We start from the raw sequence: 55,469 nt of genomic DNA, 5'->3' as shown, positions 1-55,469 counted from the left end.
CAAGAAGATCGAGGAAGCCGTCAACGCGGTGGCCGGCATCAGCGCCCTCACCTCGCGCAGCTACGAGGGCACGGCCGTCATCATCATGGAGTTCCAGATCTATGTCGATGGGCGCCGCGCGGCCGAGGATGTGCGCGAGAAGATTGCCGCCGTGCGCCCCTTGCTGCGCGACGAGGTCAAAGACCCGCGCGTGATTCGCTTTGACCCGGCCGATGCCGCGGTCTGGTCCTTGGCCCTGCTGCCCGACCCCAGCCGGGGCACGCCGCCCAGCGCGATTGCGATGACCTCCTGGGCCGACCAGGTGCTCAAGAAGCGGCTGGAGAATGTGCGCGGCGTGGGTGCCGTGAGCCTGGTGGGCGGCACGCCGCGCGAGATCAATGTCTACCTGAATCCGCAGCAAATGGAGGCGCTGTCCATCTCGGCCAGCGAAGTGGCCGACGCGGTGCGCCGCGAGAACCAGGATCTACCGTTAGGCTCGGTGCGCTCGCGCGAGCAGGACCGGCTGGTGCAGATCGATTCGCGCATGAAAAGGCCCGAGGACTTCAACCAGATCATCGTGGCCCGCCGCAATGGCGCACCCATCTACCTGCACCAGGTCGCCCGGGTGCAGGATGGCGCGCAGGAGCTGAAAAACCTGGCCTTGTACAACGGCACACGCACCTTGCTGCTGTCGATCCAGAAATCGCAGGAGGAAAACACCATCGAGGTGGTGGACGGCCTGCGCCGCGCCGTGGCCGAGATCACGCCCGAGCTGCCACCGGGCCTGCGGCTGGAGCCGATCGCCGATGCATCGCGCCCGATTCGGGTGGCCGTCGACAACGTGCGCGAGACCCTGGTCGAAGGCGCCGTGCTCACCGTGCTGATCGTGTTTCTGTTCCTGCACTCCTGGCGCTCGACGGTCATCACCGGCCTGACCTTGCCGATCTCGATCATTGGCACCTTCTTCTTCATGTATGCCTTTGGCTTCACCATCAATATGGTGACCCTGATGGCCTTGTCGCTGTGCGTGGGCCTACTGATCGATGACGCCATCGTCGTGCGGGAAAACATCGTGCGCCACCTGCAGATGGGCAAATCCGCCTACCGCGCCGCGCTGGAAGGCACTCAGGAAATTGGCCTGGCCGTTCTGGCCACCACCTTGTCGATCGTCGCCGTGTTCCTGCCTATCGGCTTCATGGGTGGCATCATCGGCAAGTTCTTCCATGAGTTCGGCCTGACCATCGTGGTGGCCGTGCTGCTGTCGATGTTTGTCAGCTTCACCCTGGACCCGATGCTCTCCAGTGTCTGGCATGACCCCAGCGTGCATAAAGACGGCAAGCCCGCGCGCAACCGATTCGCACGCGCACTGGGCCGGGCACTGGCCGGCTTTGAGGCCACCACCGAGCAGCTGAGCACTGGCTACCAGCGCCTGCTGGCCTGGGCGCTGCGCCACCGCTTGACCAGCCTCTTGGTCGCGCTGGCCATCTTTATCCTCAGCCTGCTGCTGCTGCCGCTGCTGGGCACCGAGTTTGTGCCGCGCGCCGATTTCTCCGAAACCCAGATCCGCTTCAATGTGCCAGTGGGCGCCTCGGTAGAAGCGACCGAGGCCCGCGCCCGCCAGGTCGAGGACGTGGTGCGCCGCAACCCGGCAGTGCGCTACACCCTGACGACGATCAACACCGGCAATGCCAACGGCAAGAATTACGCCAGCATGTATGTGCGCCTGGTGGACCGCAGCCAGCGCAGCCAGGATGTGCAGCAGATATCGGCCAGCCTGCGTGCCGAGTTGAACCAGATTGCCGGCATCCAGGTCACGCATGTGGGCCTGCTGGAGGCCGTGGGCGGCCAAAAGCAGGTGGAGTTCTCGCTGCAAGGCCCGGATCTGCAGGAGCTGGAGCGCCTGGCCCGCCAGGTGAGCGAGCGCCTGCAGCACATCCCCGGCCTGGTGGACCTGGACAGCAGCGTGCTGGAGCGCGAGCCCATTGTGCAGCTGCAGTTCAACCGCGATGCTGCATCCGACCTGGGCCTGCCGATGGGCCAGGTGGCCACGGCGCTGCGCACCCTGGTGGAAGGCGACACCGTGGGCAACTGGCGCGCCGGCGACAACCAGACCTATGACGTGCGGGTGCGCCTGGCGCCCGAGGCGCGCGAGAACCCGCAGATGCTGGCCCAGCTGCCGCTGACGGCCATGGGCGCCAATGGCCAGCCGCATACCGTGCGCCTGAGCCAGCTGGCTACCTTGACCGAAACCACCGGCCCCAACCGCATCAACCGCCGGGCGATGAACCGCGAGGTCGCCTTCAATGCCAACGCCAACCAGCGCAGCGCTGGCGAGGTGGCGGCCGATATCCGCGCGGTGCTGGAGCAGACCACTTTCCCGCCCGGCTACCGCTACGAGTTTGCCGGCAGCACCAAGAACATGCAGGAGTCCTTTGGCTATGCGCTGTCGGCGTTGGCCCTGGCGGTGATCTTTATTTACATGATCCTGGCCAGCCAGTTCCGCAGCTTCCTGCAGCCCCTGGCGCTGATGACCTCGCTGCCACTGACCTTGATTGGCGTCGTGCTCACCTTGATGATGTTTGGCACCACCTTGTCGATGTTCTCCATCATCGGCGTCATCTTGCTGATGGGCCTGGTGACCAAGAATGCGATCTTGCTGGTGGACTTTGCGATACGCGCCCGCCAGCCCCAAGCCAGCGAAGACGGCCAGATGGTGCCAGGCCTGCCGCGTGAGCAAGCCCTGCTGCTGGCCGCCCAGGTACGGCTGCGCCCCATCTTGATGACCACCCTGGCCATGGTGTTTGGCATGGTGCCGCTGGCTTTTGCGATGAGCGAAGGTGCCGAGCAGCGCGCGCCGCTGGGCCAGGCGGTGATTGGCGGGGTGGTCACCTCGTCGCTGTTGACCCTGGTGGTGGTGCCCGTGGTGTACTGCTACCTCGATGATTTTGCGAAATGGGCCGCCCAAAAGTGGCGGCGCCCCGCTATGGAACCCTAAGCGGCCTAAAATAGGGGGTTTTTTCTTGCCCCACCCCAACAAGCCAACCGGAGTCTGCAATGAGTTTGCCACTGAACATGTCCCCCAGCACGGATGATAAATACCGCGCAGCACGCTACAACATGGTGGAGCAGCAGGTGCGCCCCTGGAGCTTGGGCGACCAACAGGTGCTGGAACTGATCGGCACCCTGCGCCGCGAAGAATTTGTGCCCGATGGCCTGCAGGACATGGCGTTCATGGACATCCAGCTGCCTTTGCTGGGCGATGACGGCGAAGTCGCCATCGCCAACGGCCACTGCATGCTGCCTCCGCGCGTCGAAGCACGCGTGCTGCAGGATCTGAAGCTGCAAGCCCATGAAAACGTGCTGGAAATCGGCACCGGCTCGGGCTACATGGCCGCGCTGATGTCGCGCCTGGCCAAGCAGGTCACCTCGCTGGAGATTGAGCCTGCCTTGGTCGAGCTGGCCCGCGCCAACCTGCACCGCGCCCAGATCAAGAACGTCGATGTGGTGCTGGAAGACGGCTCCAACGCCCAGGCCATCGGCGGCAGCTATGACGTGATCGTGCTGAGTGGCTCGGTCTACGAAGTGCCAGCCGCACTGCTCGACAAGCTCAAGGAAGGCGGCCGCCTGATCGCTTTTGTGGGCACCGAGCCCATGATGCGCACCACCGTTTACACCCGCACGCAAGGCAAGCTGAGCATCAGCCAGCCTTGGGACACCGTGGTGGCCCGCCTCAAGGGCTTTGCCGAGGCACCCCGCTTCAAGTTCTAATGACCCCCGCAGCGCGGCGGCCTGGGGGCCGGCTGCGCTGCAGAAAGTGATGTATGGAGCAAATCCGTCCCGCGCAACTCAATGAATGGCTGGCCCAGCATGCAGACCAAAACCCCCTGGTGCTGGATGTGCGCGAGCCCTGGGAGCTGCAGACTGCTTCGGTCAAGCCCGAAGGTTTTGAGCTGCTGAATATCCCGATGCAGCAGATTCCCGCGTCGCTGAACCTGCTCGATGAAGACCGCCCCATCGCCTGCCTCTGCCACCACGGCATGCGCAGCATGCAGGTTGCCGTGTTCCTGGAGCGCCAGGGCTACAGCCAGGTCAGCAACCTGACCGGCGGCATCGACCTCTGGACGGCTGAGCGCGACCCCTCGGTACCACGCTACTGAGCACCGGCCAGCGCCGTTTGCGGCACGGCACAGGCACCTGCCTTTTCCGTGCCAACCCTCTTACCACCACCTTCTGCACCATGCGCCAAGCCCCTGCCCTGCCTCGTCTGAGAACAACCTGCGCCGCAGCTGCTGCGCTGCTGCTGGGCCTGGCCCAGTTGCCGGCCCAGGCCCAGAGCCTGATGCAGATGGTGGAACAGGCCAGTGGCTATGACGCGCAGTGGCAATCGGCCCGAGCCAACCTGGATGCGGCCATTTCCCGGGGCGAGCAGGCACGCGCCGGTTTGCTGCCCCAAGTGGGGTTGCAGGCCCAGTCGCAGTACAGCCACACCGCCATCAACAACCCCGAGCTGCGCCTAAACGGCCCCGACCACCAGATCGGCATCACCGCCAGCCAGCCGCTCTACCGCCCGGCCAACCGCATTGCGCTGGAGCAAGGCCGTTTGGGCGGCAATATCGCCCGGCTGCAGCTGGATGCCGCGAGCCAGGACTTGCTGGTGCGGGTGGCCCAGGCCTATTTTGATGTGCTGGCCGCGCAGGACAGCATGGTGTTTGTGCAGGCCCAAAAGGCCGCCGTCAAGGAGCAGCTGGCGGCCGCCAAGCGCAACTTTGATGTGGGCACGGCCACCATCACCGATTCGCGCGAAGCCGAGGCCCGCTTTGACCTGGTGCGCGCGCAGGAGATCGCTGCCGAGAATGACCTTACCGTCAAGCGCCTGGCGCTGGACAATGCCGTGGGCACCCCCGGCAACCAGCCCTGGCCGCTGAAGCAACCGGTGCTGTTGCCTGCGACCACGCCAGACAATGTGCTGATGTGGGTGGACCAGGCCCAAAGCGAGCAGCCCCAGATCCGCATCGCCCAACTGGCGACCGACAACGCCCGGCTGGACACCAAGAAAGCCGAAACCGGCCACCTGCCCACCGTCGACCTGCAGGCCACCGTGGGCCGCCAGATCTACCCCAAGGGCAGCATCACCATGCCCACCCATGGCTACAACGCCAACCAGGCGACCGTGGGCGTAGTGCTCAATGTGCCGCTGTTTGCCGGCTTTTCCGTGCAGAACCGGGTCAAGGAAACCCTGGCGCTGGAGACCAAGGCCGAGGCCGACCTGGACAACGCACGCCGTACCGTGGCCCAGAATGTGCGCAGCGCCTTCTTTGGCCTGCAGTCCAACGCCAGCCAGGTCAAGGCGCTGGAAGCGGCTGAGGCATCGAGCCAGCTTGCGCTGGATGCCAACCTGACCGGCTACCAGGTGGGCGTGCGCATCAACATCGATGTGCTCAATGCCCAAAGCCAGCTCTACCAGACCAAGCGCGACCTGGCCCATGCCCGCTATAACACCTTGCTGGGCCAGCTCAAGCTCAAGCAGGCCGCCGGCACCTTGGTGCTCAATGACATCGAGGTGCTGGACCGCAGCATGCTGACCAGCACGGCGCCCGCTGCAGCGGCCACACCGGCACTGCCCGCACCCCAGCCCGCCACTGCACGCTAAAGCGCCAAACCGCCCTCGGTACTGGCCTGTTGCGCACCGTCAAGGCGTGGTGCCAAACAAGGCCCGCCGCGCCGCATCGGAGGGCAGCACACAAGCCACATCATGGGCGCAGCCCGGCACCGTGTAGAGCGGCTGCGGGCGCGGCGGCTGCAGCACCTGGCTGACATAGGCGGCATAGCCCTCACCCCGCTGGCGGCGAAACGGCCCCTGCAGCATGGCGGCGCAGGATTTATCAAGCGCGCCATAGCTGGTGCCCTTGCCGGCCTGGTTGTCGAGCGCGCCTTCCAGGTAGTGGATATCGGCCTGGCGGTAGCGCTCACGGGCCTGGTCAGCGGTCGACCCGAGGTAGGAAGGCAGCGCCTGGGTGCCGTATTTCCACTGGTCATAGCCGGGGCAGGATGACTCTTCAGGCCGCTGCATGCGGTAGCTGCAAGCCGCATCGCTGCAGGCAGCCCAGTCCACATCGCTGCCCGCGCGCTGGGGCTGCGGGCGCATAGGATCGAAATACAGCCAGGTGCCGGGGTCAGCCACCACATAGCGCAGCGAAACTCCGGCGGGCGGCTTCTGGGCAAAGCCAATGCTGCGCTGGAGCATTTGCCCACCGGCAGAAAAGCCCGCCAAGGTGATCTGGCGCACGCTGGGCCAGCGCTGGTGGATATCGGCGATCAAGGCATCCAGCGCGGCAATGGCGTTGATCGGGCTCCTTCCAGCGCCGGCCTGGGAGTTTTTCCCGGCCAGCCAGCTGCTGCAGGTCCACAGCGCGTCACCCGGCTCGGGTGCAGGGGTGCCCTTGGTGCGGCAGCGATCGGCCTTGTCGCTGGCCACCTGGTAGAGCGGCGCAATGACCAGGGTCGTATCCAGGCGGCCTGCCTTGCGCGCGGCATCCAGCGCGGCGTTGAAGCTGCGGTTGGCATCACGCGGGTGTCCATGCATGATCAGCAGCGCCGTCTGCGGCCCGCCGGATCCACCGGCCTTTTCATCTTGTGGCGCCAGCGAGGCATAGAAATGCATGCGCCCGGCCTGGCCCGGCAACTCAAAGCCTTGGTAACAGGCATCCGATGCCTGTTCGGTACAGGCCTGCGGGGCGGATGCCGTAGTGGATGGCGGCGCTGAGGCCGCCCAGCCACTGCTGGCCAGCAAGGCGGCCAGGCCAACACCAGAAGCGAGCGTGCGAGCAGTCATGTCGGTCCCCCTGAATCCCAAGAGCTGCCATCGTAGGCCTTTGTGGCCCAGCGGTGCAGCATTGGCGCGGGTTTTACCTGGCAGCGACAGGCCGGATACCTGCACGACATGGTGGACTGCGGTGCAGTGCAGCTGGCACAGCACACAGAAAACAAAAAGCCTCTTGAACATCACATTCAAGAGGCTTGTTGATTGGTGGGTGATACATGGATCGAACATGTGACCCCTGCCGTGTGAAGGCAGTGCTCTACCGCTGAGCTAATCACCCTGAGTACGCCCCAAAGAGGCCTACCGAAACTAAATGGTGGTGGGTGATACATGGATCGAACATGTGACCCCTGCCGTGTGAAGGCAGTGCTCTACCGCTGAGCTAATCACCCCAAGCATGCCCCAAGGGACATACCGCAACGACGATGGATGGTGGGTGATACATGGATCGAACATGTGACCCCTGCCGTGTGAAGGCAGTGCTCTACCGCTGAGCTAATCACCCGAAATCTCTCGCCGTCAAGCCCTCTATTATGACAGCAAATAATTGCTGGCTGTATAAATTAGGCCAATTTTCTCCAAATAGTTTTGCCGCCGCTGGATTTGTCCATTTGCGTCAGCACGTCATCATGCGCGGCCAGCTCCGCCTCCGAAGGCTGGATCACGGGCAGATCGAACTGCGCAAAATCGATCTTCTTGACGACCATGGCCGCATTGGACTTGTTGTTCGACGCCATGCTGTCAGACGACAGCAGCTGCTCCTGGCCGCGCGTCATGTTGATGTAGACGTCGGCCAGCAGCTCGGCATCGAGCAAGGCGCCGTGCAGGTCGCGGCCGGAGTTGTCCACTTCCAGGCGGTCGCACAAGGCATCGAGCGAGTTGCGCTTGCCCGGGAACAGGTCACGCGCCATCAGCAGCGAATCCAGCACCCCACTGACCATGCTGACCAGCGGAGGCATGCCCACCCGCTCGAACTCCTTGTTCAGGAAGCCCATGTCGAACGGCGCATTGTGGATGATCAGCTCGGCGCCTTCGAGGTAGGCGCGGATCTCTTCGGCCTTCTCGTGAAAACGGGGCTTGTCGGCCAGAAACTCGGTGGTGATGCCGTGCACGCGCAGCGCATCTTCATGGCTGTCCCGGTCGGCATTGAAGTACAGGTGCAGGTTGTTGCCGGTGAGCTTGCGGTTGAGCAGCTCGACGCAACCGAGCTCAATGACACGGTCACCATCGACGACTGACAGACCCGTGGTTTCCGTATCCAGAACAATTTGGCGCGACATCTACAACTTCCTCGACTCAAAACACCGATTGTAAAAGCCGGTCGCATCGCTGCGCCCGGCTCCCGCCCATGCTCAGTGGTTTTCCTTGGCGTGGTTGATCGAGTACTTGGGGATCTCCACGGTCACATCCTCACGCGCCAGAATGGCCTGGCAGGACAGGCGGGACTGTGGCTCCAGGCCCCAGGCGCGGTCGAGCAGATCGTCCTCTTCCTCTTCGGAAGGGTCCATGGAGTCGAAACCCTGGCGCACGATCACGTGGCAGGTGGTGCAAGCCCGGCTCATGTCGCAGGCGTGTTCGATGTTAATGCCATTGTCCAGCAGCGCCTCGCAGATCGACGTGCCCGTAGGTGCCTTGATTTCGGCGCCTTGGGGACAGTATTCGGCATGGGGCAGGATTTTGATGATAGGCATGGGTTGTGGTTCTTCTTGCTGTAGTCGGTTAAATGGATTGCACGTTCTTGCCGGCCAGGGCCTGGCGGATGCCACGGTTCATGCGCTCGGCGGCAAAGGCCTCGGTGCCCTTGGCCAACGCATCGGTGCTGGCCTCGATCTCGGCCGCGCTTTCGCTGTTGGCCAGCGCATGGCGCAACTGGTCCATCAGTGCATCGACCTGGCTGCGCTCGGCGTCGGCCAGCAGGTCGCCATCGGCATCCAGCGCGCTTTGGGTGGCAATCAGCAGGCGGTCGCCATCAACCCGCGCCTCGACCAGCGCACGGGCCTGCATATCGGCCTGTGCCGTGCTGAAGCTGTCGCGCAGCATATGGGCAATCTGGTCGTCCGAGAGGCCATACGAGGGCTTCACATCGATATGCGCTTCGACACCGCTCACCAGCTCTTGCGCACCCACGCTCAGCAGGCCGTCGGCATCGATGGTGAAGGACACGCGGATGCGTGCAGCGCCCGCCGCCATGGGTGGAATGCCGCGCAGCTCAAAGCGCGCCAGGCTGCGGCAATCAGCCACCAGATCGCGCTCGCCCTGCACCACATGGATGGCCAAGGCCGTCTGGCCGTCCTTGTAGGTTGTGAAGTCCTGGCCGCGTGCGGTCGGAATGGTTTCGTTGCGGCTGACAATGCGCTCGACCAGGCCGCCCATAGTCTCGATGCCCAGAGACAGCGGGATCACATCGAGCAGCAGCAGATCGCCATTGGTGTCGTTGCCGGCCAGCTGGTTGGCCTGGATGGCCGCACCCAGGGCCACCACCTCGTCGGGGTTCAGGTTAGTCAGTGGAGGCTTGCCAAAGAAGTTGCCGACTGCCGTCTGCACCTGGGGCATGCGCGTGGAGCCGCCCACCATCACCACGCCTTGCACCTCGTCCTTGGCCAGCTGGGCATCAGCCAGCGCGCGGCGCACGGCCGTCAGGGTGCGGGCCGTCAAGGCCTGGGTGGCTGCATCAAAGTCGGCACGGCTCAGCGGCAGTGCAAGATCCTTGCCTGAGAGCTGCACCGAGAAAGTCACCTGCTCGGCATCGGTCAGCGCCTCTTTGGCGGCCTTGGCGGCCAGGCGCAATACCGCCTTGTCCTGCGCGCTCTGCACCGTGCCGCCGGTTTTCTCCAGCACCCACTGGCCCAGTGCGGCGTCATAGTCGTCACCGCCGAGGGCCGAGTCACCGCCAGTGGCGATGACTTCAAACACGCCGCGCGTCAGGCGCAGCACGGAAATATCAAAGGTGCCGCCGCCCAGATCGTAAACGGCGTAGATGCCTTCTGCGGCATTGTCCAAACCATAGGCAATCGCCGCAGCGGTGGGCTCGTTGATCAGGCGCAGCAGCTTGATGCCGGCGAGCTGGGCCGCATCCTTGGTGGCCTGGCGCTGCGCATCGTCAAAGTACGCGGGCACGGTGATCACGGCGCCGTACAGGTCGTTGTCGAAGGTGTCTTCTGCGCGGTAGCGCAAGGTGGCCAGAATCTCGGCGCTGATCTCAACCGGGGTCTTGAGGCCGGCCACGGTCTCGATGGCCACCATGCCGCTGCCTTCGGGCTGCACCAGCGCATAGGCCAGTTGCTCGGGCGCATGGATATCGGCCAGGTTGCGGCCCATCAGGCGCTTGGCCGAGGCAATGGTGTTGGCAGCATCCACGCCAGGATGGGCGAATGCCGCATAGCCGATATCGCGCTTGCCATTGGCGTGGTAATGCACCACCGATGGCAGCAGCACCCGGCCTTCGTCATCCGGCAGGCATTCGGCCACGCCGTTGCGCACGGCAGCCACCAGGGAATGCGTAGTGCCCAGATCAATGCCCACCGCAATACGGCGCTGGTGGGGATCGGGAGATTGGCCAGGTTCTGAAATTTGGAGCAATGCCATGGATGCGATCTATCTTGTGTTCTCTTGCCTGCGGCCCGCAGGGGGTGCGGGGCAGCGGTCTCAACGAGGGTGTTGCCAAGGCATGATGTGCGGCCTGATGCGCCGCCCTGCCTTGGTCAAAAGCCTATTGTCCCAGTTGCTCGCGGCGGCGGTCGATGTCGCCACTAAATCGCGCAACAAACATGAGGGCTCTCACCTGCTGGGCCGCTTGCGCGTAGTCGCGCTCCACATCCAGCAGCTGCTGGCAGCGCGCCAGCATCGCGCGGCGCGCGCTGGCCACCTGGTCATCGAGCGCATCGACATCGGCTGGGCTCTGCGCCTCTTCCAGCGCTTCGCGCCACTCCATCTGCTCCATCAGAAAAGCGGTGGGCATGGCGGTGTTGTCTTCGGCGCGGATGGGCGCGTCGTGCATCTCGCACAGGTAGGCGGCGCGCTTGAGCGGGTCCTTGAGGCGCTGGTAGGCCTCATTGATGCGCACCGACCACTGCATGGCCACGCGCTGGGCAGCAGCACCTTGCGACGCAAAGCGGTCCGGATGGGCCTGTTTTTGCAGCGCCTTCCAGCGCTCGGCCAATTGCTGGGCATCTTGCGCAAACTGTACAGGCACAGCGAACAGTTCAAAATCGTTGGATTGCAGATTCATCATGAAAAAACCGCCTGGCAAAAGCACAGGCGGTTTGCAGTTTTGGCATCAGCGATGCCGACAAACAAGGCCGGGTCAGCCAACGAAGGCCAACCGGGCGCCTGAACCTGAGGCCTCAGATTCTGAAGCTCTCGCCACAACCGCAGCGATCACGCTCATTGGGGTTGTGGAACTTGAAGCCCTCGTTGAGGCCTTCGCGCACAAAGTCCAGCTCGGTGCCGTCGATGTAGGCCATGCTTTTGGGATCGACCAGCACCTTGACGCCATGCTCTTCGAACACCACGTCCTCAGGCGCTGCCTCGTCCACGTACTCGAGCTTGTAGGCCAGGCCCGAGCAGCCGGTGGTCTTCACGCCCAGGCGCACACCCACGCCATGCCCACGGCGGGACAGGTAGCGGTTGATGTGGCGCGCAGCCGACTCAGAAAGCGTGACAGCCATGGCGCTTTAAGCCTCCGCCTTGGCGCTGTGCTTGGCCTTGTAGTCGTTGACTGCAGCCTTGATCGCGTCTTCAGCCAGGATCGAGCAGTGGATCTTCACCGGTGGCAAAGCCAGCTCTTCAGCGATCTGTGCATTCTTCAGCGCAGCGGCTTCGTCCAGGGTCTTGCCCTTGACCCATTCGGTCACCAGCGACGACGATGCAATCGCCGAGCCGCAGCCGTAGGTCTTGAAGCGTGCGTCTTCGATCACGCCGGTGTCGGCGTTGACCTTGATCTGCAGCTTCATCACGTCGCCGCAAGCTGGAGCGCCGACCATGCCGGTGCCCACCGATTCATCACCCTTGTCGAACGAGCCCACGTTGCGGGGGTTCTCGTAATGATCAATCACTTTGTCGGAATATGCCATCTTGGTACCTCTTAACAGTTATCGGCTGCGCCGGCTTTAGTGGGCAGCCCACTGGATGGTGCTCAGATCAACACCGTCTTTGTACATTTCCCACAGGGGGCTCAACTCGCGCAGCTTGGTCACGTTTTCACGGATCGATGCCACGGCGTAGTCGATGTCTTCATTCGTCGTGAAGCGGCCAAACGTCATGCGCAGGCTGCTGTGGGCGAGCTCATCGCTGCGACCCAGGGCGCGCAGCACATAGCTGGGCTCCAGGCTGGCAGAGGTGCAAGCCGAACCCGAGGACACGGCCAGGCCCTTGATGCCCATGATCAGCGATTCGCCTTCGACGAAGTTGAAGCTGATGTTCAGGTTGTGGGGCACGCGGTGGTTCAGGTCACCGTTGACGAACACTTGTTCGATGTCCATCAGACCGTCCAGCATGCGCTGCTGCAGCGCCTTGGCATGGGCGTAGTCCTTGGCCATGTCTTCCTTGGCGATGCGGAAAGCCTCGCCCATACCGACGATCTGGTGCGTCGCCAGGGTGCCCGAACGCATGCCGCGCTCATGGCCACCGCCGTGCATCTGCGCTTCGATGCGCACACGTGGCTTGCGGCGCACGTACAGCGCGCCAATGCCCTTGGGACCATAGGTCTTGTGCGAAGCCAGACTCATCAGGTCCACCTTCAGCGCGGTCACATCGATCTCGACCTTGCCCGTGGCTTGGGCCGCGTCCACGTGGAAAATGATGCCCTTTTCGCGGCAGATGTTCCCGATGGTGTCGATGTCCTGGATCACGCCGGTTTCGTTGTTCACGAACATGACGCTGACCAGAATGGTGTCTGGGCGGATGGCCGCCTTGAACACATCCAGATCCAGCAGACCGTCTTCCTTGACGTCCAGATAGGTGACCTCAAAGCCTTCACGCTCCAGCGCACGCATCGTGTCCAGCACCGCCTTGTGCTCGGTCTTGACGGTGATCAGGTGCTTGCCCTTGCCCTTGTAGAACTGGGCAGCGCCCTTAAGCGCCAGGTTGTCCGACTCGGTGGCACCGCTGGTCCAGACGATTTCACGCGGATCGGCGTTGATCAGCGCGGCGACTTGCGCACGTGCCTTTTCAACCGCCTCTTCCGCCGTCCAGCCCCATGCATGGCTGCGCGATGCAGGGTTGCCGTAGTTCTCGGACAACCAGGGAATCATCGCATCAACCACGCGTGGGTCCACGGGCGTGGTGGCGCCGTAATCAAGGTAAATAGGGAAGTGTGGGGTCGTGTCCATATCTGGCTCTACTGGCGCGTGCTGTTGGGCACCCGCAAAAACTCAAAATGCAATCATCGAATGAACTTGCTGCACCGTTTTAAGGGCGTAACAAGGCCTCCCGGCACCTTGGAAGGCACCGGGGATGCGGCGACCAGCGCCGCATCAAGAATCAGGATTTGGCAAACACATTGCCCAGTGCAAACACCGAGTTCGGTGCGGTGACACGGATGGGCTTGACAACCGGCGTGGTCGAGATAGCGCGGCGCACGATCGGCTTGTCTTCGATCTGGATGCCCTTGGCCAGTTGGTCATCGACCAGCTTTTGCAAGGTGACGGAATCCAGAAACTCGACCATGCGCTGGTTCAGCGATGCCCAGAGTTCGTGCGTCATGCAGCGACCGGCCTCGCCCATGCAGTTTTCCTTGCCGCCGCACTGCGTGGCGTCAATAGGTTCATCTACCGACACAATGATGTCGGCAACTGTGATCTCAGCGGCTTTGCGGGCCAGCGTGTAGCCGCCACCGGGGCCACGGGTGGACTCCACCAGTTCATGGCGGCGCAGCTTGCCAAACAGCTGCTCCAGATACGACAGCGAGATCTGCTGACGCTGGCTGATGGCAGCCAAAGTTACCGGGCCATTGTTCTGGCGCAAAGCCAGATCAATCATTGCAGTGACTGCAAATCGGCCTTTGGTGGTGAGACGCATAATCGTTCCTTAGAGGTCAGGCTTGATAACCATAGACGCCCAATGCAAGCAAGCCACCCGCAATGACATCGTCGTAGCCTGTCGCTCCACCCTGCACGCAGGGTAGGTCCCATTCATCGATAGGCTTTTTTCTTGTTGTTGAGTAATTTGTGTCAGTATAGCACAATGCCCCCTGAATTCGCTCGGGTAAGCAAAGATTACTTACAGAAACTGACATCCCTAGAGGCTGCGGGTATTCCCTGCCTCTGGAGAGGCCCCACCAAAAGCCCTTTGTTTCAAGATGGTTAATTGGTCGCGGGCCTGGGCTGCGGCCTCGAATTCGAGGTTGCGCGCCGCCTCCAGCATCTGCTTTTCCAGGCGCTTGATTTCCTTGGCAATCTCTTTCTCTGACATGTCCTCGACCTGGGCCCGGCTCATCGCCACCTGCTGGGCGCGGTCCATGTCATCGCTGGCCTTGGTGCTGTAGACGCCATCGATCAAATCACGTACTTGCTTGACAATGCTGCGCGGCACGATGCCATGCTCCGTATTGAAGGCCATCTGCTTCTCACGGCGGCGGCTGGTTTCGTCCATAGCCTTGCGCATCGAGTCGGTGATGCGGTCGGCATAGAGAATCGCCTTGCCGTTCATGTTCCGCGCCGCACGGCCAATGGTCTGGATCAGGCTGCGCTCGGCACGCAGAAAGCCTTCCTTGTCGGCATCCAGGATCGCCACCAGCGACACCTCTGGAATGTCCAGGCCTTCGCGCAGCAGGTTGATGCCTACCAGCACATCAAAGGTGCCCAGGCGCAGGTCGCGGATGATCTCGACGCGCTCCACAGTCTCCACATCGGAGTGCAGGTAGCGCACCTTGACGCCGTTGTCGGTCAGGTATTCGGTCAGCTGCTCGGCCATGCGCTTGGTCAGGGTGGTGATCAGCACCCGCTCCTGCACCTTCACCCGTGCATGGATTTCCTGCAGCACATCATCCACCTGGTGGGTGGCGGGACGCACCTCCACCTCGGGATCGACCAGGCCGGTGGGTCGCACCACCTGCTCAACGATCTTGCCGGCATGGGTCTTCTCGTACTCGGCCGGCGTGGCCGACACAAATACTACCTGGCGCATGCGCTGCTCGAACTCGCCAAACTTCAGCGGGCGGTTGTCCAGCGCGCTGGGCAGGCGAAAGCCATATTCCACCAAGGTCGTCTTGCGCGCTTTGTCGCCGTTGTACATGGCATTGAGCTGGCCGATCATCTGGTGGCTCTCGTCGAGAAACATCAGCGCGTCCTTGGGCATGTAGTCCGTCATCGTCGGCGGCGGATCGCCGGGCGCCGCGCCCGAGAGGTGGCGGCTGTAGTTCTCAATGCCCTTGCAGTGCCCCACTTCGGTCAGCATTTCCAGGTCAAACCGGGTGCGCTGCTCCAGGCGCTGGGCTTCCACCAGCTTGCCCTCGCCCACCAGCTGCTTCAGGCGCAGCGCCAGCTCTTCCTTGATGGTCTCCACGGCCACCAGCACCTGGTCGCGCGGGGTCACATAGTGGCTGCTGGGGTAGATGGTGAAACGCGGCACCTTCTGGCGCACGCGGCCCGTCAGCGGGTCAAACAGCTGCAGGCTCTCGACCTCGTCGTCAAACAGCTCGATGCGCACCGCCATCTCGCTGTGCTCGGACGGAAACACATCGATGGTGTCGCCGCGCACGCGGAAGGTACCGCGCGAGAAATCCGCATCATTGCGCTTGTACTGCATGCGCACCAGCTGGCCGATGGCATCGCGCTGGCTCAGCTCATCGCCCACGCGCAGGATGAAACGCATCTTGGTATAGGACTCGGGCGAGCCGATACCGTAGATGGCCGAGACGGTGGCCACCACGATGGTGTCGCGTCGCTCCAGCACGCTCTTGGTGGCCGACAAACGCATCTGCTCGATGTGCTCGTTGATGGCGCTGTCCTTTTCGATGAACAGGTCGCGCTGGGGCACATAGGCCTCGGGCTGGTAGTAGTCGTAGTAGCTGACGAAGTACTCCACCGCGTTCTTTGGGAAGAACTCGCGGAACTCGCTGTACAGCTGCGCGGCCAGGGTTTTGTTGGGCGCAAACACGATGGCCGGGCGCCCGGTGCGCGCAATCACATTGGCCATCGTGAAGGTCTTGCCCGAGCCCGTCACGCCCAGCAAGGTCTGAAAGGCCTCACCGTCATCAATGCCTTCCACGAGCCCATCGATGGCCGCCGGCTGGTCGCCCGCAGGCGGGTACGGCTGGAACAACGTGAATGGAGAGCCGGGATATTGGATGAATTCCCCCTCGCGGGGTGCCTCTGGAGTGACTTCGTGCATAGGTCGGGTATGCCACGCGCGAGCGGGCGTCGCTAGAATACGGGGTTAACCCCAAAGCGTACTGCAAAATTGCGGTGGAGGCGATGGCCTCTTGTTTGGCATTTTGGGGTGCAAAGCCAGATTTCTACCTACCAAGGACTACACATGTCTCTTTTCTCTTCCGTCGAAATGGCCCCACGCGACCCGATCCTGGGTCTCAATGAGCAATACGCAGCCGATACCAACCCGCAAAAAGTAAACCTGGGCGTGGGCGTGTATTTCGACGACAACGGCAAGCTGCCGCTGCTGCAGTGCGTGCAAGCCGCCGAGAAAGCCATGATGGACAAGCCCACGCCCCGTGGCTACCTGCCTATCGACGGTATCGCAGCCTATGACAGCGCTGTCAAGGGCCTGGTGTTCGGCGCGGATTCCGAAGTCGTGGCATCCGGCCGCGTGGCTACCGTGCAAGCCGTGGGCGGCACCGGCGGCCTGAAGATTGGTGCCGACTTTCTGAAGCGCCTGAACCCCCAAGCCAAGGTGCTGATCTCCGACCCGAGCTGGGAAAACCACCGCGCGATCTTCCAGAACGCCGGTTTTGAAGTCGCCAGCTACCGCTACTACGACGCAGCCAACCGCGCCATCGATTTCGACGGCATGATCGCCGACCTGAACGCAGCTGCCGCAGGCACCGTCGTGGTGCTGCATGCCTGCTGCCACAACCCCACCGGCTACGACATCACCGCCTCCCAGTGGGACAAGGTCATTGAAGTGGTCAAGGCCAAGAACCTGGTCGCTTTCCTGGACATGGCCTACCAAGGCTTTGGCCACGGCATTGCCGAAGACGGCGCCGTGATCGGCAAGTTCATCGCCGCTGGCCTGAACATTTTTGTGTCGACCTCGTTCTCCAAGAGCTTCTCGCTCTACGGTGAGCGCGTGGGCGCGCTGTCCGTGGTCGCCACCGACAAGGAAGAAGCCAGCCGCGTGCTGAGCCAGCTCAAGGTTGTCATCCGCACCAACTACTCCAACCCACCGACCCACGGTGGTGCCGTGGTGGCCGCCGTGCTGAACAACCCCGAGCTGCGCGCCCTGTGGGAAAAGGAACTGGGCGAAATGCGCGTGCGCATCAAGGAAATGCGCCAGAAGCTGGTGGACGGCCTCAAGGCCGCCGGCGTGAAGCAGGACATGAGCTTCATCACCACCCAGATCGGCATGTTCTCGTACTCGGGCCTGAGCAAGGACCAGATGGTGCGCCTGCGCTCCGAATTCGGCGTGTACGGCACGGACACCGGCCGCATGTGCGTGGCTGCGCTGAACAGCAAGAACATCGAGCACGTCTGCGCATCGATCGCCAAGGTCGTCGCTTAATTCTCTGACCGCCTCCGGACTGGGCCCTTCGCGGCCCGGCCCGGCTAGGTCCGGCCAAAAGCAGCCCGCGCCGGCAACGGCACCGGCTGCTTTTTTCATGCGCATGACAGCGCCAGTTCACCGTTGTTTATGACGTAAAGCCGAGGTATTAGAAGCCTTCTCCTACAAACAGCCTTAAAGTGCCTTGGTACGCTTCAGGGCGTATTGGCCAGGGCCGCCTCAACCCGAGGCACTGGTGTTCACAGCTCAACGGAGAAAGACGAATGTCCATCATTGGAACCATTTTTGTAGGCCTGATCGTGGGCCTCATTGCGCGGGCCATCAAGCCCGGAGACGACAAGATGGGCTGGATCATGACCATCCTGCTGGGCATTGCCGGCTCGCTGCTGGCCAGCTATGCCGGCGTGGCCATGGGCTGGTACCAGGAAGGCCAGGCAGCAGGCTGGATCGCCTCCATCGTCGGCGCCATCATCTTGCTCGTGCTCTACGGCCTGATCCGCAAGCGCTAAGCACACAACAGCCTGCGCCAGCCGGGGCATCCCGCTGACGCAGGCTTTTTTTTCCAGCTGTTTACCTCACGACCCCAGCCATGAAACTTGGACGCAAGCCCCGCCCCCTCTCCGCACTGCAACTGGCCGCCCAGACCGGCAACCCTGCGCTGCGGGAGGCGGTTGAGCAGTCCCAAAAGCTGCTGCACCGCAAAGCCCTGATGGCCGCCCTGGCCAGCGCCACGCCGGTGCCTGGGCTCGACATGGCGGTGGACGCCGCCTTGCTGTCGCGGCTGATTCCGCAAATCAGCAATTACTTTGGCTTGAGCGATGAGCAGATCGCGCGCCTGACCCCGGCCAAGCGCGCCAAGGTGCAGAACACCGTCAACATGCTCGGCGGCGTGCTGGTGGGCAAGCTGATCACCAAGGATGTGATCATGCGCGGCGCCAAAGCGCTGGGCATGCGCCTGACCGTGCAGCAGGCCAGCAAATATGTGCCGATTGCCGGCCAGGCCGTATCCGCCGCTTTGGGTTACGCCACCTTGCGCTACCTGGGCGAGCAGCACTTGCGCGACTGCGTGCGGGTGGCACATGAAGCGGGCATTGTGCTGCCGGTGGTCTATGCGCCGGCACTGGACCAGGACCCGCGCTGAACCTGGCGCCTGCCTGCGGCCAGCCAGTGAGCCGCTATTGGATAGATTTCGCATTTTCCGCCCCCTTCCGCACCAGACCGCAGCAGCGGCCGGGCGCCGCCACAGGTAAAATGCCGCATGCTTATAGATTTTGAAGAATCCCAGCTGGTGCTGGTCGACTACCAGGAAAAACTGATGCCCGCCATTTTTGATGGCGCGCAGGTGTTGAAAAACGCCACCCTGCTGGCCCAGGTAGCCCAGCAACTGCAGGTGCCCGTGTTTGGCACCGAGCAAAACCCCAGCAAGCTCGGCCCCAATGCGGCAGAGCTGCGCGGCCTGTGCAACAAGACCTTGGCCAAGATGTTCTTCAGCGCCGTACCAGAAGGCCTGAACGAGTGGCTGCGCTCTCCTGCCAAGCCGCAGGGCGGCAATGCCCGCAGCCTGCCCAAGCACCTGCAAAAGCCGCAGCAAGCAGCCCCGGAGCGCAACAGCATCATCATTGCCGGCTGCGAAGCCCATGTCTGCCTGCTGCAGACCGCGCTGGAGTTGCTGGAGGACGAGTTCGATGTCTGCGTAGTCACCGACGCCTGCAGCAGCCGCACCGAGCGCAACCGCGATGCCGCCTTTGACCGCCTGGCCGGTGCCGGCGCTGAGTTGGTCACCACCGAAATGGTCATCTTCGAATGGCTGCGCAGCTGCGAGCACGAAGACTTCCGCGATATCCTGCAAATGATCAAGTAAAGCCTTGCTGGAGCCTCTCCAGCATGTTGCCCACCCAGGCTGCCCCAGAGGCAGCCTTTTTTACGCCTGTACCTCACGCCGCTTCTATATAGAAGGGGCGCAGGACTGAGGCCCCTACTACTCCCTTAGCGCAGGTCAGCCAAGCAGCACCGCGCAGGCAACAAAAAAGCTCCCCGAAGGAAGCTTGTTTCGCTTGTGCAGCACCCGCTGCAGAGGGCAAGGCGCTCAGTTCACACGCATATTGGTCTTGGACATCACGCGGCCAATCAGGTCCTGCGCTTCTGCACCATCGAGGTTGACCTGCTGCATCAGCTTGGTGCGGGCCTCTTCGCTGAGCTCCACACGGCGGGCGCCGTCAAAGCGTTTTTCCCAGTAGGCGATGTCCATGCTCTCGACCCGAACAGTCTTGCCAGTACGAGGCGAATGGATGAACTTGCCGTCACCCATGTAGATCCCCACATGGCTGAAAGCCCGGCGCATGGTGTTGAAAAACACCAGATCACCGGGCTTGAGCTCCGCTTTTTCAATCTTGTCGGTCGCGGCAGCCTGCTCTTCTGCGCGGCGTGGCAGGATCTTGCCCCAGCTCTCCGCATACACAGCGCGTACCAGACCACTGCAGTCAAAACCCGTCTCTGCGCTGTTACCGCCACGACGGTAGGGCACGCCAATGAGGCTCAGCGCATTGCTGATCAGCACATTGGCCTGGTCCTTGACCTGGTGATGCACCGAATCGAGCTTGGAAAGACTGCTTTGGCCAATGCCCAACAGCAAATCCAGATCGGATGGCTTGTGTTCGCTCTCGGGGGCGGCATGTGCGCTGACAGACGCGGCGACGATGAGGGTGCAAATCCATTTCGGTGACATAGCGGGCGACTTTAGCACGGTTTATTTTGAAGACAATTCATAAATATGTAACAAAATCCAAACCAGTTATTCCCCCAATTACCTGGGTTTTCCCGTGGAATTTTGCGGAATTATGCACGAATCCAGACGCAACTACTCCATAACCGATTGTTTTTATTGATTTTCAGCAATTCATCAAGCTTTCACATAGAACCCTGGTTGTTTCTATATGCAACCATAGTTACTGCACCAGAAACTGTAAAGATATTCGTACATAGCTTGCCGAACTGATCCGCTTTCGCTTGTTGACAGTTATGCAAGAGTCATGCCACCGAGGCGCACACGGGGCAGCTGTGATGCAGTACAAAGACAGCTCCCCCCACCCACTTCCTTCCAGGTCCTGCCCATGCTCATCCACGGCGCATGCCATTGCCAGGCGGTTCGCTTTACCGCCTTGATCGACCCAAGCCAGGTTAGCGTTTGCCATTGCAGCGACTGCCAGGTGCTGTCGGGCGCCCCGATGCGCGCCATCGTCAAAGCCGCGATCGCCGATTTTTCGCTGCAAGGCGCGGTACAGACCTATACCAAGACCGCGCAAAGCGGCCAGCGCCGCGACCAGGTCTTCTGCCCCGTCTGCGGCACGCCGCTGTATGGCTGTGCCGCCCAGAACCCGGAGTTCGTGGTGATCCGTCTGGGCTGCGTGGAGGAACGCGCACAGCTGCCGCCGCAGCGGCAGATCTGGACCGCATCAGCGATGCCTTGGCTGGCTGACTGCGTGGCGCAATCCGGGGAGGCATGAGTCCTGCAGATCTGCTGCGGGCGCTCGCCTCGGTCTGCGACAATCGCGGGATGCCTCGCCAGTTTGAATTTGCCGACTCCGAAATCAGCCGTATCCACCACACCGCGGAAGGCTGCAGCATCGAATTTTCAGCCGCGCTGGTCACTGAGCGCCAGGGAAGCGACACCCAGCAAAGCTACAACAATGGCCTGCGCCTGCTGCTGAACCCCTGCCCGCCCGCCATCGCTGACCAGGCGCAAGCCTTTGGCTTGCTGGCCAGCGGCTGGCTGCAGCTGGGCCCACAAAGGCTCAGCATCTTGGCTGTGCCCAGCGATTTCCAGGCAGAGGCGCTCAGCCTGCATCTGCAATTCGCCCATGGACTGCAACTGCAGCTCAGCGGCAGCAGCCTGCGCTGCGAGGCCAGCGAACAGGCTCTGCAGGTGGAGGTGCTGGCATGCTGAAGCCCGCGCTCCCCAAGGTGCTGGTCAGCGGCTGCCTGCTCGGCCAGCCGGTGCGCTATGACGGCAGCCACAAATGGGCGCAGCACGCGGTGCTGGACTGCTGGCTGGCACAGCAGCAAGTAGTGAGCCTCTGCCCCGAGATGGCTGCAGGCCTGCCCACCCCCCGTTTGCCTGCCGAAATTGTCGGCGGCACCAGCATCGCGGTGCTGCGCCATGCCGCCCAGGTGCGTGACAGTGCGGGCAACGATGTGACCGCCGCCTTTGTGCATGGCGCGCAACTGGCACTGCAACTGGTGCAGCGCCATGGCATCCGGGTGGCGGTGCTCAAGGAGTTCAGCCCAACCTGCGGCTCCAGCCACGTCTATGACGGGCAGTTTGCCGGCCACACGGTGCCAGGCGAAGGCCTGGCCTGCAGCCTGCTGCGCCAGGCGGGCGTTGCCGTGTTCAGCGAAAACCAATGGGAAGAAGCCGCTGCGCAGCTGGAAGCCTATGCTGCTTGAAGGCACCCTGCAATCCTGGAACGATGAGCGCGGCTTTGGCTTTATCGCCCCCGATGGCGGCGGCCCGCCCGTTTTTGTGCACATTTCCGCGTTCCAAAACACTGCTGCCCGGCCCCAAGCCCGCCAGCGCCTGAGCTATGTGCTGGACAAGCCTGCTGGCGACAAACCCCGGGCCAGCCGCGCCCGCGTGCTGGGCGTAGCGGTATCGCAGTCGCCACATGCCAGTCGCCCAAGGACCGCAGCCACGCGCCCTCAGCGCCAGGCTGCCCGTACTGCCCGATCAGCCCCATCCGGCGGCGCGGCCCTGTTGTTCATCCCCGCGTTGGCGGTGCTGCTGCTGGTCCTCGGCCTGAGCTTTGGCTCCACCTGGCGCGCTGCAGGCTGGTATGTACTGGCCTCGCTGGTCACCTTTGCCTGGTATGCCTGGGACAAGGCTGCCGCGCAGCAAGGGCATTGGCGCACTCCCGAGAAGCACTTGTGGCTGCTGGGTTTGCTGGGCGGTTGGCCAGGGGCCTTGCTGGCCCAGCGCTGGCTGCGCCACAAATCCAGCAAGCAGGAATTTCTGCAGGTGTTCTGGCTGACGGTGGTGCTCAACCTGGTGGGGCTGTGCCTGCTGTTCTCGCCACTGGGGCAGCGATTCGGGCTGCCGACGTTCTAAGAACCTGTTCAAAAGGCCATCAGGCTTCAATAGCCTGCTGCCTGATCTGCGCCGCCAACTCGCCAATGCGCAGGTCTGACAGGTCATCGGTCTGCAGGCTCTGGCGTGCCGCCCAATGGGCAAAATTGCGCGCCTGGCTGCGCTCGTAATGCGGGTCGTAGTGCAAGGCCATCAGCTCGGCAAACAGTGACGCAAGCTGGCCCTGCACTGCCCAGTCTTGCCAGCGGCCTACGACCTCCTTGCCTTGCAGCTCCTTCAGATAGCCCAGCTTGGTGGCCAGCAAATCGGCATCGGCGCCCAGGTAGGCATAGTCGCGCAGCAAATAGGCCAGGCGGGCCTCTGCCGAGGCCTTGACCTCGATGACCGGGGCCTGGCGCATATGCTCGACCAGCGCCATCGGCACCGAGATGCGCCCGATCTTGGCGCTTTCGCCTTCGATGAAGACCGGGCGCTCCAGATCGAAATGGCCGATCTGCGTGGCCAGCAAGGTCTCGAAGTGCTTCTGGCTGGGCTGCTCCACACCAGGCAGGTGGCCCAACAGCGAACCCTTGTGGCTGGCATAGCCTTCCAGGTCAATCACCTGTGCGCCCTGCGCTGCCAGCGCATGCAGCACCCGGGTTTTGGCACTGCCGGTGGCGCCGCAGAGCACCTGCAGGCGCAGGCGCGGCACCAGCGATTCCAAACGCTCGATCACATGGCCGCGAAAGCCCTTGTAGCCGCCGGCCAGCTGCTGCGCATCCCAGCCCACCAGGCGCAGCCAGGTCACCATCGAGCCACTGCGCAGGCCGCCGCGCCAGCAGTAGACCAGCGGCTTCCAGTTGGCAGGCCGGTCGTGGAAGGTGTCGTGCAGGTGGCGCGCCAGATTGGCGCTGACATAGGCTGCGCCCAGGCGCTTGGCCTCAAAGGGGCTGACCTGCTTGTAGATGGTGCCGATCTGGGCACGTTCTTCGTTGCTCAGCACGGGGCAGTTGATGGCCCCGGGGATATGGTCGAGCGCAAACTCAGCGGGCGAGCGGGCGTCGACGATGGTGTCGAACTTGGTAATGTCGCTGATGCGAACAGGCTGGCGATGGGACATAAGGCACACGCTGGCACCAGGGTGCCAGTTCAAGGATCAGGGCAAGCGCCGGAGACAACCCAGAGGAGGTTGTGCGGCCACTGCGCAGCCTGATCGAGCCTCGATACAGCCATCGCAAGCCGATGCGGTCCCTAGACCCGCACCTCGCCTGCGCTGCGCGAAAGCGCGAATTATCCCATGCGGTGCGCCAGGATGCCGGGGCTCAGCCATCCACCGGCTTGGCCGGCGTTGGCAGCAGCAATTGGTACAAGGCCAGGTCCAGCCAGCGCCCAAATTTAAAGCCCACCTGGGGCATCAAGCCGACGGACTTGAAACCCAGGCGTTCATGCAAGGCAATCGAGCCGGCGTTGGCCGCATCGATGGCGCCCACCAAGGCATGCACATCCTGCTTGCGCGCCTCTTCGATGATGGCCTCCAACAACTGCAGGCCCAGGCCCTGGCCGCGCTGGTCGGCGCGCATATAGACCGAATGCTCCATCGTGTACTTGTAGGCCGGGTAGGCGCGGAAGGCGCCATAGCTGGCAAAGCCCAGCAGCTCGCCGGCCGCGTCCTCGATGCCGATGACCGGGTAGCCGCCCTTGAGCTTGGCATCAAACCAGGTCCGCATATTGTCGGCATTGCGGGGCTGGTAGTCATACAGCGCCGTGCTGTTGACGATGGCGTCGTTCAGAATCGCCAAAATGGCCGGCGCATGCCGGTCGTGGGTGCAGCGCACCCAATGTCTCTCAGTCATCCATCTCTCCAGGAAAAACCACAGGCAACGCCGGCAGGCTGCCGCCCAGCGCGGCCAGGGCCAGCAGGTAGCGGGCAGGCGCGCGGCCGGGGTTGCTGAATACAAGGGTTTGGTCGAGCACCATGGCCAGGCAGTCTCCTGCCTGCAAATGCCAGCTTTGCGTGCCCAAGGTCAGTTGCAGCTCACCTTGCAGCAGCCACAGCTGCTGGTGCAAGGGCTGGCTGCGCAGACCATTGTCAAAAGCCACGCGCTGGCCGGGCGGAAACACCACCTCCACCATCTCGAACGGCGCCGGAAAGCCCAGCGGGCTCAGCTGGCGGCGCTCGTAGCCGGTCGCAGGGTCGCGCCAGCGCGGCTGGGCATCTGCCCGCGCCAAGGGCTGCGGCGCTTGTGCCTGGCGGTCATCGGCAAACAATGCGGCCAGCGGCACCTGCAGCGCCTGGGCCAGCTTGCCCAGCACGGCAGCGGTGGCGCTGGTCTGCCCGCGCTCAATCAAAGAAATCATCGATCGGCTGACACCGCTGCGATGGGCCAACACCTCCAAGGTGTAGCCACGCTGCTTGCGCAAAGCGTGCACCTTGGCAGAGAGCAATTCGTCAACCGTCATGCATCCATTTTAGCGGAAATTATTTCCTTTATATTGGATTTATGGACTGCAAGCGCCCGGCACGACTTGGCGAATACTGCGGTTGTTTTAAGGAATCTGGCGGCGCAGCGCCTCGAAAAACAGGGTCGACTGCAGGCGCTCGCCATTGGCCTGTTCGGCCACGCGCGCGGCCAGTGCCGGATCGCAAGGCGCCAGCGGCACACCGGTCGACTGCGCCAGCACCTGGGACTGGCAGGCGCGCTCCAGGTAGTAGAGGTCATCAAAGGCATAGTCCATGCGCTCACCGCAGACGATGATGCCGTGGTTGCCCAAAAAGCTGATGTCCGCGCCCTGCATGGCCTGTGCAATGCGCGCGCCTTCGCTGTCGTCCAGCGCAAAGCCGTTGTATTGCGCGTCGATGGCCAGGCGGCCGTGGAAGCGCATGGCGTTCTGGCTCAAGGTGGTGTCCAGTGCGCGCTGCGTGGTCAGGGTCAAGGCGGTGGCATAGGGCATATGGGTGTGCAGCACGCAGGTCTTGCGCGCAATGCGGTGTACGGCGGCATGGATGAACATGGCCGTCGGCTCAACCACATGGCCGCCGGCCACCACCGTGCCTTGGGCATCCACCATCACCACATCGTCCGCCTGAATCTCGCTCCACATCAGGCCGCGCGGGTTCAGCAAAAAATGCTGGCCATCGGGCAGCGCCATGCTGAAATGGTTGCAAACGCCCTCCCCCAGGCCAAAGTGCGCAGCGGCCCGCAAGGCCAGCGCCATGTCCTCGCGCATGCGCAGCACATCGGGACGTACAAACAAGGGGTGGGAGAGGTCGGCAGGCGCGAAGGGAGCGTTCATGGGGCTATCGGTCTGAGAAGGAATCTGCGCAGTATGTCGCCTGCGCGGTGGGCCGGCAATGGGGAAAGCGACAGCAGGCAGCGGCCCATGAAAAAAGCCCGCCATCGATCGATGGGCGGGCTCGTTGCCACAGCGCCAGCGCGCAAGGGCTGGGCAGCTGCGCTTACTGGATCAGGCTGACGCCGGTCTTGGATTGCACCTCGTCAAAGCTCACCTCAGGGGCGAGCTCGACCACCTTCAGGCCTTCGGGCACCACATCGAACACACCCAGGTCGGTGATGATGCGGTCCACCACGCCCACGCCGGTCAATGGCAGGCTGCAGTCTTTCAGGATCTTCAGGTCGGTGGTGCCGTCCTTCTTCTTGGCCACGTGTTCCATCAGCACGATCACGCGCTTGACGCCGGCCACCAGGTCCATCGCGCCGCCCATGCCCTTGACCATCTTGCCTGGAATCATCCAGTTGGCCAGGTCACCCTTTTCAGACACCTGCATGGCGCCCAGGATGGACAGGTTGATCTTGCCGCCACGGATCATCGCAAAGGACTGGTCCGAACTGAAGATGGACGAGCCGGCGATCGTGGTCACCGTCTGCTTGCCGGCATTGATCAGGTCGGCGTCGATGGCCTCTTCGGTCGGGAAGGGGCCGATGCCCAGCATGCCGTTTTCCGATTGCAGCCACACCTCCTTGTCACCGGTGTGGTTCGCCACCAAGGTAGGAATGCCGATACCGAGGTTCACATAGAAGCCGTCTTCCAGCTCTTGCGCCGCACGTGCGGCCATTTGGTCTTGGGTCCAAGGCATGACTGGCTCCTTACTGCTTCTCGGTGATGGTGCGCTTTTCAATGCGCTTCTCGGGGGTCGCGTTGAGCACCAGGCGGTGCACATAGATGCCCGGCAGATGGATCTCGTCGGGCTTGAGTGCGCCGACTTCGACAATCTCCTCGACCTCGACGATGCAGACCTTGCCGCAGGTCGCCGCTGCCGGGTTGAAGTTGCGTGCCGTCAGGCGGAACTGCAGGTTGCCGCTCTTGTCTGCGCGCCAGGCCTTGACCAGCGACACGTCCGCCACGATGGAGCGCTCCATCACATAGGTCTCGCCATCGAACTCGCGCAGCTCCTTGCCCTCGGCCACTTGCGTGCCCACGCCAGTCTTGGTGAAGAAAGCGGGGATGCCGGCGCCGCCAGCGCGCATCTTCTCGGCCAGGGTGCCCTGGGGGGTGAACTCCAGTTCCAGCTCGCCTGCCAGGTACTGGCGCTCGAACTCCTTGTTCTCGCCGACATAGGACGCGATCATCTTCTTGATCTGGCGCGTTTCCAGCAGCTTGCCCAGGCCAAAACCATCAACGCCGGCATTGTTCGATGCCACCGTGAGGTCCTTCACACCGCTGTCGCGCAGCGCTTCGATCAAGGCCTCGGGAATCCCGCAAAGGCCAAAGCCGCCCACGGCCATTAACTGCTTGTCTGCCACCACGCCTTTGAGCGCGTCCGCAGCACTGGGGTAGATCTTATTCACACTTGTCTCCTGATAAGAAGGGCTTGTTTCGCGAATCAAGCATACTACGTATTAGGATACGTAGTATTTCGTAAAGGGGACAATTTTTGCCATGGCAGTGACACCACTCGACTACCGACAAGCCTTCGAAATGGCGCCTGTGGGCCTGGTGGTGTCCCACCGGCGGGTCATGATCGACTGCAATGAGCAGGTCTGCGACATGTTCCGCACTTCGCGCGAGCTGATGATGGGCCAGTCCTTCCAGATCCTCTACCCTAGCGCGGATGAGTTCGAGCGCCTGGGCCGGCGCATCGCCCCCATCATGGGCGCGCACGGCCTGTACTCGGACAACCGCATCATGAAGCGCGCCAATGGCGAGATGTTTTGGTGCCATGTGATGGGCCGCGCCTTCAACCGCGAGGATCCGCATGAAGGCGGCGTCTGGAGCTTTGAAGACCTGAGCGCGCTGCGCCCGGTGCGTGCCGAGCTCACCGCCCGCGAGCGCGAGGTGGCCGCCCATCTGCTCGAAGGCATGACCAGCAAGGAGATTGGCCGGGGCCTGGGCATCAGCCACCGCACGGTCGAGATCTACCGCACCCGGCTGATGCGCAAATACGGCGCCGATTCATCGGCCGAGCTAGTGCAAAAGCTGCTGGCCGGCGGCAGCTCGCTCGATATCGTCCTCGGGCCGGACGATACCTGAACGCCACCGCAACTGCCTGGCCCTGCCAGGCAGTGCTGCATCAATGCAGCTTCATGCGGCCCGATACGCGTTGCTGCAGCAAACGGGCCAGCGCCAGCACCGCCGTCTTGCCGGTGCCCAGAATGGCGCGGTGGTGCATCAGGTGCAGGGACATATACATCCACTTGGCAATGAGGCCCTGCACAAAGAAGTTCTTGCCCGACAGCCCACCCATCAGATTGCCCACGCCCTTGTTGTCGCCCAGCGAGACCAGCGAACCAAAGTCCTGGTAGACAAAGACCTCGTTGAAGGAGCGCTCCTTGAGCGCCGCAAACAGCAGCTTGCACAAATAGCTGCCCTGCTGGTGCGCCGCCTGCGCGCGGGCCGGCACGGTCTTGCCTTCGGTCCAGGTGGCAGCGGCGCAATCGCCCATCGCATAGATGCGGCTGGCACTGGTGCGCAAATGGTCGTCCACGACAAACTGGTTGATGCGGTTGACTTCCAGCCCCAAGCGGGCATTGCTGTCCGCCGCCTTGATGCCGGCGGCCCAGACGATCAGATCGGCCGGCACCTCGCCGTTGGAAGTAATCACCTGGCCCTGCGCCAAAGATTGCACGCGCGTGCCGGTCATCACCCGCACGCCCTTGCGCTCCAGCGCCACCCGGGCTTGTTCGGAGATGCGCGCTGGCAGCCCGCCCAGAATGCGCTCGCCGCCTTCGATCAGGCTGATATCCAGCCGGAAGCGCTGGCTGTCCGACAGGCTCTCCAGCAGCATCTGGTGCGCCTCGATCAGCTCGGCCGATAGCTCCACGCCGGTGGCACCGGCACCGACAATGACGACGCCCAACGAACGCGGCTCGGCATAGGAAGCATGCGCGCAGGCGCTCAGCCAGTCGGCATGGAAGCGCTGCGCATCGCGCACGCTCTCCAGCAAATAGGCATGTTCGATACCCGGGGTGCCAAAAGAATTGGAGCCACTACCCATGGCCAGCACCAGGTGCTGGTAGCTAATGACGCGCTCGGGCACCACCTGCTTGCCGGCATCGTTGATCACCGGCGCCAGCACAATGCTTTGCTTGGCGGCATCCAGCCCCATGCATTCGCCCATTGCGAAACTGAAATGGTTGCGGCGCGCCAGCACGGTGTAAGACAGACCTTCCTGGTGTGCATCCAGCGTGCCAGCGGCCACTTCGTGCAAGGTGGGCTTCCAGATATGGAAAGGCATTTTGTCCACCAGCAAGACCCGCTCGCGCCCTTCGCGCGCGCCCAGTTTGCGCCCCAGTTGTGCGGCCAGTTCCAGTCCACCTGCACCGCCGCCCACAATCACCACGTCATAGTGCATGTACGATTCCTCAAAAGATGGCTGCCATTGTTGACCATTGGCAGATTTTCTGCACCTGCGCACCTGGATTCACAATGAAAATCCAAGGCATTCCTTGCCACCACTACCAGGCCCCGCATGCTTGAACCTATCGCCAACGACCTCTGGAGCGCCACCCAACAGATCAGCGTGCACGGCTTGCCGGTGCGCACGCGCATGACCGTCGTGCGCCTGCCCGGCGGCGCGCTGTGGCTGCACTCCCCCGTTGCACCTGCGGCTGCGCTGCGTGCCGCGCTGGATGCGCTGGGCGAGGTGCGCTGGATCGTCGCGCCCAACCGCATGCACCATTTGTTTGCCAGTGCATGGCAGGCGCATTACCCGCAGGCAGAACTGTGGGGCGCGCCAGGCCTGGCCGCCAAGCGCCCTGACCTGCCCCAGCTGCACAGCCTGGACCAGGCACTGCCGGCAGCCTGGCAGCACAGCCTGCAGATGCAGCCCTTTGCCGGCTTGCCAATATTGAACGAGTGCGTCTGGCTGCACCTGCCCAGCGCCAGCCTGGTCGTGACCGATGTGCTGCAGTACTACCCGCAGGATTTGTCGCTGTCGGCGCGCCTGTTCAACAGCCTCAATGGCACGCGCGGCCGCCTGGCCATGCCGCGTGCGCTGCGCTTTGCGATCCGCGACCGGGCCGCTGCCAGCGCAGCCGCTACCCGCATCTGCGCCTGGCCGGTGCAGCGCCTGGTGCTGGCCCATGATGCAGTCATTACCGAGCAGGCCCAGCAGCAGTTGCAGCAGGCGCTGGCGTTTTTGCTGGACAACAAGGCCTGAACGCGGCGCTCAGGAGACCCGAAAACTCTCCAGGTGGATGCTGGTTTCGCTGTTGCTGATGCCCTTGATCAGCCGAATCCGCTCCAGCACCTGCGACAGCGCCTCCAGGCTGGCCACCTGCAGCTCGGCCAGCAGATCCCAGCGGCCATTGGTGCTGTGCAAAGCCGCTACGCCGGGCTCGCCCAGCAAGGAGGCCATCACGCGCCGCGTGTCATTGCCGGTGATCTCGATGCTCATCCAGGCGCGCAGCACATCGGGCTGCACATCGGGCCGCAGGCGCACGCTGTAGCCGACGATCAGGCCGTCACGCTCCAGGCGGTCCATGCGGTTGGTGACGGTGCCGCGCGACACGCCCAGCTTGCCCGCCAAAGTGGCCACGCTCTCGCGCGCATTCTGGCGCAGCAGGCTGATCAAGGCTTGGTCAATATTATCGATATGCACAATGAGGCCTGACTAATTGCTCTGAATACTGTCATTTTCTACCATTTTTTGCACTTTGCTTTATGGGCGCCTGGGTGGACACTGGTTGCAGCCGCTGCAGCTGCGCCTTTGATTGGCGCGCGCAGCGGGCAGCCATAACGAAAAACCAGGAGCCATCACCATGACAAACCACCCCGGCCACGTTGACTTTCTCAGCACCGATGCCGCTGCCACGCTGGTGCAGCGTGTGGGCCTGACCGAGCTGCTGCGCGGCCTGGTCAGCGCGCTGGAACAGGACTTTTCCCGTTGGCAAGACTTTGACAAGACCGCGCGCCTGGCCCAGCACACGCCCGATGGCGTGATGGAGCTGATGCCCGTGGCCGATGCCAGCCACTTCGCGTTCAAGTACGTCAACGGCCACCCCAAGAACCCGCAGCTGGGCATTCCGTCGATCATGGCCTTTGGCGCCCTGATGCGGGCCGACACCGGCGCACCCATCCTGCTGAGCGAACTGACCTTGACCACCGCGCTGCGCACCGCCGCCACCTCAGTGATGGCCGCCAAGCTGCTGGCCCGGCGCAGCAGCCGCACGATGGCGCTGATTGGCAATGGCTCGCAAAGCGAGTTCCAAGCCTTGGCCTTTGTAGGCCTGCTGGGCATCCAATCGCTGCGTCTCTACGACATCGATCCCGCCGCCACCGACAAACTCATCCACAACCTGCAGGCCCAGATACCCGGCCTGCAAGTGCAGCGCTGCCGTAGTGCTGCCGAGGCCGTGCAAGGCGCCGATATCGTCACCACCGTCACAGCAGACAAGACCAATGCCACCATCCTGCGCCGCGACATGGTCGCGCCCGGCATGCACCTGAATGCGGTCGGCGGCGACTGCCCCGGCAAGACCGAGCTGGATGCGGCGATCCTGCCCGACGCCAAGGTCTTCGTTGAATTTGCGCCGCAAAGCCGCATCGAAGGCGAGATCCAGCACATGCCCGAGGACTTTGCCGTGACCGAGCTCTGGCAGGTGCTGCGCGGCGAGCAAGCCGGCCGCCAGCGCGATGACGAAATAACGGTGTTCGACTCCGTCGGCTTTGCCCTGGAGGACTACACCGCCTTGCGCTATATGCATGCGCTGGCCCGGCAGCACCAGCTGTTGCAACCGCTGGCCCTGCTGCCACAATTGAGCAATCCCAAAAACCTGTTCGAGCTGCTGCTGCTGCCGCCCGCTATCCCCAACGAACCAGCCCCCACTGAAGCCGACCGCCATGCCATCCCAGCCTGATTTGAACTCCGCCCCCCTGCACACTCCCATCAGCCTGATCGGCGTACCCACCGACATCGGTGCCGGGCGCCTGGGCGCCGCGATGGGGCCGGATGCCTTGCGCGTGGCCCAGTTGGGCCCTGCGCTGAGCGAACTGGGATGCGAAGTGCGTGACCTGGGCAACCTGGCCGGGCCCGCGAACCAGCGCAAACCACGTGATGCAGAGCATGGCGATCTGCGCAACTTTGGCGAAGCCGTTGCCTGGAACCAGGCCGTGCACGATGCCGTGCATGGGCAGTTGGCGGCAGGCCGCATGCCCTTGATGCTCGGCGGTGACCACAGTCTGGCGGTAGGCTCGATCAGCGCCGTGGCGCGCCATTGCCGCGACACCGGCAAGCGCCTCTTTGTGCTCTGGCTCGATGCCCATGCCGACTTCAACACGCCCGACACCTCTCCCTCGGGCAATATCCACGGCATTCCGGTGGCCTGCCTCTCCGGCCTGGGCCCACGCGAACTCACCCACCTGGCCGGCTTTGCGCCCGCGCTGGGGCCGCAGTCGCTCTGCCAGATCGGGCTGCGCAGTGTGGATGCGCAAGAAAAGCATTTGATCAAGACCCACAACATCGATGTGTTCGATATGCGCGCCATCGATGAACTGGGCATGCGCGAAACCATGCTGCGCGCACTGGCACCATTGGCCGGCTGCGACCCGAGCCAGACCCATCTGCACCTGAGCTTTGATGTGGACTTTCTCGACCCCGAGATTGCCCCCGGCACCGGCACCACCGTGCGCGGCGGCCCCAACTACCGCGAGGCGCAGCTGTGCATGGAGATGATTGCCGACACCGGCCTGCTCGGCTCCATCGACATCGTCGAGCTCAACCCGGCGCTTGACCTGCGCAACCAGACCGCCGAGCTGGTGGTGGACCTGGTGCAGAGCCTGTTTGGCAAAAGCACCCTGGTCAAAGACCTGCGCCGCTGATTGCTGCATGGGGCTCGGGCGCCCCTGCACGCTGCTCTTAAGAGAGCCATTCTTGTAGTCATTGTCTGACAGTGCCAGCTCCCGCAGCGGTGCTGTAATGGCCCGTGGCTGTCCTTGGCTTGCGCGCCATCCATCCCTCCGTCTGCACTGTTTGTGATTTTTCTCAATCAGCGCGTTGCGGATATTCAATCAGCGCAAGCCACTGCGGCAGCCCCAAGGCATCCATAATCAAAAAACATGGAAACCGGTGATTTCATCGGCGTTTCCTTTTTCGGATACCCCCGTGGTATCTGGCGACCTGTCAGCCTGAACCGGAGAACCCCACATGACCACAGAATCCAAGTGCCCCTTTCATGCCGCAGCCACACGCAACAGCGAGACTGCCGCCCAAGGCAACGGTACGACCAGCCAGAGCTGGTGGCCCAACCAGCTGCGCGTGGACCTGCTCAGCCAGCACCATCCTGACAACAACCCACTGGGCGCAGACTTCAACTACGCGGACGAATTCAAGAAGCTCGATTACGAAGCCGTCAAGCGCGACCTGCGCACGCTGATGACCGACTCGCAAGACTGGTGGCCGGCCGACTTTGGCCACTATGGCCCGCAGTTCATCCGCATGGCCTGGCATGCCGCTGGCACCTACCGCGTGCAGGATGGCCGTGGCGGCGCAGGCCGCGCGCAGCAGCGCTTTGCGCCCCTCAACAGCTGGCCCGACAACGTCAATATCGACAAGTCGCGCCGCCTGCTCTGGCCCATCAAGCAAAAGTACGGTAACCAACTCTCCTGGGGCGATCTGATGATCCTCTGCGGCAACGTCGCGCTGGAAACCATGGGTTTCCGCACCTTTGGTTTTGCCGGTGGCCGTGTCGACACCTGGATGCCTGACCAGGATGTGTACTGGGGGGCAGAGAAGGAATGGCTGGCAACCAGCGACAAGGCCAACAGCCGCTACAGCGGCGACCGCGACCTGGAGAACCCGCTGGCCGCTGTGCAGATGGGCCTGATCTATGTGAACCCCGAAGGCCCGGACGGCAATGGTGACCCGATCTCGGCCGCACGCGACATCCGCGAAACCTTTGCCCGCATGGCCATGGACGACGAAGAGACTGTGGCGCTGATCGCCGGCGGCCACACCTTTGGCAAGACCCATGGCGCCGGCGCAGCCAGCCATGTGGGTGCCGAGCCCGAGGCCGATGGCATCGAAGCCCAGGGCCTGGGCTGGACCAGCAGCTTTGGCTCCGGCTCCGGGCGCGACGCGATCACCTCCGGCCTGGAAGTGACCTGGACCCAGACGCCCGCGCAGTGGAGCAATTTCTTCTTCGAGAACCTGTTCAAGTACGAATGGGTGCAAGAGAAAAGCCCTGCCGGCGCCACCCAGTGGGTGGCCAAGGATGCGCCCGATGTCATTCCCGATGCGCATGGTGGCCCCAACAAAAAGCCCACCATGCTGACCACCGACTTGTCGCTGCGCCAGGACCCGGCCTACGAAAAGATCTCGCGCCGCTTTCTGGAAAATCCGCAGGCCTTTGCCGAAGCCTTTGCCCGCGCCTGGTTCAAGCTGACCCACCGTGACATGGGCCCCCGCAGCCGCTACATGGGCCCGGAAGTGCCGAAGGAAGAACTGGTCTGGCAAGACCCTATTCCCGCAGTCACGCACCCACTGGTCGATGCCGATGACGTGGCCAGCCTCAAGGCCCAGGTGCTGGCATCGGGCCTGACGGTGCAGGAGCTGGTGGGCACGGCCTGGGCTTCGGCCTCGACCTACCGGGGTTCGGACATGCGCGGCGGCGCCAACGGTGCCCGCATCCGCCTGGCGCCGCAAAAGGACTGGGAAGTGAACCAGCCCGCGCAACTGGCCAAGGTGCTGGGCGTGCTCGAAGGCATTCAGCGCGCCTTCAACAAGGCCGCCGATGGCGACAAGCGCATCTCGCTGGCCGACCTGATCGTGCTGGCGGGCAATGCCGGGGTCGAAAAGGCCGCAACCGATGCCGGCGTGCCGACCACGGTGCCCTTCCACCCTGGCCGGGCCGATGCCACGGCCGAGCAGACCGATGCCGCATCCTTCCAATACCTGGAGCCCAAGGCAGATGGATTCCGCAACCACCTGCAAGGCCGCTTTGCCGCGCCGGCCGAGGCCCTGCTCATCGACAAGGCCCAGCTGATGACCTTGACCGCGCCTGAGCTGACCGTGCTGGTCGGCGGCCTGCGCGCCATCAACATCAACACCGCCGGCAACCAGCAAGGCGTGCTGACCGCCAAGCCAGGCAGCCTGAGCAATGACTTCTTTGTGCACCTGCTGGACATGGGCACGCAATGGAAGGCGCAGGAAGACGGCAGCTTTGTCGGCCTGGACCGCAAGACCGGTGCCCAGCGCTGGACGGCCAGCCGCGTCGACCTGGTCTTTGGCTCCAACGCCATCCTGCGCGCTGTGGCCGAGGTCTATGCCCAGGCCGGCGCCAAGGAGAAGATGGTCAAGGACTTTGTCGCCGCCTGGACCAAGGTGATGGAGCTGGACCGCTTTGACCTGAAGTAAGTCCCTTCCTCTTCCCGCCAAGGCGCCCGCCCGTCCCTGCTCCAGGGACAGGCGGGCATTTTTTATGCCTGTGGCGCACTGGCCGATGCCGCAGCCAGCCATTGGCCGCTGGGCCAGCCGCCCGATGCCACGGCTGCCTCCAGAATCTGGCGCAGCACCGCCAAGGTGGCACGCACCGGCTTGGTCATGCTGCGGTTGGCGGCATAGGCCAGCGCAATCACCCGCTTGAGCTCGGGCTCCGTCAACGGCGCGCCCTCCAGCCTGCCGGCGGCCAGATCGCTCACCACCGCGATGGGCGGCAAGATGGTGTAGCCCAGGCCATCGATCACCACGCTGCGCTGCACCGGCAGCGCATCGGTTTCCACGCAGATATTGAGCTGCAGGTTCTCCAGCGCGCAGGCATGCTCCACCAGCAGGCGGATGCCATGCGGGTTGCTGGGCAGCACCAGCGCGCGGCGCGCCATATCGGCCATGGGCACGGCCTTGGCGCCAGCCATGCCGCAGCCTTTGGGCCCCAGGCCCCACAGCTCTTCTTCAATCAGCGGCTCCAGCACCAGGTCGGGATGCTTCTCGGCCGCATACAGCAAGGCCACATCGACCTGGCCGCTGGCCAGCCAGGGCCGCAGCGTGCCCGCATAGGCCACGGTCAAGCGCAGCTTGATGCCCGGGTAGCGGCTGGCCATGGCCGCCACCAGCGCGCTGGATACGACATCGCAGGTGCTGGGCAACAAACCGATGGTGACCAGGCCAGTCACCTCGGCTTGGGTGCCGGCCAGCTGCAGCCGTGCTTTCTCCAGCTCGCCAAAGGCGCGGCGCGCATAGCTGGCCAGCTCCTGGCCCTGCTCAGTCAGCACCATGCCATGGCGCTCGCGCTCAAACAGCGCGCAGCCCAGGTCTTCCTCCAGCAGCTTCAACTGGCGCGACACGGCCGGCTGCACCACATGCAGCAGCTCCGATGCGCGGGTCACGCTGCCGGTGTCGGCCACGGTCAGGAAGGCCTTGAGTTGCTTGAAATCCATGCTGCAGCCTCGATCAGATTGCGTGATAGCTGTATCAAAAATGGTGATTATTCAAATCACATCATCACATTTTATGATGCCTTCACTGGTTCACAAAACGGAAAGCAGATGAACGCAAACCCCAACCCACCCCCCTGGCAAAAAGACATTTTTCAGGCCATCAAGGATGCCGGCGTGCAGCAAGTGGCCTATGTGCCCGATGCCGGCCACTCCTATGTCATCAAGAGCGCGATCGCCGATCCCGAGATCAGCGATGTGGCGCTGACCACCGAAGAAGAAGGCGTGGCCGTGGCGGCCGGCGCCTGGCTGGGCGGCCAGCGCGCGGTGCTGCTGATGCAAAGCAGCGGTGTCGGCAACTGCATCAACATGTTCTCGCTGTTGAGCGCCGCTGACATCCCCTTTGTCACCATCGTCACGATGCGCGGCGAGTACGCCGAGTTCAACCCCTGGCAAGCACCGATGGGTCGGGCCACCCAGGCCGCGATGGAGCTGATGGGCATCCATGTGATGCGCGTGCGCCGCCCCGAAGATGCGCAAGAGGTCGTCAGCGCGGCGCTGGACGGCGCCTTCATGGCCGGCGCCCGCATCGCCGTGCTGATTGGCCAGGACGTGATCGGCCGCAAGAAATGGGAGAGAAAGTAATGCAGACCCGCGAGAACTCCGCCGCCATGGACCGCCGCCTGTTTGTGGCGCGCCTGCTGGCCAAGACCCCCGATGCGCTGGTCGTCACCGGCCTGGGCTCCGCCTCCTACGATGTGTTTGCCGCTGGCGACCGCGACCACAACTACTACCTCTGGGGCGCGATGGGCGGCGCCTCGTCGGTGGCCCTGGGCATTGCGCTGGCCCAGCCCACGCGCCCGGTGGTCGTCATCACCGGGGATGGCGAGCAGATGATGGGTATTGGCAGCCTGGCCACGATTGCCGCCAAGTCGCCTGCCAACCTCAGCATCGTGGTGCTGGACAACGGCCACTACGGCGAGACCGGCATGCAAAAAAGCCATAGCAGCCTGGGCACCGACCTGGTGGCCGTGGCGCGCGGCTTTGGCATTGCCCAGGTGCAGCAGCTGCAGACCGTGGACCAGGCCGATGCACTGGCCGAGCACATCAATGCCCGCAAGGCCACCACCTTTGTGCAGGCCCTCGTGCATGCCGATGAACCACCGCGCGCGCTGCCGCCGCGCGATGGCCCCTTCATCAAGAACCGCTTCCGCAGCGCGCTGGGCCTGCAGCCGTTCTAGCCTTTGGCGGGGATGCCGGCCGGCATCCCTTCTCAGCGCTATCCAGCCCTCTCCAGCACCACCCCGAGCTGCCCGCAGCCCCCGAACGCCCTTTGCCATGAAACGCTACTCCCTTCAGATTGCCGGCCAGGTGCAGCCACCTGCCAACGGCCAATGGATGGCCAGCCTCAACCCCTACACCGGAGAGGCCTGGGCCGAAATACCGGAAGGCAGCGCCGCCGATGTGGACGCGGCCGTGCAGGCGGCGCACACCGCCTTCAGCAGCGGTGCCTGGCCGCAGCTGAGCGCGACCGAGCGCGGCGCCTTGCTGCGCAAGCTGGCCAGCTTGATCGAGCGCGATGCCGAGAAGCTCGCCCGCACCGAAGTGATGGACAACGGCAAGCTGTTCGCCGAAATGCGCGGCCAGCTGCAGTACATCCCGCAGTGGTTCCACTACTACGGCGGGCTGGCGGACAAGGTGCAAGGGGCAACCTTGCCGCTGGACAAGAAAGGCTATTTCGCCTTTACCCGGCATGAGCCGCTGGGCGTCGTCGCCGCCATCACGCCCTGGAACTCTCCGCTGTTCCTGCTGGCCTGGAAGATTGCGCCTGCGCTCGCAGCCGGTTGCACCGTGGTGGTCAAGCCTTCGGAGTTCACCTCGGCCTCGACCCTGGAATTTGCCGAGCTGTTCAACGAGGCCGGCTTTCCGCCCGGCGTGTTCAATGTGGTCACCGGCTATGGTGCGCAGGTGGGCAGCGCGCTGGTGGCGCACCCGCTGGTCGCCAAGGTCAGCTTCACCGGCTCCGATGTGACGGGCCGCGCCATCAACCAGGCGGCAGCTGGCCAGCTCAAACATGCGTCGATGGAGCTGGGCGGCAAGTCGCCGAACATCGTGTTTGCCGATGCCGATCTGGAGCAGGCCATGTACGGCGCGATCTCGGGCATCTTTGCTGCAACTGGCCAGACCTGCATCGCCGGATCACGCCTGCTGGTTCAGCGCAGCATCCACGATGCCTTTGTCGAGCGCCTGGTGGCCTTTGCCGCTACCGCCCGCATGGGCGACCCGATGAGCCTGGAGACCCAGGTGGGCCCGGTCACCACCCTGCCCCAGTACGAGAAAGTGCTGTCGTACATCGAGATCGCCAAGGCCGAAGGGGCCCAGGTGGTGCTGGGCGGCGCCAAGGCTACGCGCGCCGAATGCGGCAAGGGCTGGTTCATCGAGCCCACCATCCTCACCCAGGTGCACAACGGCATGCGCATTGCACAGGAAGAGGTGTTTGGCCCGGTGCTCTCGGTCATTCCCTTTGACGACGAGGCCGATGCGCTGCGCATTGCCAACGATGTGCGCTTTGGCCTGGCCGCCGCCGTCTGGACCAGCGACATCGGCCGCGCGCTGCGCATGTCCGAGCGCCTGCAGGCGGGCACGGTCTGGGTCAACACCTACCGGGCCGTGAGCTTTATGGCCCCCTTTGGCGGCTACAAGGATTCGGGCCTGGGCCGTGAAAACGGCCAGAGCGCGATCTACGAATACCTGCAGACCAAGTCGGTCTGGATCAACAGCGGAGCGACCACCAGCAACCCCTTTGTACTGCGTTAGTTCCCGCGCCTAGCAGGTGACACAGAGCACCGCAGGCCCTTCGTCCAACAGCTCTAGGAGACAAAACCATGAGAAAAGCACAAGGACCCCTGACCGCCGCCGCCCTGGCGGTGGCCGCCCTGCTCGCCAGCGGCGCCCATGCCGCACCCGACAAGGTCAAGATCGCCTTCATCACCGACATGTCGGGCCTGTACTCGGACTTTGACGGGCCCGGTGGGCTGGACGCCATCCGCATGGCGGTGGCCGATTTTGGTGGCGAGGTGCTGGGGCGCAAGATCGAGATCATCTCGGCCGACCACCAGAACAAGGCCGACATCGCCGCATCCAAGGCGCGCCAGTGGTGGGACAGTGACAACGTCGATCTGATCATCGGCGGCTCGAACTCGGCCGTGTCGCTGGCGATCAGCAACCTGTCCAAGGACAAGAAGAAGGTCTTTATCAGCGCCGGTGCCGGCGCCGATTCGCTGACCGAAGAGGCCTGCCAGCCCTATATGGTGCGCTATACCTATTCCACCTCGGCCCAGGCACGCGGCACCGCCGCTGCCCTGGTGGGCCAGGGCTACAAGGACTGGTACTTCCTCACCTCGGACTACGCCTTTGGCCATTCGATGGAGCAGGCGGCGATGTCGGTGGTCAAACAAACCGGCGGCAATGTGGTGGGCGCCGTCCGCCATCCGCTCAGCACCTCCGATTTCTCGTCCTATGTGATGAAGGCGCAAAGCTCGGGCGCCAAGGTGATGGGACTGGCCAATGGTGGTGGCGACACCATCAACGCGATCAAGACCGCCAAAGAGTTTGGCATCGACAAGAAGATGAACGTGGCCGTGCTGATGGCCTTCATCACCGACATCCACAGTCTGGGTCTGGCCACCACCGGCGGCATGTACCTGACCGAGGGCTGGTACTGGGACATGAGCGAAGGCTCGCGCGCGTTCTCGCAGCGCTTCTACGACAAGAACAAGAAGATGCCCACCACCTTCCAGGCAGGCGACTACTCGGCCGTCACCACCTACCTCAAGGCGGTGCAAAAGGCCGGCAGCACCGAGCCCGACCAGGTCATGGCCGCGCTCAAATCGCAGCCCATCGACGACATGTTTGCCAAGGGCTACATCCGTGCCGACGGTGCCATGGTGCATGACATGTACCTGATGCAGGTGAAAAAGCCGGCCGAATCCACCAAGCCCTGGGACTACTACAAGGTGGTCAGCACCATCCCCGGTGAGAAGGCCTACGCACCGTCCAAGGAAGGTGCCTGCCCGCTGCTCAAGCCTGCGGCCTGAAGCCCGGCCCCTCGCTTGCCGACTGCCTGCGCTGCGCGTCCACCCAGGTGCGCAGCGCCACCTATCCCCTTGAGAGTGAGACATGAACGAGAACCTGATCAATGGCCAGTGGCTGGCGGGCGCCAGCACCATCCAGAGCTGGAACCCCTCCGACACCCGCGAGCTGGTGGGCGAGTATGCGGCGGCCGATGCCGCGCAGATGCAGCAGGCCGTGGCCGCTGCGCGCGCCGCCTTTGGGGGCTGGCAGCACACCACCACGCAGATGCGCTCGGACTTTCTGCAGCGCGTGGCCAACCAGATGATGGCGCAGAAGGACAGCCTGGGCCTGCTGGTCTCGCGCGAAGCGGGCAAGACCCTGGCCGAAGGCCTGGGCGAGGTGGTGCGCGCGGCGCAGATCTTCCAGTTCTTTGCCGGCGAATGCCTGCGCTATGGCGGCGAGAGCCTGCCGTCGGTGCGGCCAGACATCGGCGTGCAGATCAGCCGCCATGCACTGGGCGTCGTGAGCCTGATCACACCCTGGAACTTTCCGATCGCCATCCCCGCCTGGAAAATTGCCCCGGCGCTGGCCTTTGGCAACACCGTGGTGCTCAAGCCCTCGGAATACACGCCCGGCGTGGCCCATGCGCTGTTCCGCATTCTGGATGAGCAAGGCCTGCTGCCCGGCGTGGCCAACCTGGTCAATGGCAGCGGCAAACATGCGGCGCAGGGGCTGCTGAGCGGCGTCGATGCGGTGTCCTTCACCGGCAGCGTGCATGTGGGCCAGAGCATTGCGCAGACCGCCATGGGCGAGATGATCCGCCTGCAGCTGGAGATGGGCGGCAAGAACCCGCTGGTGGTGCTGGACGATGCCGACCTGGATGTGGCGGTGGAATGTGCACTCAACGGCGCCTTCTTCTCGGCCGGCCAGCGCTGCACCGCGTCCAGCCGGCTCATCGTCACCGAGCGGATCCATGACCGCTTTGTCGACGCGCTGACCGCGCGCATGCGTGCCATGGTGGTCGGCAACAGCCTGGACAAGGCCACGCAGATCGGCCCGGTCATCAACCAATCGCAGTTCGACAAGATCCAGCACTACCTGGACCTGGGCAAGCGCGAAGGTGCTGAGCTGGTCGAAGGCGGCACGCCGGTACAAGCCGACACGCCCGGCTACTTTGTGCGGCCGGCGCTGTTCACCGGCAGCCACAATGCGATGCGCATCAACCAGGAAGAGATCTTTGGCCCGGTCGCCAGCGTCATCAAGGTCGCTGATTACGACGAGGCACTGGCGACGGCCAATGACACGCGCTTTGGCCTCTCGGCCGGCATCTGCACGACGTCGCTGCGCGCAGCCAACCACTTCCGCCTGCATGTGCGCAGCGGGCTGGCCATGGTCAACCTGCCCACCGCCGGGCTGGACTACCACGTGCCCTTTGGCGGCACGCGCGCTTCTAGCTACGGGCCGCGCGAGCAAGGGCGCTATGCGGTCGATTTCTACACCAGCACCAAGACGGCCTACATCGCGTACTGAGCCCTCTTTCCATTCCTCGTCCAACTTAGAACTTTTCGCAGGAGACCCTCACCATGACAGACAGCATCGGTTTTATCGGCCTGGGACGCATGGGCCGCTCCATGGCTGCCAATCTGCAGAAGAAAGGCTTCAGCCTGTTGGTGGCCGACCTCAACCCCGAGGCCGTGCAGGCCCTGGTGGCACTGGGCGCGGAGGCCGCCACGGTGCCAGAGATTGCACGCCGCTGCTCGGTGGTCATCACCATGCTGCCGTCCTCGGTCGAGGTCGAGCAGATCGCCCAGGGCGCTGATGGCATCTTTGCCAATGCACTGCCCGGCACCATCCTGCTGGACATGAGCACCATCGACCCGCTCGCCACCGACCGGCTCAGCAAAGCAGCCGCTGGCCGCCAGATGACCGTGGTGGACGCACCCGTGGGGCGCCTGGCCGAGCATGCCGACCGGGGCGAGAGCCTGTTCATGGTGGGCGCGAGCGACGCCGATTTCGCCAAGGTCAAGCCCCTGCTCGATGCCATGGGTACCACCACCTACCACTGCGGCCCGGTCGGCTCCGGCGGCCGCACCAAGCTGGTCAACAACTATGTGGCCATCACCCTGTGCCAGGTCAATGCCGAGGCCCTGGCCCTGTCGCAGCGCTTTGGACTCGACATTACCAAGACCCTGCAGGTGCTGCTGGGCACCTCGGCCAACAATGGCCAGCTGCGCATGAACTTTCCCAACAAGGTGCTGGCCGGCGATACCTCGCCGGGCTTTACCATCGATCTGGCGCACAAGGATTTGTCGCTGGTCGTGGGCGCCGCGCATGCCGCCCGGGTGCCGATGCCGGTGGCTGCTGCCGTGCATGAATCCTTCAGCCTGGCGCGTGCCAGCCAGTTTGGCGGCATTGATTTCTCGGGCATCGCCGATGTGGTCTGTGAGCTGGCCAAGATCGACCGGCCGCGCGTGCCCGAGGGTTGGAAGCCCAACTGATCGACGAGCTGCTGCAAGACGCCCAAGAAAAACGCCCTTCAGAGGGCGTTTTCTGCATCCGACCGCTGGCTCAGAACATCGAGGCGCGGTGCGCTGCCACCCCGGCCATCGCCCCATCCGCCACCGACAGCGCAATGCTGCCCGCTGCACGCGCAGCATCGCCGCAGGCAAACACATTCGCCACACTGGTCTGCTGCATCGCATCCACCTGCACATAAGGGCCCATCGGGCCATCGGCCAGCACGCATCCAAGCTGCTGCGCCACCGGGCTGGCAGGCGAGGTGCGTGGCTGGGTGAACAGGCCTTGCATGCGGATGCTGCGGCCATCGACCAGCACCACATCCGCAAAGCCATCGATGCGCTGCACCTGCGTAGCCTCGATCTGGGTACCGCGCCGCGCGAAATCGGCCAGATCCGCCTCCGTCGGCGCGTAGACGCCGTTGAGGAACAAGGTGGTGGGACCCCAGTCGGGCAGCATCATCGCATGGTGGTGCGCCATCGGCGATGCCGCAATCACGCCGATGGCGCCGCCGCCCACTTCGTAACCATGGCAGTACGGGCAATGGAACACGCTGTGGGCCCAGCGCTCGGCCAGGCCAGGTACGGCAGGCAGTTCATCGCGCACCCCAGTGGCAAGCACCAGGCGGCGCGCCACCAGCAACTGGCCGCCTACCTGCAGCGCCAGCTCGCCGCTGGGCAGCACCTGGGCCTGCTCAGCCTGGCCGTCGATCCAGCGCACGCTGGGGTATTGCAGCAATTGCGTGCGCGCCTGCGTCCACAGCTCGGCAGGCGCCACGCCGTCGCGCGACAAAAAGCCGTGCGAGGTGCTGCCCGCCTCGTCCACAAAGCGGTTGCGGCGCAGGCCCGCATCGATGACGGTGACCTGGCGGCGCGCCCGCGCCAGCTGCAAGGCGGCCGACATGCCGGCGTAGCTGCCGCCGACGATGGCGAAATCAGTGTGAATGTCCATGGTGGTCCTCTATACGGTGGGAAGTGGATGTTTTGGCCAGCCGGTGCGCGCGCAGCGATGCACCGATCTGGGCAGACAGCTGGGCCAAGGTGATGCCGCCCAGCTTGGCCAACAGCGAGGCCTCGGCCTCCTGCATGGCGCTGCGCAGCGAGCTGTTGACCACCTGCGCAACCAGGCATTCAGGGTGGTCCTCGCGAAAGCCCAGCGACACCAGCGCCGGCGCACCCAGCGCCTGGTGGATGTCACCCAAAGTCGTCTCGCCCCAGCCGGGCGCAATCAGCCAGCCGCCCCCATGGCCCTTGCCGGACGACACCATGCCCGCATCGCGCAGCCCGGCCATCAGGCGCCGCAGCACCACCGGGTTGGTGTCCATAGTCTGCGCCAGGACCTCGGAGGTCAGCGGCGCCTGCGCCTCGGCCAGGTGCAGCAGCACATGCAGAACATCGGAAAACTGGCTGTTGTGTTTCATGCAACTATTGTAGTTACATGAAATGAATCCGTGCCAGCGGCTCCGCAAAGAACCATTACCCCCACTAAGGTCAAGCGCTTGTCGTCATTTCTATCGACCTTGCAAGTTTTTGTCGGTTCTCCATGCGTTTTGAATTTTTCTCACGGAAGTTTGAGCTCGGCGCGTTTTGAGCTCAGCCAGAGGGTGTGCAGGGGCGGCTTCCAGCCTGTCGCCGGCCCCTGAGGCTGCTGTTGCGCCTGGTCCATTCGAAGGTGGGATAGCGGCTATCGGCTGGTAGAGGACAGCCGCAAGGCAGCTCCGATAGACGGCTTCAGGCTGGTTGGCGGCCGCTCAGCACTAGCGATGCCATCGACTGCTGTTTTCGATAGCAGTCATTGCGCCAAGGCTTTCGAGGTAGTCTGCTCTGCACCTCAAAGCAGTCACCGAAATGTGCCCATGCCGGGTGGCTGTGTTGATTTCCACACCGCAGTGATAGCAAGACAGGTAAGGCCGGGGCCAAGACAGTCCGATAAGAGTACAGCACTTCGAGTACGCTTAGCCGATGGGACCTTGGTCAGCGAATTCCAGGGACCGCAGCAAAGTGCTGCCGCAAAAGTTTGGATATACGCGTGCAATTTTGCCCCTCACCGCACACGAATTGAAGGCTTGGCAAACCGGGGCGTTCATATAGGCTCTTAGTTGCAGTATGTTGGGTGGCGGCCGTTTTGTACGGGTGCGCCTTGCAATCGACTGCAGAAGGGGCTGCTGTTCGCTGTATCCGTAACGGCCAGCGAACCTTGTGCGGGCAGCGTTCGCCCCACGGGCCACACGCGCATCGCTCGCGGTTGCCCACTGGTCATTGCTGGCCCTCTTTGCGGTTGGTGCGCCTGGCAACCACGGCCCCACCAGCTAGCAGCAGCACCAGCAAAAACAGCTCCGAGTGGCCCAGGGTGGGCACTGCAGTGGGTGCAGCCGCAGCCCCTGGAAGGCGCAGCGGGGCGCTGGGGTCTTCGATGCGGCCTACCGTGCTGTCGCTGTCGCCATCGCCGTTGTCAGCCACGCTGTAGCTCATGGCATCGCCCACCATGCCAGCCCCTGTAAGGGCGTACCATCCGGTCGTGGTGGTTGGGGTAGCACCAGTCATTTGGGCGTGCGGTCCGTATTTGTAGGCCGCCAGGCCAGCCAGGCTGCCGCTGGGATAGACGGTGCGCACTTGCACGCTGCTGCAACTGCCGCCTAAGCCGCCGTCTTTCACTGCAAAGCGCAGCAGGCCCAGCGGGGCGGTGGCATCTGGGGGCAGTTGATCGGCCTGTGTGGCGGCGGCTATGGTTGGCGCTACATCCAGCAGGCAGCCGGCCGGGCCACTGATGCTGACCTGCGCAGTGCCGCTGGCACTATCGCCCGTGCCGGGCAGGGGCACGCTGGCGGGGTTCACCGTCAGTGTCTGCACACTGCTGGTGGCCTCCTGGTTGTTGCTGTCGCCCGCGTAGCTGGCGTGGATTGGGTGATCGCCCGCCAGCAGCAGGCCGGGCACCGAGCAGCTTGCCGTACCAGTGCCATCTACCCTGGCGCTGCACAGGGTTACGCCGTCATCGCTAAAGCTGACGGTGCCCGTTGGGTTGGTGGCCCCGGCCAAGGCAGCGCTCACATTGGCACTGCCGCCCAGGGTGATGGTGCTGAGGCTGGCCGGTGCCAGGGCCAGCGTTGGGGCGGTAGGATTGGTGGTTACGGCAATGCTCAGCGCCACCGTGTTGTAGTTGGCCGGGTCTGTTGGCGTGAAGGTGGCGGGGTAGCTGGATGTGCCCGCGCCGCTGGGTGCGGTGGTTGCATCCACCCACGCAAAGCTGCCGTCCACGCCCGCGCCGCTGGGTGTCGAACTCGCCAGCGTCTGCCCGTAGGTAATCGGTGTGGCCTGCGGGCTGGTGATCACCGGCGTGATTTTGCTAGCTGTCACCGCAGATGAATTCAGCACCCCGCCATAGCCAGTGGCCGATACCTGCACGCTGATGGCCTGGCCAATATCCGCCGTCACCAGGGTGTGGGTGCTGGCCAGAGCCGCGTCGATAGGCGCGCCGCCGCGCAGCCATTGGTAGGCCAGCGTACTGCCAGCCGGGGTGCCGGTTGCACTGGCCGTTAGCACCTGCTTCACCACGGGCGAGCCGCTGATGTCGATGGTGCCCGTTAGTAGCGGCAGCGCCTGCACGCTGAGCGATGTGAGTACCCCGGCATAGAGGGCTGAACCCACTTGAACGCTGATGGATTGGTTCGCATCGGCGGCGGTCAGCGTATAGCTGGCACCGGTTGCCCCCGCAATTGGGCTGCCATCGCGCAGCCACTGGTACGACAGCGTTCCTGGCTGCACTTGCAATATGCCCGCGGTGTTCACCCCCAGGCTCTGCCCCACGACCGCCGATCCGCTGATCGCCACGCTGCCGGTGAGCGGATACGCAAAGGTCACCACTACCGTCGTGTCTTGTGTCAAACCGCTGGCCGTATAGCTGGTCGGTGTACCAATGCCCATGCCATTCACGCTGACCTGCTTGATCACCGACCCGCCGATAGGGGTAAAAGTGAAAGACATGTTCACCTTGCCAGTGATCATCCATACGCCCGTTCGGCTGACCGTGCCGGCGCCAGACGAGGTCGCGTCTTTCGATACCGACAGTCGGTACATGCCACTGATGGCCTGCGCCGCACCCGGCCCCATGCCAGAAGTGCCACCTGCACCCACAGGCGCGCCTGGATCGGTTGCCGCCGAGGCAGAGCCGCCACCATAGGCCGTCACCGCGCTATCGCTACCAATCGCCACCGTGCCCGCTGCGCCTGCGCTGCCGCCGTCATTGCGATTCGAGCCCCCCCCGCCAATGCCCGCGCCCGACCAGCGTCCACCGTTGGCGTTTACCACGCTTTCGCCATCAATAGTCACTGTGCCACCGCTACCGCCCTCAACATAGGCACCGCCCCCGCCAATGCCGGCACCCGCCGCATAGGTGCCTTGGCCACCCGTGGCCGTAACCGTGCCGCCGTGGATCGCAAGTGTGCCACCCGAGCCCGCAGTTGCCTTGCTCGACCCGCCCCCGCCAATGCCCGCGCCCGAGGCCGCCGCGTTGCCGCCTGTCGCCGTTACGGTTCCGCCATTGATCGTGACCGTGCCGCCCGCACCACCGTTACCCTCGCTGGACGCACCGCCGCCAATGCCCGCGCCGGATGCAAACCCTCCGCCACCGCCCGTGACCGTGACCGCGCCGCCATTGATGGTGATCGTGCCTGCCGTGCGGCCCGGGTTCCAGTAGGAGCTAGCGCCGCCAATGCCCGCCCCGCCGGGGTGGCTGAAATCCCCCACCCCTGCTGCAGCCACCAGTGCACCCATGCCCGCACCGGTGGACTGCGCCGTAATCGTCAGGCGGTTCGCGCCAGAAACATCAATCCCCGCGCCACCGGTTGCCGTGCCTGTCACGTTCATCTGGCAGCCATCTGCCAGGATCAATGTCACATCGCCTTGAACCGTGAGTGTGCCCGTGTAGGCTACCGCCGTGCCCGCATTGCACACATACCAGCCGCTGGACAGGGTGGCTGCGCCCCCGCCGGTAATCAGCTCAGTCGCCGTGGCCGCGGTTTGCAATGTGCCGCTGGCATCCAGGTACGGCACATTGGTAGCCGCCTGCGCAGGGACCAGCGCCAAAACCGCCAGCCCGGTCACCAACCCCGACAGCGCGGCGCGCCGGACAAACGCAGCGCCATGTGAATGGCAGGCGCGCAGGGTGGAAATCAGGCGCTGGCAGTAGTCCAGGTAATAAATGCTCATGAGATGCTTTCAGGCAACGGTTTAAAACACGACTTACGCAAGAAGGCCGCATTCACTGGCTCTGGCCAAAGGCCAAGCCCGTTGTTCATCGCTGGTAGCCGCCAATCGAAATACCCCAGATACCTGTTGTCATTGCCGGACTTCACTTTCGCGAGCGCTTGGTCCCAAGCGTAGGAGCCATGGCTGGTTGTGTCGCATGTGCCATTCCTGTTGCTTGCACCGTAGGCACAACGGTCCCAGAACAGACCAGTCTCTGCATCGGTGACCGTAGCATTTGTAGCACTATTTTCCGAGGTTGCCGGGTTGACCGTAAAGCGCGGCGCGGCCATACCCCATGGCGCATGCCATGTCAGTACCATGGCCAGCAAGGCCTGCACCCAGGTTGGTTTGAAATTTGTTGTCATTGTTTTTCAGGAAAGCCAATCTCTAAAGTAGCCAATGGCCTTGCATGGAGCATTGCGTACTTTCAAAAACTGTCTGCTTGGTAGCAGGCAGTCCGGCCGGTGTCGTTGAGCGGGCTGCTCTGCGCCCGCACCGCGTTCATGGCAAAGTAGGTGCAGGTGAATATAACGAAGGCAGTCCACAAGTGAGCGCGAACGCCCGCACGGGCGTGCGCGGGGATGTCGTGAGGTGCGTGGCGTGACATGGGGCTGGCGCGAATGAACGTGACGATAGCTAAACAACATGGTGAGCGGCCTTGGCGATGGGGATGGCCGGCTTGTTCCGGCTAGGGCGACGATTTGCGCCTATCAAACCGATTGCGAGTTAGTTTGTATGTCCCTCGAATGGGCGGCATTTACGCAAAAAATCCTAGTGGTTATGCTACTGAAGCAGTCGATTCTGCCAATCACGTAAATTAGTGAGAGGGAAGCCTCTCTGGATCAGCAACGCACAATCGAAAGTACTGGTGTCAGTGCCGATGCAATCTGTTCCGAGGCGTTGCTGAGCTATCGCGTTGGCCACTACGCTTTCGTCAGTGCCTGTCGTTAATATGCATGATTGCTCACTCGAGGGTAGCTTCAGGCTGATCGCTGCCGGTCAGGATGCGGCATCGAACAGCTGCTGACGTCAAAACCTGCCAATCGCCATTGCCATACGCTTTTCCGTAAGGCATCGCCGTTTTTCGCGAAGTCGGCTCGTGAAACACGAGCACTGTCAGGACCAACTCGCGGTTCTTGTCGCCGCTGCTATGAAAAGACGTATCGGAAGCCGCTCTCGTGCGGTCACGCCACGGCGCGTTTGAAGTTGCCTTGCGCCTTGGCAACAGTGTCCATGCCGGTGAGTACGGTTGAGATCTCGGTGCCACGATTGAAAACGAGGATCGCGGTCTTGCTATCGCGCCACGTGGTGTAGCAAAGCCGCTGCTCAATGGCCTCACCGAAAGCTTTTGGCCCCTTCCAGAACTTGCACTCTGCGATGAAGGCGTTGCGGTCATCCTCGCGCAGGAGAATGTCGGTCTTGCCCGCCCTATGGAAGGTCTCGCCCGTCGCCTTGCCCTGCAAGGCCTGCGGCTACTGCGCCGCCAAATGGTTCAACAAAGCCTTGGCCGCCGACGACAGCAAGGCCGCGTCCCGGTAGCTGATTGCAAACTGCCGCTTAGCCCAGCTGTCCGCCAGCGGAATCACCCGAACATCCGTGTTGGCGGCAAAGCTCAGTGCCACTTCGCGCGGCACCACGCTGATCGCCAGGTTGGCCTGGACTACGCGCAGCGCAGCATCGAAGTTGGAGACGTGCACGCGGTGGCGCAGCGCCTTTCCTTCTTGAGCGGCGGCGCGGGTGAGCAAAATTTGCACTGCGCTCAGCGCCGGCATGCTGACATGTTCGTAGTCCAGTACGTCAGAGAAGTGCACCGCTGCGCTTTGCGCCATGCGTGCGATAGGGTGGCTTTTGTGGGCCGCAATGGCCAGGTGGTCGCTGCTGTAGGGCTGGGTCTGCAGGCCGCTCAAATCCGCTGCGTCCCAGCAAATCCCCATGGCCGCACGCCCTTCGCGCACGCCGCGCACCACATCCGGGCTCACGCACTCCTCCAAAGTCACACGGATACTGGTGTGCGCGGGTTGCTGCAAAAAACTTGCGACATGGTCGGCCAAGGATTCGGCCATCACCGACGCCGTGACCAATACCCGTACCTGCCCCTGTACGCCCTTGCTATAGGCCGCCATCTCTTGCTGCATGTGGTTGGCGGCGGCCAGCATGGTGCGCGCATGCTCTAGCAAAGTCTCACCCGCCGCCGTGGGGCGCAGGCCGCGCCGTTCGCGGATGAACAAGGGCGCGCCCATCTGGTGCTCAAGCTGCGCCAGGCGCTTGCTGATGGCGGATGCCACCAGCGCCTCGGCCTGCGCCACACGGGCAATGCTGCGCTGCTCACAGACCTGCACAAACAGCCGCAGGTTTAGCAGACTCAGGTCATACATGATTTTCCTTTTTGGAACGAAACCGCTTCCGTATTGGATTATTGCTGATGCTTTGGAAAATCTAAAATCAGAGCCAACGACAAAAGCCAGGAGACACGATGACCGCCACCTCAACCCTTGCTACACGGCGCGCCAGCATCCGCGAAGTTGGCCTGCGCGATGGCCTGCAAAGCCTGGCCAGCATCGTCAGCACCGCCGACAAATGCGCCTGGATTGACGCCGCCTACGACGCCGGTATGCGCGAGATGGAGGTGGGATCGATGGTGCCCGCGCACCTGCTGCCCCAGCTGGCCGATACCGAAGCCGTTCTCGCCCATGCCTGCAGCAAACCCGGCCTGCTCGCCTCTGTCCTGGTACCCAACCTCAAAGGCGCCGAGCGCGTCTTGGCAGCGGGCGCGCAGTCCATGGTCGTGCCCTTGTCGGCCAGCCATGCGCACAGCCTGGCCAATCTGCGCAAAACACCTGACGATGTCGTGGCGGAAGTCGCCCGCATCCGCGCAGTGCGCGACGCAGCGGGCAGCCACGCCCACATTGAAGGCGGCGTGGGCACGGCCTTTGGCTGCACGCTGCAAGGCGATGTGGCCGAAAGCGAGGTGCTGCGCCTGATGCAGGCCTTGCTGGACGCAGGCGCCGACCATGTGAGCCTGGCCGATACCGTGGGCTATGCCGACCCCGACAGCGTGCGCCGTTTGTTTGAAAAAGCCCGGCGCCTGGTGGGCGACCGGCTGCGCACCGCCCATTTTCACGACACCCGCGGCATGGGTCTGGCCAACGCCTATGCGGCCTGGCAAACCGGCATCACCCACTTTGACGCCTGCCTGGGCGGCATTGGCGGCTGCCCGCATGCACCGGGTGCCAGTGGCAATGTGACCACCGAAGACCTGGCCTATATGCTGCAGCGCATGGGCATTGATTCGGGTCTGGATGTTCCCGCCCTCTTGCAGTTGCGCCAACGCATGCAGGCCTGGCTGCCCAACGAGCGGCTGCACGGCAGCCTGTGGCAAGCCGGTGTGATTGCAGCACCCCGGGCTTCTACCGCCATTTGCGCTTAAGTTTTAAACCAAATCAACCGCTGGCGCTTACCCCATGCATGCTGGTGGCTATCAAAATATGAGTACCCCATCTCTCTCCCCATCGCTCCCACTCGCCGGAATCCGCGTGGTCGAATTCAGCCACATGGTCATGGGCCCCACCTGCGGCATGGTGCTGGCCGACCTGGGTGCCGAAGTCATCAAGGTCGAACCTGTCGAGGGCGACCGCACGCGTTACTTGCTGGGTGCGGGTGCCGGCTTTTTCCCCATGTTCAATCGCAACAAGAAAAGCATTGCACTGGACCTGCGCCAGCCCCAGGGACTGGAAGCTGCCATTCGCCTGGCCAGCACTGCCGATGTGGTGGCGCAAAACTTCAAGCCCGGCGTGATGACCAAGTACGGCCTGGATTATGCCGCGCTGTCCAAGCTGAACGAGCGCCTGATCTATGTGAACCACACCGGCTTCTTGCCCGGGCCGTACGAGCACCGCACAGCGCTGGACGAGGTCGTCCAGATGATGGGGGGCCTGGCCTACATGACGGGCCGCCCCGGCGACCCGCTGCGTGCGGGCACCAGTGTGAACGACATCATGGGCGGCATGTTTGGCGCGATCGGCGCCATGGCAGCGCTGATGCAGCGCGCCCAAACCGGCAAGGGGCAAGAGATTGACTCGGCGCTGTTCGAGAACAATGTCTTCCTCGTCGGCCAGCACATGATGCAGTACGCCGTGACAGGCGAGGCGGCCGAGCCCATGCCCAACCGCATCTCGGCCTGGTCGGTGTACGACGTGTTCACCGTCCAAGACGGCGAGCAGATCTTTTTGGCTGCCGTGAGCGATGCCCAGTGGCGCACCATGTGCCAGGCCTTTGGCTGGGTCGATCTACTGGCCAACCCGCGCTACACCACCAACAACGAACGCGTACGTGAGCGCCCGGCCCTGCTCGCCGATCTGCGCGCGCGCCTGATCCGCATGGATGTCGCACAGGTCGCCAAAATCTTCGAAGACAACGCTCTGCCCTACGCCCCCATCAGTAAGCCAGAACAGCTGCTGGACGACCCACACCTGCAGGCCTCCGGCGGTTTGGCAGAGGTAACGCTGACCGACGGCGAACGCGCCGGCCAAACCGCACAGACCGCCTTGCTGCCGCTGCGCATGGCGGGTGAGCGCCTGGTCGTACGCAAAAACCCGCCGCGCCTGGGCGAGCACACCGCCGAGTTGCTGGCCAGCCTGGGCTACGACACCGCGCATATCAGCGCCATGCAGGCCGCCCAGGCAGCTGCATAATGCTACCAATATAAGAGCAAATTATCCTTTATAGACAGGCGCAAAGCCGCAATCAGGAGACAAACATGCACCCCACCCGCCCATTCACCCGCCGCACCGCACTGGCCATGGCGCTGGCCAGCCTCACCAGTGGCGCCTTGCCCGCGCTGGCGCAAACCAAGCCGGCAGGGCACGACAAAGCGCTGCGCGTCATCTTGCCGCTATCGGCGGGCTCGGGGGCCGACGGCGCCATTCGCGCCATCAGCACGCCCATCAGCAAAGTCCTAGGCCAGCCCCTGGTGATTGAGAACCTGCCTGGCGCAGGCGGCATCACTGGCACGGCGCAGATTGTGCGGGCGCCCAAAGATGGGGACACCATCGGCATCGTCAGCAACAACCACGTCGTCAACCCCAGCCTGTACAAAAACATGCCCTTTGATTCGATCAAGGACATCGCGCCCATCACCATCATCGGCACCACGCCCTTTGTGCTGGTGGCCAACCCCAAGGTGCCCGCACGTACCGTGCAGGAGCTGATTGCCCACGCCAAGGCCCATCCCGGCACGCTCAATTACGGCTCATCGGGCAATGGCACCATCCTGCATTTGGGCGCTGCCATGTTTGTCGAGCAGGCACAGATCGATGTGCCCCACATCCCCTACAAAGGCACGGGCCAGCTGATGAATGACTTGCTCAGCGGTCAGGTGCAGCTGGGCGTGGTGGCGGTCGCACCCGCCATGGCCCACATCAAGGCCGGGAACCTGCGCGCCATCGGCATCACCAGCGCCAAACGCAGCGCCAGCCTGCCCGATGTCCCCACCATTGCCGAACAAGGCCTGCCGCAGTACGAGCTGGACGGCTGGATCGCCGCCATTGCCCCAGCGGGTGTGCTCAAGGCCGAAATGGACCGCCTCTACCAAGGCTTTGTGCAAGGCATTGCCTCCCCAGAAGCCCGCGAAGCGCTCATCGCCCAGGGCTACGAGATCCAGCTCACACCGCCGGATGTGGCGACCCGTTTTATGGCCAGCGAAAAGCTGCGCATGCAGGCGGCGGTGAAAGCTGCACAAGTCAAAATGGATTGAGCCCGCAGATGGATCGAACTCCTCCAACACAAGGCACATTCAGACTGCTCTACGCTATGAGACTGTCTTTTCGCACGGAATTGACACTACGAAACCTTGGATCGCCATCGCTGCCCTAGGTGTTTGGCCCCGGCGTTTGATGGGTCGGCTTCATTTTGAATCTTTCGGGCTCGGGTGACGAAAGCGACGACGGCAATCGCTGCGCTGCTGTAGTTCAGCTTTGTGAAGCGACCGACTGCAACGGGTTGTGAATTCAACCGGTCAATGCAACACAATATCTGCCTAAGGCTGAATGGGTGTTTGTATGAAGCAAAGACCGCGGATGTACTGCACCGAAGCCCGCACCCCGCTGCACCATGCCACAATCGCGCAGCCCACCACCTCCCCCCCCCAAAGCAACGGAAATGGCCTTGTTCAAGAAGCTGGAGTCTGTCGTGTTGTTTGTCGCCGATATCGATGCGGCGGCCGCCTGGTATGCGCAGCTCTTGGGCACGGAGGTGCAGCACGAAAACGCGCACTATGCCTTTGTGCAGGGCCCGGGCCTGTTGATCGGCTTCCATCCCGCCGATGGCAAATGCCCGGGCGGCGTGGGCGGCACGACGGTGTACTGGGAGGTGGCCGACCTGGGCGCTGCCATTGATCGCCTGCAGGCGCATGGCGCCCGGCTGTACCGGGGGCCGATGACAACCAGCCTGGGGGCTACAGCGGCGATGCTGCTGGACCCCTTTGGTTGCAGCCTGGGCTTGCTTTGCCCGGCGGGCGGCTAGCTGCGGACGGCTAGTCGCGGGCGGCTAGTCGTGCGTAGCTAGCTGCGGGCGGCAAGCCTTTACTGCAGCGCTTGGTCTGGGTTCTGCACCACTTGCAGATGCAGGATGCTGAAGTACAGCGTGATATCGCCTTGCTGGTCGATAAAGGTGCCGATGGCGCGCTGCAGCCGGGCGGCAATGCAGAGGCACTCGGTGGCCTCGGGCCGGCCACCGGGGATGCTTGCGGTGGTCAGCAAGGCCAGCTGGTGCTCGCGGCCAAAGTCGTGCACAACCTCCAGGGCCTGGCCATGCTGGGCGGGGATGTTGGCATTGGCCCAGCTCCACACAAAGCTGCCTTCGCTCTCGCTGCTGGTGCCCACCAGGCAGACGGTGCCCTGCACCTCATGCAAGGGCGCCTGCAGCACCAGGCTGGCGCTTTCCAGATCCCAGTGGTATTGCGGCGCGCTCTGCAGGCCAAACTGGCGTGGCCATTCGGTGTTGCGGGCCATCATGGTCTCGACGGCCTCGCGGCTCCAGGCGGCCCAGTCGGTCTCGCCCCCTTCGGGGCTGGTGGTGGTGTCGTTCATAGCGCTAGCGGTTCAAAATGCAGCCGCCATTGTCGGCCAATCCAAGAACCTGTTCTAAGGTTCTGCCGATTGGTAACCGCGCCAGCCATAAAAAAAGGTTCATCGAGGAATACCGGGGAACGCGGCGCGGATCTTGAGAAAGAAGTAGTCCTCATCTCGATATCCGTAGGCGCGGCGCTTGATGACCTTGA

At 63.4% G+C, this 55,469-nt stretch carries 54 protein-coding genes and 3 tRNA genes (1 of these 57 running past the window's edge); 27 read left to right on the top strand and 30 right to left on the bottom strand.

Annotation, left to right across the window (positions count from 1 at the left end; translation table 11 throughout):
• From EDF71_RS07775 to EDF71_RS07760, 4 genes are all read left to right on the top strand, one after another.
• Window positions 1–2,974, top strand: the 3' portion of a protein-coding gene (locus tag EDF71_RS07775) for an efflux RND transporter permease subunit (protein WP_133856019.1). 191 nt of this gene lie to the left of the window's left edge; only the last 2,974 of its 3,165 coding nucleotides appear in the window; its start codon lies beyond the left edge, outside the window; it ends in the stop codon at window positions 2,972–2,974.
• Between the two features lie 59 nt (window positions 2,975–3,033).
• Window positions 3,034–3,747 carry a protein-L-isoaspartate O-methyltransferase gene (locus EDF71_RS07770; protein ID WP_133856018.1) on the top strand — a complete coding sequence of 238 codons (714 nt, stop codon included), beginning with the start codon at window positions 3,034–3,036 and terminating at the stop codon, window positions 3,745–3,747.
• Between the two features lie 53 nt (window positions 3,748–3,800).
• Window positions 3,801–4,136 carry a rhodanese-like domain-containing protein gene (locus tag EDF71_RS07765; protein WP_116923977.1) on the top strand — a complete coding sequence of 112 codons (336 nt, stop codon included), beginning with the start codon at window positions 3,801–3,803 and terminating at the stop codon, window positions 4,134–4,136.
• 80 nt (window positions 4,137–4,216) lie between these two features.
• Window positions 4,217–5,629: a TolC family outer membrane protein gene (locus tag EDF71_RS07760; protein ID WP_133856017.1), complete on the top strand. Its 1,413-nt coding sequence runs from the start codon at window positions 4,217–4,219 to the stop codon at window positions 5,627–5,629.
• A gap of 39 nt (window positions 5,630–5,668) precedes the next feature.
• Here the strand turns inward: EDF71_RS07760 and EDF71_RS07755 are convergent, their stop codons facing one another.
• From EDF71_RS07755 to uvrB, 13 genes are all read right to left on the bottom strand, one after another.
• Entirely contained in the window at window positions 5,669–6,811 is a 1,143-nt protein-coding gene (locus tag EDF71_RS07755) for a hypothetical protein (protein WP_133856016.1), read from the bottom strand.
• Window positions 6,812–7,004: 193 nt separating this feature from the next.
• Window positions 7,005–7,079, bottom strand: a tRNA-Val gene (locus EDF71_RS07750).
• A gap of 37 nt (window positions 7,080–7,116) precedes the next feature.
• Window positions 7,117–7,191 (bottom strand) — tRNA-Val (locus tag EDF71_RS07745).
• 38 nt (window positions 7,192–7,229) lie between these two features.
• Window positions 7,230–7,304: transfer RNA gene (locus EDF71_RS07740), tRNA-Val, on the bottom strand.
• A 58-nt stretch (window positions 7,305–7,362) separates the two neighbouring features.
• Window positions 7,363–8,079, bottom strand: coding sequence for a DNA polymerase III subunit epsilon (gene dnaQ / locus EDF71_RS07735; RefSeq protein ID WP_133856015.1), 717 nt, complete (start codon window positions 8,077–8,079; stop codon window positions 7,363–7,365).
• 72 nt (window positions 8,080–8,151) lie between these two features.
• The gene (gene fdx / locus EDF71_RS07730) at window positions 8,152–8,490 is read right to left on the bottom strand and encodes an ISC system 2Fe-2S type ferredoxin (protein ID WP_021025845.1); all 339 of its coding nucleotides are present in this window, start codon (window positions 8,488–8,490) and stop codon (window positions 8,152–8,154) included.
• 28 nt (window positions 8,491–8,518) lie between these two features.
• Entirely contained in the window at window positions 8,519–10,384 is a 1,866-nt protein-coding gene (hscA, locus tag EDF71_RS07725) for a Fe-S protein assembly chaperone HscA (RefSeq protein WP_133856014.1), read from the bottom strand.
• A gap of 124 nt (window positions 10,385–10,508) precedes the next feature.
• Window positions 10,509–11,027, bottom strand: a complete 519-nt coding sequence (gene hscB, locus EDF71_RS07720) for a Fe-S protein assembly co-chaperone HscB (protein WP_133856182.1) — start codon at window positions 11,025–11,027, stop codon at window positions 10,509–10,511.
• Between the two features lie 115 nt (window positions 11,028–11,142).
• Entirely contained in the window at window positions 11,143–11,466 is a 324-nt protein-coding gene (gene iscA, locus EDF71_RS07715) for an iron-sulfur cluster assembly protein IscA (protein ID WP_133856013.1), read from the bottom strand.
• Between the two features lie 6 nt (window positions 11,467–11,472).
• Window positions 11,473–11,871, bottom strand: coding sequence for a Fe-S cluster assembly scaffold IscU (iscU, locus tag EDF71_RS07710; protein ID WP_133856012.1), 399 nt, complete (start codon window positions 11,869–11,871; stop codon window positions 11,473–11,475).
• A 36-nt stretch (window positions 11,872–11,907) separates the two neighbouring features.
• Window positions 11,908–13,128: an IscS subfamily cysteine desulfurase gene (locus EDF71_RS07705; protein WP_133856011.1), complete on the bottom strand. Its 1,221-nt coding sequence runs from the start codon at window positions 13,126–13,128 to the stop codon at window positions 11,908–11,910.
• 151 nt (window positions 13,129–13,279) lie between these two features.
• The gene (iscR, locus tag EDF71_RS07700; protein WP_021025851.1) at window positions 13,280–13,816 is read right to left on the bottom strand and encodes a Fe-S cluster assembly transcriptional regulator IscR; all 537 of its coding nucleotides are present in this window, start codon (window positions 13,814–13,816) and stop codon (window positions 13,280–13,282) included.
• A gap of 219 nt (window positions 13,817–14,035) precedes the next feature.
• Window positions 14,036–16,129, bottom strand: coding sequence for an excinuclease ABC subunit UvrB (gene uvrB / locus EDF71_RS07695; RefSeq protein WP_133856010.1), 2,094 nt, complete (start codon window positions 16,127–16,129; stop codon window positions 14,036–14,038).
• A 144-nt stretch (window positions 16,130–16,273) separates the two neighbouring features.
• Between uvrB and EDF71_RS07690 the strand changes: the two genes are divergently transcribed.
• The 4 genes from EDF71_RS07690 (at window position 16,274) to EDF71_RS07675 (ending at window position 19,334) form a co-directional block, all read left to right on the top strand.
• On the top strand, window positions 16,274–17,473 hold the full coding sequence (locus tag EDF71_RS07690) for an amino acid aminotransferase (protein WP_133856009.1): 1,200 nt from the start codon (window positions 16,274–16,276) through the stop codon (window positions 17,471–17,473).
• Window positions 17,474–17,736: 263 nt separating this feature from the next.
• On the top strand, window positions 17,737–17,982 hold the full coding sequence (locus tag EDF71_RS07685) for a GlsB/YeaQ/YmgE family stress response membrane protein (RefSeq protein WP_133856008.1): 246 nt from the start codon (window positions 17,737–17,739) through the stop codon (window positions 17,980–17,982).
• A gap of 80 nt (window positions 17,983–18,062) precedes the next feature.
• A complete protein-coding gene (locus tag EDF71_RS07680) occupies window positions 18,063–18,614 on the top strand; it encodes a hypothetical protein (RefSeq protein ID WP_133856007.1) in 552 nt (183 codons plus the stop codon).
• Window positions 18,615–18,731: 117 nt separating this feature from the next.
• Entirely contained in the window at window positions 18,732–19,334 is a 603-nt protein-coding gene (locus EDF71_RS07675) for an isochorismatase family protein (RefSeq protein ID WP_133856006.1), read from the top strand.
• A gap of 225 nt (window positions 19,335–19,559) precedes the next feature.
• On the opposite strand, the gene EDF71_RS07670 is transcribed toward EDF71_RS07675, so the two are convergent.
• Window positions 19,560–20,198, bottom strand: a complete 639-nt coding sequence (locus EDF71_RS07670) for a C40 family peptidase (protein WP_133856005.1) — start codon at window positions 20,196–20,198, stop codon at window positions 19,560–19,562.
• 385 nt (window positions 20,199–20,583) lie between these two features.
• Between EDF71_RS07670 and EDF71_RS07665 the strand changes: the two genes are divergently transcribed.
• Genes EDF71_RS07665 through EDF71_RS07650 form a run of 4 tightly spaced genes read left to right on the top strand, consistent with a single transcriptional unit; the run spans window position 20,584 to window position 22,574 of the window.
• A complete protein-coding gene (locus EDF71_RS07665; RefSeq protein WP_133856004.1) occupies window positions 20,584–20,976 on the top strand; it encodes a GFA family protein in 393 nt (130 codons plus the stop codon).
• Between the two features lie 50 nt (window positions 20,977–21,026).
• Window positions 21,027–21,416: a hypothetical protein gene (locus EDF71_RS07660; RefSeq protein ID WP_166656482.1), complete on the top strand. Its 390-nt coding sequence runs from the start codon at window positions 21,027–21,029 to the stop codon at window positions 21,414–21,416.
• On the top strand, window positions 21,410–21,916 hold the full coding sequence (locus EDF71_RS07655) for a DUF523 domain-containing protein (protein ID WP_133856002.1): 507 nt from the start codon (window positions 21,410–21,412) through the stop codon (window positions 21,914–21,916). Before EDF71_RS07660 ends, EDF71_RS07655 begins: the two co-directional genes overlap by 7 nt.
• On the top strand, window positions 21,906–22,574 hold the full coding sequence (locus EDF71_RS07650) for a DUF1294 domain-containing protein (RefSeq protein WP_133856001.1): 669 nt from the start codon (window positions 21,906–21,908) through the stop codon (window positions 22,572–22,574). The genes EDF71_RS07655 and EDF71_RS07650 overlap by 11 nt, the downstream gene beginning before the upstream one ends.
• Window positions 22,575–22,593: 19 nt before the next feature.
• Here EDF71_RS07650 and mnmH read toward each other — a convergent pair whose 3' ends face one another.
• The 6 genes from mnmH to EDF71_RS07620 form a co-directional block, all read right to left on the bottom strand.
• Window positions 22,594–23,652, bottom strand: a complete 1,059-nt coding sequence (gene mnmH / locus EDF71_RS07645; RefSeq protein WP_133856000.1) for a tRNA 2-selenouridine(34) synthase MnmH — start codon at window positions 23,650–23,652, stop codon at window positions 22,594–22,596.
• A gap of 202 nt (window positions 23,653–23,854) precedes the next feature.
• On the bottom strand, window positions 23,855–24,385 hold the full coding sequence (locus EDF71_RS07640; RefSeq protein WP_133855999.1) for a GNAT family N-acetyltransferase: 531 nt from the start codon (window positions 24,383–24,385) through the stop codon (window positions 23,855–23,857).
• Window positions 24,378–24,992 (bottom strand): helix-turn-helix domain-containing protein, encoded by a 615-nt coding sequence (locus EDF71_RS07635; RefSeq protein ID WP_133855998.1) that lies wholly within the window; start codon window positions 24,990–24,992, stop codon window positions 24,378–24,380. Before EDF71_RS07635 ends, EDF71_RS07640 begins: the two co-directional genes overlap by 8 nt.
• Window positions 24,993–25,079: 87 nt before the next feature.
• Entirely contained in the window at window positions 25,080–25,826 is a 747-nt protein-coding gene (locus tag EDF71_RS07630) for an aldolase (RefSeq protein WP_133855997.1), read from the bottom strand.
• A gap of 163 nt (window positions 25,827–25,989) precedes the next feature.
• On the bottom strand, window positions 25,990–26,628 hold the full coding sequence (locus EDF71_RS07625) for a 3-oxoacid CoA-transferase subunit B (protein ID WP_133855996.1): 639 nt from the start codon (window positions 26,626–26,628) through the stop codon (window positions 25,990–25,992).
• A 10-nt stretch (window positions 26,629–26,638) separates the two neighbouring features.
• On the bottom strand, window positions 26,639–27,340 hold the full coding sequence (locus tag EDF71_RS07620; RefSeq protein ID WP_133855995.1) for a CoA transferase subunit A: 702 nt from the start codon (window positions 27,338–27,340) through the stop codon (window positions 26,639–26,641).
• A 91-nt stretch (window positions 27,341–27,431) separates the two neighbouring features.
• On the opposite strand from EDF71_RS07620, the gene EDF71_RS07615 reads away from it, so the two are divergent.
• The gene (locus EDF71_RS07615; protein WP_133855994.1) at window positions 27,432–28,022 is read left to right on the top strand and encodes a PAS and helix-turn-helix domain-containing protein; all 591 of its coding nucleotides are present in this window, start codon (window positions 27,432–27,434) and stop codon (window positions 28,020–28,022) included.
• Between the two features lie 40 nt (window positions 28,023–28,062).
• Here EDF71_RS07615 and EDF71_RS07610 read toward each other — a convergent pair whose 3' ends face one another.
• Window positions 28,063–29,343 (bottom strand): NAD(P)/FAD-dependent oxidoreductase, encoded by a 1,281-nt coding sequence (locus EDF71_RS07610; RefSeq protein WP_133855993.1) that lies wholly within the window; start codon window positions 29,341–29,343, stop codon window positions 28,063–28,065.
• A 117-nt stretch (window positions 29,344–29,460) separates the two neighbouring features.
• Here EDF71_RS07610 and EDF71_RS07605 point away from each other — a divergent pair, with 117 nt between their 5' ends.
• Window positions 29,461–30,150, top strand: coding sequence for a DUF4336 domain-containing protein (locus tag EDF71_RS07605; RefSeq protein ID WP_133855992.1), 690 nt, complete (start codon window positions 29,461–29,463; stop codon window positions 30,148–30,150).
• A 9-nt stretch (window positions 30,151–30,159) separates the two neighbouring features.
• Here the strand turns inward: EDF71_RS07605 and EDF71_RS07600 are convergent, their stop codons facing one another.
• On the bottom strand, window positions 30,160–30,585 hold the full coding sequence (locus EDF71_RS07600) for an Lrp/AsnC family transcriptional regulator (RefSeq protein WP_133856181.1): 426 nt from the start codon (window positions 30,583–30,585) through the stop codon (window positions 30,160–30,162).
• Between the two features lie 166 nt (window positions 30,586–30,751).
• Here EDF71_RS07600 and EDF71_RS07595 point away from each other — a divergent pair, with 166 nt between their 5' ends.
• The 3 genes from EDF71_RS07595 to katG all read left to right on the top strand — a co-directional run bounded on the left by EDF71_RS07595 (window position 30,752) and on the right by katG (window position 35,343).
• Window positions 30,752–31,849 carry an ornithine cyclodeaminase gene (locus tag EDF71_RS07595; RefSeq protein WP_133855991.1) on the top strand — a complete coding sequence of 366 codons (1,098 nt, stop codon included), beginning with the start codon at window positions 30,752–30,754 and terminating at the stop codon, window positions 31,847–31,849.
• A complete protein-coding gene (gene rocF / locus EDF71_RS07590) occupies window positions 31,833–32,810 on the top strand; it encodes an arginase (protein WP_133855990.1) in 978 nt (325 codons plus the stop codon). Before EDF71_RS07595 ends, rocF begins: the two co-directional genes overlap by 17 nt.
• A 325-nt stretch (window positions 32,811–33,135) precedes the next feature.
• Window positions 33,136–35,343 (top strand): catalase/peroxidase HPI, encoded by a 2,208-nt coding sequence (gene katG / locus EDF71_RS07585; RefSeq protein ID WP_133855989.1) that lies wholly within the window; start codon window positions 33,136–33,138, stop codon window positions 35,341–35,343.
• Between the two features lie 62 nt (window positions 35,344–35,405).
• Here katG and EDF71_RS07580 read toward each other — a convergent pair whose 3' ends face one another.
• Window positions 35,406–36,362, bottom strand: a complete 957-nt coding sequence (locus tag EDF71_RS07580) for a LysR substrate-binding domain-containing protein (RefSeq protein WP_133855988.1) — start codon at window positions 36,360–36,362, stop codon at window positions 35,406–35,408.
• Between the two features lie 108 nt (window positions 36,363–36,470).
• Here EDF71_RS07580 and EDF71_RS07575 point away from each other — a divergent pair, with 108 nt between their 5' ends.
• The 6 genes from EDF71_RS07575 (at window position 36,471) to EDF71_RS07550 (ending at window position 42,931) form a co-directional block, all read left to right on the top strand.
• A complete protein-coding gene (locus EDF71_RS07575; RefSeq protein WP_133855987.1) occupies window positions 36,471–37,004 on the top strand; it encodes a thiamine pyrophosphate-binding protein in 534 nt (177 codons plus the stop codon).
• A complete protein-coding gene (locus EDF71_RS07570; RefSeq protein WP_243854216.1) occupies window positions 36,989–37,600 on the top strand; it encodes a thiamine pyrophosphate-dependent enzyme in 612 nt (203 codons plus the stop codon). Before EDF71_RS07575 ends, EDF71_RS07570 begins: the two co-directional genes overlap by 16 nt.
• Before the next feature lie 97 nt (window positions 37,601–37,697).
• Window positions 37,698–39,176: an aldehyde dehydrogenase gene (locus tag EDF71_RS07565; RefSeq protein WP_133855986.1), complete on the top strand. Its 1,479-nt coding sequence runs from the start codon at window positions 37,698–37,700 to the stop codon at window positions 39,174–39,176.
• 68 nt (window positions 39,177–39,244) lie between these two features.
• Window positions 39,245–40,456: an ABC transporter substrate-binding protein gene (locus EDF71_RS07560; protein ID WP_133855985.1), complete on the top strand. Its 1,212-nt coding sequence runs from the start codon at window positions 39,245–39,247 to the stop codon at window positions 40,454–40,456.
• An 82-nt stretch (window positions 40,457–40,538) separates the two neighbouring features.
• A complete protein-coding gene (locus tag EDF71_RS07555) occupies window positions 40,539–41,963 on the top strand; it encodes an aldehyde dehydrogenase family protein (protein WP_133855984.1) in 1,425 nt (474 codons plus the stop codon).
• A 53-nt stretch (window positions 41,964–42,016) separates the two neighbouring features.
• Window positions 42,017–42,931 (top strand): NAD(P)-dependent oxidoreductase, encoded by a 915-nt coding sequence (locus EDF71_RS07550; protein WP_133855983.1) that lies wholly within the window; start codon window positions 42,017–42,019, stop codon window positions 42,929–42,931.
• 70 nt (window positions 42,932–43,001) lie between these two features.
• Here EDF71_RS07550 and EDF71_RS07545 read toward each other — a convergent pair whose 3' ends face one another.
• From EDF71_RS07545 to EDF71_RS07520, 6 genes are all read right to left on the bottom strand, one after another.
• Window positions 43,002–43,901 (bottom strand): NAD(P)/FAD-dependent oxidoreductase, encoded by a 900-nt coding sequence (locus tag EDF71_RS07545; protein ID WP_133855982.1) that lies wholly within the window; start codon window positions 43,899–43,901, stop codon window positions 43,002–43,004.
• Window positions 43,885–44,370: an Rrf2 family transcriptional regulator gene (locus EDF71_RS07540; RefSeq protein WP_133855981.1), complete on the bottom strand. Its 486-nt coding sequence runs from the start codon at window positions 44,368–44,370 to the stop codon at window positions 43,885–43,887. The genes EDF71_RS07545 and EDF71_RS07540 overlap by 17 nt, the downstream gene beginning before the upstream one ends.
• A gap of 835 nt (window positions 44,371–45,205) precedes the next feature.
• Window positions 45,206–48,154 carry an Ig-like domain repeat protein gene (locus EDF71_RS07535; protein WP_133855980.1) on the bottom strand — a complete coding sequence of 983 codons (2,949 nt, stop codon included), beginning with the start codon at window positions 48,152–48,154 and terminating at the stop codon, window positions 45,206–45,208.
• A complete protein-coding gene (locus EDF71_RS07530; RefSeq protein WP_133855979.1) occupies window positions 48,151–48,558 on the bottom strand; it encodes a DUF1566 domain-containing protein in 408 nt (135 codons plus the stop codon). The genes EDF71_RS07535 and EDF71_RS07530 overlap by 4 nt, the downstream gene beginning before the upstream one ends.
• Before the next feature lie 819 nt (window positions 48,559–49,377).
• Complete coding sequence (locus EDF71_RS07525; protein WP_133855978.1) at window positions 49,378–49,656, bottom strand: hypothetical protein; 279 nt, start codon at window positions 49,654–49,656, stop codon at window positions 49,378–49,380.
• Window positions 49,657–49,665: 9 nt separating this feature from the next.
• Entirely contained in the window at window positions 49,666–50,568 is a 903-nt protein-coding gene (locus tag EDF71_RS07520) for a LysR family transcriptional regulator (protein ID WP_021025885.1), read from the bottom strand.
• 98 nt (window positions 50,569–50,666) lie between these two features.
• Here EDF71_RS07520 and EDF71_RS07515 point away from each other — a divergent pair, with 98 nt between their 5' ends.
• The 4 genes from EDF71_RS07515 (at window position 50,667) to EDF71_RS07500 (ending at window position 54,712) form a co-directional block, all read left to right on the top strand.
• Window positions 50,667–51,620, top strand: coding sequence for a hydroxymethylglutaryl-CoA lyase (locus EDF71_RS07515; RefSeq protein WP_133855977.1), 954 nt, complete (start codon window positions 50,667–50,669; stop codon window positions 51,618–51,620).
• 58 nt (window positions 51,621–51,678) lie between these two features.
• Window positions 51,679–52,884: a CaiB/BaiF CoA-transferase family protein gene (locus EDF71_RS07510; protein ID WP_133855976.1), complete on the top strand. Its 1,206-nt coding sequence runs from the start codon at window positions 51,679–51,681 to the stop codon at window positions 52,882–52,884.
• Between the two features lie 65 nt (window positions 52,885–52,949).
• A complete protein-coding gene (locus EDF71_RS07505) occupies window positions 52,950–53,945 on the top strand; it encodes a tripartite tricarboxylate transporter substrate binding protein (RefSeq protein WP_133855975.1) in 996 nt (331 codons plus the stop codon).
• 404 nt (window positions 53,946–54,349) lie between these two features.
• A complete protein-coding gene (locus EDF71_RS07500) occupies window positions 54,350–54,712 on the top strand; it encodes a VOC family protein (RefSeq protein WP_133855974.1) in 363 nt (120 codons plus the stop codon).
• 59 nt (window positions 54,713–54,771) lie between these two features.
• On the opposite strand, the gene EDF71_RS07495 is transcribed toward EDF71_RS07500, so the two are convergent.
• Complete coding sequence (locus EDF71_RS07495; RefSeq protein ID WP_133855973.1) at window positions 54,772–55,278, bottom strand: DUF6882 domain-containing protein; 507 nt, start codon at window positions 55,276–55,278, stop codon at window positions 54,772–54,774.
• Window positions 55,279–55,469 lie beyond the last annotated feature (191 nt).

Origin of the sequence: Comamonas sp. JUb58, from assembly GCF_004364775.1 — a bacterium.
Taxonomy (GTDB): domain Bacteria; phylum Pseudomonadota; class Gammaproteobacteria; order Burkholderiales; family Burkholderiaceae_C; genus Comamonas.
Note: the sequence above shows the minus strand (reverse complement) of the source record. Positions and strands in the feature narration are given on the sequence as shown.

Excerpts from the sequence above, each read along its gene's own strand:
- EDF71_RS07540 (WP_133855981.1), bottom strand. The coding sequence starts at position 44,370 with ATGAAACACAACAGCCAGTTTTCCGATGTTCTGCATGTGCTGCTGCAC.
- EDF71_RS07705 (WP_133856011.1), bottom strand. The coding sequence starts at position 13,128 with ATGGACACGACCCCACACTTCCCTATTTACCTTGATTACGGCGCCACC.
- EDF71_RS07640 (WP_133855999.1), bottom strand. The coding sequence starts at position 24,385 with ATGACTGAGAGACATTGGGTGCGCTGCACCCACGACCGGCATGCGCCG.
- uvrB (WP_133856010.1), bottom strand. The coding sequence starts at position 16,129 with ATGCACGAAGTCACTCCAGAGGCACCCCGCGAGGGGGAATTCATCCAA.
- EDF71_RS07615 (WP_133855994.1), top strand. The coding sequence starts at position 27,432 with ATGGCAGTGACACCACTCGACTACCGACAAGCCTTCGAAATGGCGCCT.
- EDF71_RS07515 (WP_133855977.1), top strand. The coding sequence starts at position 50,667 with ATGACCGCCACCTCAACCCTTGCTACACGGCGCGCCAGCATCCGCGAA.
- hscA (WP_133856014.1), bottom strand. The coding sequence starts at position 10,384 with ATGGCATTGCTCCAAATTTCAGAACCTGGCCAATCTCCCGATCCCCAC.
- EDF71_RS07560 (WP_133855985.1), top strand. The coding sequence starts at position 39,245 with ATGAGAAAAGCACAAGGACCCCTGACCGCCGCCGCCCTGGCGGTGGCC.
- EDF71_RS07660 (WP_166656482.1), top strand. The coding sequence starts at position 21,027 with ATGCCTCGCCAGTTTGAATTTGCCGACTCCGAAATCAGCCGTATCCAC.
- dnaQ (WP_133856015.1), bottom strand. The coding sequence starts at position 8,079 with ATGTCGCGCCAAATTGTTCTGGATACGGAAACCACGGGTCTGTCAGTC.
- EDF71_RS07755 (WP_133856016.1), bottom strand. The coding sequence starts at position 6,811 with ATGACTGCTCGCACGCTCGCTTCTGGTGTTGGCCTGGCCGCCTTGCTG.
- EDF71_RS07650 (WP_133856001.1), top strand. The coding sequence starts at position 21,906 with ATGCTGCTTGAAGGCACCCTGCAATCCTGGAACGATGAGCGCGGCTTT.
- EDF71_RS07510 (WP_133855976.1), top strand. The coding sequence starts at position 51,679 with ATGAGTACCCCATCTCTCTCCCCATCGCTCCCACTCGCCGGAATCCGC.
- EDF71_RS07580 (WP_133855988.1), bottom strand. The coding sequence starts at position 36,362 with ATGGATTTCAAGCAACTCAAGGCCTTCCTGACCGTGGCCGACACCGGC.
- iscR (WP_021025851.1), bottom strand. The coding sequence starts at position 13,816 with ATGCGTCTCACCACCAAAGGCCGATTTGCAGTCACTGCAATGATTGAT.
- fdx (WP_021025845.1), bottom strand. The coding sequence starts at position 8,490 with ATGCCTATCATCAAAATCCTGCCCCATGCCGAATACTGTCCCCAAGGC.
- EDF71_RS07550 (WP_133855983.1), top strand. The coding sequence starts at position 42,017 with ATGACAGACAGCATCGGTTTTATCGGCCTGGGACGCATGGGCCGCTCC.
- EDF71_RS07555 (WP_133855984.1), top strand. The coding sequence starts at position 40,539 with ATGAACGAGAACCTGATCAATGGCCAGTGGCTGGCGGGCGCCAGCACC.
- EDF71_RS07760 (WP_133856017.1), top strand. The coding sequence starts at position 4,217 with ATGCGCCAAGCCCCTGCCCTGCCTCGTCTGAGAACAACCTGCGCCGCA.
- EDF71_RS07545 (WP_133855982.1), bottom strand. The coding sequence starts at position 43,901 with ATGGACATTCACACTGATTTCGCCATCGTCGGCGGCAGCTACGCCGGC.
- EDF71_RS07505 (WP_133855975.1), top strand. The coding sequence starts at position 52,950 with ATGCACCCCACCCGCCCATTCACCCGCCGCACCGCACTGGCCATGGCG.
- EDF71_RS07565 (WP_133855986.1), top strand. The coding sequence starts at position 37,698 with ATGAAACGCTACTCCCTTCAGATTGCCGGCCAGGTGCAGCCACCTGCC.
- EDF71_RS07770 (WP_133856018.1), top strand. The coding sequence starts at position 3,034 with ATGAGTTTGCCACTGAACATGTCCCCCAGCACGGATGATAAATACCGC.
- rocF (WP_133855990.1), top strand. The coding sequence starts at position 31,833 with ATGCCATCCCAGCCTGATTTGAACTCCGCCCCCCTGCACACTCCCATC.
- mnmH (WP_133856000.1), bottom strand. The coding sequence starts at position 23,652 with ATGTCCCATCGCCAGCCTGTTCGCATCAGCGACATTACCAAGTTCGAC.
- EDF71_RS07625 (WP_133855996.1), bottom strand. The coding sequence starts at position 26,628 with ATGCCTTGGACCCAAGACCAAATGGCCGCACGTGCGGCGCAAGAGCTG.
- EDF71_RS07685 (WP_133856008.1), top strand. The coding sequence starts at position 17,737 with ATGTCCATCATTGGAACCATTTTTGTAGGCCTGATCGTGGGCCTCATT.
- EDF71_RS07765 (WP_116923977.1), top strand. The coding sequence starts at position 3,801 with ATGGAGCAAATCCGTCCCGCGCAACTCAATGAATGGCTGGCCCAGCAT.
- EDF71_RS07665 (WP_133856004.1), top strand. The coding sequence starts at position 20,584 with ATGCTCATCCACGGCGCATGCCATTGCCAGGCGGTTCGCTTTACCGCC.
- EDF71_RS07610 (WP_133855993.1), bottom strand. The coding sequence starts at position 29,343 with ATGCACTATGACGTGGTGATTGTGGGCGGCGGTGCAGGTGGACTGGAA.
- EDF71_RS07655 (WP_133856002.1), top strand. The coding sequence starts at position 21,410 with ATGCTGAAGCCCGCGCTCCCCAAGGTGCTGGTCAGCGGCTGCCTGCTC.
- EDF71_RS07575 (WP_133855987.1), top strand. The coding sequence starts at position 36,471 with ATGAACGCAAACCCCAACCCACCCCCCTGGCAAAAAGACATTTTTCAG.
- EDF71_RS07635 (WP_133855998.1), bottom strand. The coding sequence starts at position 24,992 with ATGACGGTTGACGAATTGCTCTCTGCCAAGGTGCACGCTTTGCGCAAG.
- EDF71_RS07495 (WP_133855973.1), bottom strand. The coding sequence starts at position 55,278 with ATGAACGACACCACCACCAGCCCCGAAGGGGGCGAGACCGACTGGGCC.
- EDF71_RS07630 (WP_133855997.1), bottom strand. The coding sequence starts at position 25,826 with ATGAACGCTCCCTTCGCGCCTGCCGACCTCTCCCACCCCTTGTTTGTA.
- katG (WP_133855989.1), top strand. The coding sequence starts at position 33,136 with ATGACCACAGAATCCAAGTGCCCCTTTCATGCCGCAGCCACACGCAAC.
- hscB (WP_133856182.1), bottom strand. The coding sequence starts at position 11,027 with ATGAATCTGCAATCCAACGATTTTGAACTGTTCGCTGTGCCTGTACAG.
- EDF71_RS07520 (WP_021025885.1), bottom strand. The coding sequence starts at position 50,568 with ATGTATGACCTGAGTCTGCTAAACCTGCGGCTGTTTGTGCAGGTCTGT.
- iscU (WP_133856012.1), bottom strand. The coding sequence starts at position 11,871 with ATGGCATATTCCGACAAAGTGATTGATCATTACGAGAACCCCCGCAAC.
- EDF71_RS07605 (WP_133855992.1), top strand. The coding sequence starts at position 29,461 with ATGCTTGAACCTATCGCCAACGACCTCTGGAGCGCCACCCAACAGATC.
- EDF71_RS07500 (WP_133855974.1), top strand. The coding sequence starts at position 54,350 with ATGGCCTTGTTCAAGAAGCTGGAGTCTGTCGTGTTGTTTGTCGCCGAT.
- EDF71_RS07570 (WP_243854216.1), top strand. The coding sequence starts at position 36,989 with ATGGGAGAGAAAGTAATGCAGACCCGCGAGAACTCCGCCGCCATGGAC.
- EDF71_RS07680 (WP_133856007.1), top strand. The coding sequence starts at position 18,063 with ATGAAACTTGGACGCAAGCCCCGCCCCCTCTCCGCACTGCAACTGGCC.
- EDF71_RS07675 (WP_133856006.1), top strand. The coding sequence starts at position 18,732 with ATGCTTATAGATTTTGAAGAATCCCAGCTGGTGCTGGTCGACTACCAG.
- EDF71_RS07670 (WP_133856005.1), bottom strand. The coding sequence starts at position 20,198 with ATGTCACCGAAATGGATTTGCACCCTCATCGTCGCCGCGTCTGTCAGC.
- EDF71_RS07595 (WP_133855991.1), top strand. The coding sequence starts at position 30,752 with ATGACAAACCACCCCGGCCACGTTGACTTTCTCAGCACCGATGCCGCT.
- EDF71_RS07530 (WP_133855979.1), bottom strand. The coding sequence starts at position 48,558 with ATGACAACAAATTTCAAACCAACCTGGGTGCAGGCCTTGCTGGCCATG.
- iscA (WP_133856013.1), bottom strand. The coding sequence starts at position 11,466 with ATGGCTGTCACGCTTTCTGAGTCGGCTGCGCGCCACATCAACCGCTAC.
- EDF71_RS07690 (WP_133856009.1), top strand. The coding sequence starts at position 16,274 with ATGTCTCTTTTCTCTTCCGTCGAAATGGCCCCACGCGACCCGATCCTG.
- EDF71_RS07535 (WP_133855980.1), bottom strand. The coding sequence starts at position 48,154 with ATGAGCATTTATTACCTGGACTACTGCCAGCGCCTGATTTCCACCCTG.